Source organism: Bacillus sp. UNC438CL73TsuS30 (assembly GCF_000482325.1).
In the GTDB taxonomy this organism is placed as follows: domain Bacteria; phylum Bacillota; class Bacilli; order Bacillales; family Cytobacillaceae; genus Neobacillus.
The window spans coordinates 1-57,671 of the sequence record NZ_AXVA01000010.1 but is presented as its reverse complement, the minus strand read 5'-3'; the positions used below and the strand labels follow the sequence as shown (position 1 = coordinate 57,671).

Genomic DNA, 57,671 nt, shown 5'->3' with positions numbered 1-57,671 from the left:
TTCATCCTGTTCAACTACAACTGGCGCTCCTTTTCGCTGCGGCACTTCAACTGCCACGATTTCCTCGGCAAACTTCCCGCTTTCAATGGCAGCAATCGCCCGTGCATGACTACGGTAAGCCCATTCATCCTGCGCCTCGCGGCTGATTTCCATTTCCTTTGCAGTTCCATTTCCGTACGTTCCCATGTGCGCACCCGTAAAGCTGCAGCTTAAGCCGTCATGAATCATTAAATCCTTAACGGAAGAGTCACCCATTTTAAAGCCCCATCTTGCTTTTGGCAGGATATATGGTGCATTGCTCATCGATTCCATGCCGCCGGCCACAATCAGTTCTTCATCACCAGCACGAATGATTTGATCAGCTAATGTAACACTGCGCATTCCTGATGCACAGACTTTATTAATGGTTTCCGTTTTCACTTCCCATGGCAGTCCTGCGTGTCTTGCTGCCTGGCGTGATGGAATTTGTCCTTGTCCTCCCTGCAAAACACTTCCAAGGATTACCTCTTGGATTTCTTCAGGCTTTACATTTGCACGGTTTAACGCTTCTTTTACAGCGATTCCGCCAAGTTCTGATGCTGTGAAGCTGCTCAAAGTACCGCCCATTTTTCCAAAAGGTGTGCGAACTCCGCTTAAAATGACCGTTTTCCCCATTCCAAACACTCTCCCATTTCCTATATTTTTGACAAAAAATAATGATATGTTTTTCAGAAGCGACTGAACGCTCGCTCGAAAAATGCAGAAAAAATGACGCAGACAAAAAGTATCTACTGCAAAAATTGATTTGATTAATTTAGCTGTCATGCCTGAGGTCTTTGATGTGTGAATTCTGTGGAAAAATAATTGAAGTTGATTTTTATTAAGTTTATGAAAGCGTTTTTATATCTCTATTCTATTTTACATAAAAAACAGTAGAAGTTGAATTGTTTTACACAAAATTTTTAAAATTTCATGAATTCTTAATAAACAATCAACCTCTACTATTCAATAAATTTAAATCATTAAGCTGCCGGGCCACCGCACACTGCTTTTTCTAGTAGTTCCGCAACGTCGTAAGTGGATACTTTTTCTTCCACTTCTTTTGCCTTTGTTCCATCTGAAATCATTGTTAAGCAATATGGGCATGCAGAGCTGATCACCGTTGAATTCGTCTCAAGAGCCTGCTCGGTTCTTGCTACGTTAATGCGGTTTCCTGTTTCCTCTTCCATCCACATTAAACCGCCGCCGGCACCACAGCACATCGCCTTTTCTCTGTTTCTCTCCATTTCCATAAGCTTCACGCCTGGAATTGCTTTCAGAATTTCCCGCGGTGGATCATAGACGTCATTGTATCGGCCTAGATAGCATGAATCGTGGAACGTAATCGTTTCCTCGACAGAATGCTTTGGCACCAATTTGCCATCACGGACAAGCTCATAAAGGACCTCCGTATGGTGGTACACTTCTGCTGTTAACCCGAAATCCGGATACTCATTTTTGAAAATATTGTAGGCATGCGGGTCAATCGTAACGATTTTCTTAACCTCCGCCTTTTCAAACTCTTCAATGTTTTTCGTTGCAAGTTCCTGGAACAAGAATTCATTTCCGAGACGGCGTGCCGTATCACCGGAGTTCTTTTCCTTATTGCCGAGGATCGCAAATTTCACACCCGCTTCGTTCATTAATTTTGCAAACGATAGGGCAATCTTTTGGCTGCGGTTATCGTAAGACCCCATCGAACCTACCCAGAAGAGGTATTCGAATTCTTCACCAGCCTTATTCATTTCCTTTACCGTAGGAACATGAACATCTTCGCGGACCTCACGCCAATTTTCGCGCTCTTTCCGGTTAAGTCCCCATGGATTTCCCTGGCGTTCGATATTCGTCATCGCCCGCTGCGCATCTGCATCCATTTTTCCTTCTGTTAACACAAGATAGCGACGAAGGTCGATAATTTTATCCACGTGCTCGTTCATAACCGGACATTGATCTTCACAGTTACGGCAAGTCGTACATGCCCAGATTTCTTCTTCTGTGATAACATCGCCGATCAAGCTAGGACTATAAAGGCCTGCTGCTGCTGCCTCTTCTGCGCCCTGACCCGCTGCGGCAAGTGCCAGTTGATTTCCTTTTGTATTCGCAAATGCGAAGGTTGGCACCCACGGCTGTTTCGAGGTAACCGCCGCCCCGTAATTCGTAAGGTGATCACGCATTTTCACGATTAAATCCATTGGTGAAAGCATTTTGCCTGTTCCGGTTGCCGGACACATATTGGTACAACGTCCGCATTCTACACAGGCATAGAAATCAATCATTTGCAGCTGGGTAAAGTCTTCAATTTTTCCAACCCCAAATGATTCCTGTGATTCATCTTCAAAATCAATTTTATTTAACTTACCTGCCTTTTCTAAACGGTTAAAATAAACATTCGCAGGACCTGCAATTAAGTGAGCGTGCTTTCCTTGCGGCACATAAACTAAGAAGGATAATAAGAAAATTAAATGGACCCACCATGCAAAGTAGAAAACGACAATCGCCACAGTTTTCCCTACCCATGAAAACGCTAGGGAAATGATAGAGGCAACCGGTTCAGACCAAGACGGGTCCTCTCCATGCCAAATGATTCCCATCCCATTACCGAGCAAAACGGAAATCATTAAGCCCCCGATAAAAATCAAAACTAGACCTGATTTAAAGCCCCGCTTCAAGCGGACCAATTTTTCAATATAACGGCGATAAAATGCCCCAAGCACTGCTACTAAAATGACAAGGGTGACAATCTCTTGAAAAAAGGTAAACGCCGGATACAACGAACCAAGCGGCAGATGTGAACCCGGATGAATGCCTTTCCAAATAAAATCAATCGCGCCAAATTGGACCAAAAGGAACCCGTAAAAGAAGGCCACGTGGATAGCACCCATCTTTTTGTCCTTTAATAATTTACTCTGGCCAAACACATTGACCCAAATCTTTTGCAGCCTCTCTTTGACGTTGTTGTCAAACTCAACTTTTTTTCCGAGCTTAATGTACGCAATCCGCGTTTTGACTACATAAGCGAATAGGCTAATTCCGTAAGCGGTTACAACTAAGAAGGCAATGAGGTTTACCCATAAAAGACCTGTCACATCAAAACTCCCCTTTCTCACTTCCTGTTTAAGAAAATTTTAAACCGAATAAATTTTCAGAATCCTTTATCTCTATTATATAATGAATGAGCATTCAGTCAATGAAATTTTTCAAACTTTATTGCAGAAACTCAAATTCATAGAAGCGTTTTCAATTGGAAACCATAAAAATATGATGAGGAGGGAAATACCAGATGACATTTGCGGTTACTTTTATTGGAGTACTACTTCTTATCATCATATGGCTAGTCCTCGATTTTAGACTAGGAAGAAAGAAACATCTCTCACAGATGAAAAATTGTGAAACTCCCATGCTTCATGGCCAGCTGGACATCTTCCCGCATGGGCCAGAACTGTTTGCCGATTATTTCAAAGAAATAAAAGAAGCCAAACTGCATATTCATATTCTCTTTTATATTATCAAAAATGACAAGTTTAGCCATACTTTTTTAAAATTATTAAAAGAAAAGGCAAAGGAAGGTGTAGAAGTCAGGCTTCTGCTAGATCGCATTGGCGGCATCCATTTAAAAAGGCATTCGATAAATGAACTCCGTGAAGCTGGCGTCCACTTTTCGTATTGCAATCGAATAAAGCTCCCCTATCTTTTTTACTCGGCTCAGGTACGCAATCATCGGAAAATTACGATTATCGATGGAAAGATTGGCTATCTTGGCGGATACAACATTGGCAAGGAATACATCAACGAGGATCCAAAACTCAGCCCGTGGCGGGATTACCATTTAAAACTTCTCGGTGAAGGCGCGACCTTTTTACAAAGCGAATTTCTAATTGACTGGCGGGAAAATACCAGTGAAGACTTATTGAACCACTCTAACTATTTCCCTGAAGTTTCAAAAGGTTTGATCCGCCATCAATTAATGCCGACAGAGGCTGTTACTTTGGAGAAAAAGTATCTTGGACTGCTTCAAATGGCAAAAGAGTCAATTATTATTGGGACCCCTTATTTTATTCCGAGCAAGCCGCTTTTTCAGGCATTACGTGCAGTTTTGAAGAGAGGTGTTCAACTCGCGATTGTTGTCCCCTATACCTCAGACCATATTCTGGTACAGGAGGCATCCCATCGCTACTTAAAGACACTCTTGCGCGAGGGTGCAAAGGTTTTTCAATTTAAAAATGGTTTCTACCATGCAAAAACGATTGTCATCGACGATAAGCTTTGCGATATCGGCACCGCCAATTTTGATAAAAGAAGTTTATTTTTAAACAAAGAAATTAACTGCTATATTTATAATCCTGAATTCATTGAACGGCTGAAGTCAGTTTTGCAAAAAGATATCGGGGATTCAAAGCCATTGACGCTGAAGGAATTAACGAAACCCAACCTTTTCAGATCCGTGAAAGAAGGCATCGCTGGAATTTTTTCTTACTTTTTATAGCAGCAAACGACAGGAGTTTGAACAATGAAGATTCGTTTCGGATATGTCTCGCAGGCGACGACCCTATGGGATGCCTCTCCATCAAAAACGATTACCTATACACGTTACCGGGAGTTACAAAAAGAGGAGCAACTGGAAAAGCTACTTACAGTAACGAAGCAAAACCTTGATCATACCTTACGTATGCTTCACTACAATATTGCCCATGAAATTGAACTCTACCGTTTTTCTAGCTCCCTCGTCCCTCTTGCTACCCATCCGGAGGTACGTTGGGATTTTGTCACTCCGTTTCAAAAGGAGTGGCAGGAAATTGGAGAGCTTGTCCGTAAAAACCAACTAAGGGTAAGTTTTCATCCTAATCAATTTACATTGTTTACTTCAAAGGATCCAAAAATTACTGAAAATGCTGTAATCGATATGGAGTATCATTTTCGGATGCTCGAGGCTATGGGGCTTGAACGAAAGTCACTGATTAATATTCATATTGGCGGTGCTTATGGGAATAAAGCGGAGGCACTGACGCGTTTTCATCAAAATTTGACTGCCCTTCCGCTTTCGATTAAACAAGTGATGACCTTAGAGAATGATGATAAAACCTATCACACTGCGGAAACCTTAACCGCCTGTGAAAAGGAGCAGGTTCCATTTGTGTTTGATTACCATCATCATATGGCGAATTTATGCGAGGCTTCTTTAGAGGAGTTGCTGCCGCGAATGTTTCAAACATGGGAGCGAGTAGGAATTCCTCCGAAGGTCCACATTTCGTCCCCGAAATCAGAAAAAGAATTTCGTTCTCATGCCGATTATGTCGATTTGGAATTTATCCTGCCATTTGTAAAGTTACTTACCGGGTTCGGACGGGATGTAGATTTTATGATTGAAGCAAAAGCAAAGGACCAAGCCTGCTTAAAGCTGGTGGAGGACATGAGCAGGCTGCGTGGCTTTAAAAGGGTTCGCGGTGCGGCCATTTCAATTAACTAATATTTTTAAGGGACAGATCAATCGTTTTACAGGCAATACAAAAAGTTGCCAATGAGTATACCGCCTCAAGTAGTCCAAAGACAAAAATCGAACTGAAAAAAATAAAGAAATTAAAAAACAACACATATTGCCCAATCGAAAAAGGGGTCCGCTGGCTTAACATGATGGCTAAAATCTCCGTACCGTCGAGGGACCCGCCGAAGCGAATAATCATGCCCACCCCCATTCCCAAGCAAATCCCGCCAAAGAGGATGACGAGAATGGGGTTTTTGGTAAGCGCCGGAAACGGCTCGAGCATATACAATTCGAGGCTTAAAAAAAGAAGTGCCCCGAGGCTGATGATTAAAAACCTTTTTCCGAGATAAAATAAGGCCAGCAGTAAAAATGGCGTATTTAACAGGAAAATATAGAAACCCACTTTATAGTCGGTGATATGAGCGAGTAAAATACTAATTCCTACAATTCCGCCATCAATAATATAATTTTTCACTAATAGCAGCTGCAGGGCTGCCGCAACAAGCGAAACCCCAATTAAAACACCTCCACCCCGCCTATACAAAGAGAAATGGGCCGCTCTTTTTTCATTTATATAATATTTAGTACGCTCCCGATACATAATGGCCCCCATCCGTTCAATTGTCCTATTCATTATGTATGGTGGAAATCTTAATTTTATCCGCAAAAAAATAAGACATGTTCCGGGGCATGAATTCAACCGTGAATGGTTAAAGTAACAAATATCAAGGAGGGATTAAGATGGAGAACACAAGTGAATTTGTAAAAAAATTAGCTGAGGACAAAAAGAAACAAGACTATAATAAAACGCACCAAGGAAAGGGACATCCGGATAAAAAGCTTCCGAATAACCAGCATAACTGAATCAGGACAAGCAAAAAGCATCGGTATGGGCACCGATGCTTTTCTATTGTTCTTCAATTAAGTTGAGGACAGGGACATCTCTTTCCTCTTCCGGGTTAGTCCGAGAATAAATTCTCGCTGTTTTTGCTGCTTCATCCACATGCTGAATGATTACTGGGTTTCCCTCATAGGTAACATGTATCACATCCGCGGACTCGACGATTTCCTTCGCTCTTCCTATATTCATGAAGCACACTCCTAATTAAAAAGTCTATTTTAATATTTACTATTTTTTGGATGATATTCATGTTTATGGGGCTTTTTTAAAGGAGTTGTATTTTATTGGCCAGTAATGGTTTTTCTGGTTGATTTAGTGGATCTACTGGACAATCCCTCTATCGATTCAAAAATCCCCCTTTCAACTGAAAGGGGGATGCAACACTTACATTTTTTCTGGAGCAGATACCCCGATTAATGCAAGCGCATTGCGTAAGGTAATCTGTACAGATTTTACTAGCCCCAAACGAGCAGCGGTTCGCTCTGGATATTCCGGATCAAGAACCTTTTCCGCATTATAAAAACTATGGAATGTTGATGCCAGTTCAAAGATATAGTTTGTAACACGGTGCGGAACACGTTTCACAGCCGCTTCCCCTACCGCCAGCGGAAACTCGCCAAGCTTCTTCAATAATTCAATTTCCTTTTCAGAGTCAATTAAAGAGAAATTCGCTTCCATATCTACTTCTCCGCCCTGACGTAAAATGCTCGAAATCCTTGCATGGGCATATTGCGCATAATACACTGGGTTCTCATTCGACTCAGAAACCGCTAAATCCAGATCAAAATCCATATGCGTATCGGATGAGCGCATCGCAAAGAAATAACGGGTGGCATCGAGGCCGACCTCATCGACTAAATCACGCATCGTGACCGCTTTTCCGGTACGCTTAGACATCTTCATCTTTTCACCATTTTTATAGAGGTGAACAAGCTGGATAATTTCGACCTCGAGGGCATCGCGGGCATAGCCCAATGCCTGAATGGCCGCCTTCATCCGCGGAATATAGCCGTGATGGTCTGCACCCCAAATATTGATTAATTTTTCAAAGCCGCGGTCCAGTTTGTCTTTATGATAGGCGATATCTGGTGTTAAGTAGGTGTAAGATCCGTCCTGCTTAATGAGTACGCGGTCCTTATCATCGCCGAAATCGGTTGAACGGAGCCAAGTTGCACCCTCTTCATCGTAAATATAGCCGGTTTTACGCAGTGCGGCGAGCGCCTCGCCAATTTTCCCATTTTTATAAAGAGAGGTTTCCGAGAACCAGACATCAAAACGGACACGGAAATCCTCGAGGTCGCGCTTTAATTTTTCCATTTCATATGTCAAACCGTATTCTCGGAAAAATTCGAAACGTTCAGCCTCATCCACTTCGACATACTTATTGCCATACTCTTCGGCAAGCGTTTTACCAATATTGATAATGTCTTCACCATGGTATCCGTCTTCAGGCATCTCTTTTTCTAAACCTAATGCCTGGAAGTAACGTGCTTCCACCGACTTAGCAAGATTATTAATCTGGTTTCCGGCATCATTGATATAGTACTCACGGGACACATCATAGCCTGCTTTCGCCAAAATATTGGAGAGTGAATCACCGACAGCGGCTCCACGGGCATGTCCGAGGTGCAGGTCACCAGTTGGGTTTGCGGAAACAAACTCGACCTGAATTTTTTGGTTATTACCTACTGTTGTTTCTCCGTACTTTTCCCCCGCTTTTAGAACCGTTGGAATTAGATCGGTTAAATAGCTGTTGTTCATATAAAAATTAATAAAGCCCGGTCCTGCTAATTCAATTTTTTCAATCGAAGCCTTCGAACGGTCGAGATTTTCAATCAGTGCCTCCGCAATCATCCGCGGCGCCTTTTTTGCGACGCGTGCCAATTGCATCGCCATATTAGTAGAATAATCGCCATGTGCTTTTTCCTTTGGGGTCTCAAGAATGACATCGGGAATTTGCTCTTCCGTGGCAAGGCCTGCCTTCAAAACGGCCGCTTTAATTTCTTCTTTAATTTTATTTTGAACCTGCTCCACTATATTCATTTTTTATCCTCCTGGAAGGTAATCTGTAAATGGTATGTACCTGAGGGTGAGCCCTGCATGGTAAAATCGTAAAGTATGTTAATAAGGCCTTGGCCATTTTCAAAGGAATGTTCAAGGTTTTTCGTTAGGGTAGTCGTTTCAAACTGGCCAAACGGCATCTCATAGCTGCCGTTAAGCTTCCGATTCAATTCGAATGGAAGGCGCATCTTGACAGCACCGCCGCGTAAAATCAAACCTTCCCCAGCAGTCATCTTTACAATCGTCCGGACACTCCCCTCCTCCATTGCTTCCTCATACTTCAGATAAGAGGCATTCCCCTTTTCAAAATATTGACCAAACAACTGCAACTCAAAACTTTCCTGCTGATCAATCGTCGTTCTCACTTTAATCCTTACCGGTATCTCAGGCGTTAACAAAACAACCGCACTCCTCTAATCAAATTCACTTTTTCTATTATACCCATATTAAGTTGCAATTTAAAACGACAAAATTCGGGTGGTGCCTGTCACCACCCGAATTTTGTCGAATCAAAAAGCCTGCCCCTTCAAAAGGACAGGCACACTATTCTTATTTAACCCAGCCAAGGATCATTTCACGGATGAGTTTGCTGGCTGTGTTGGCGGTTTGTTCGGAGTTATCGTAGATTGGTGCTACTTCTACAAGGTCGCCGCCGACGACGTTAACTTCGGAGCGAGCGATTGCATGGATGGATGCCAACAGCTCTTTCGAGGTAATTCCACCACAATCAACGGTACCTGTTCCCGGTGCATGGGCAGGGTCCAGTACATCAATATCAATCGTCACATAAACAGGACGGCCTGCAAGCGTTGGGAGGATTTCCTTAAGCGGCTCAAGCACCTCAAATTTAGAAATATGCATGCCGACTTGCTTTGCCCATTCAAACTCTTCCTTCATACCAGAACGAATCCCGAAGGAATAGACATTTTTCGGTCCGATTAATTCCGCAATTTTGCGAATCGGAGTTGAATGCGATAACGGCTCGCCTTCATAATTCTCACGTAAATCCGTGTGAGCATCAAAATGAATGATCGCCAAATCCGGATACTTTTTAAAGACTGCTTTCATCACCGGCCATGAAACCAGATGTTCGCCGCCCATGCCAAGTGGGAATTTTCCGGCATCCAGCAGGGAGTCGATATACTCCTCAATTAAGTCCAAGCTCTTCTGCGGATTCCCGAATGGCAAAGGAATATCCCCTGCATCAAAATATTTTACATCCTCGAGTTCCCGATCAAGGTATGGACTATACTCTTCCAAACCAATCGAAACCTCACGAATACGAGTCGGACCAAAACGAGAACCTGGGCGGTAACTCACTGTCCAATCCATTGGCATCCCGTAAAGAACCGCCTTACTCTCCTCAAAATTCGGATGACTCTTAATAAAGACATTTCCTGAATAAGCTTCATCGAAACGCATCATAACACTCCTCTCGGGGTCTGACCCCCATCAACTTAACACCTTAATTAAGCGGGGGCCTGACCCCCACTAATTATTTAACTAAATCGCCCACAAATTTAGGCAGCACGAATGCAGCTTTGTGAAGTTCTTTAGTGTAGTATTTTGTTTCGATCTCGTGGAAGCGGTCCTCGCTTACTTCTAATGGGTCGTATTTTTTTGATCCGATTGTGAATGCCCATAAGCCGCTTGGGTAGGTAGGAATATTCGCTACATATAAACGGGTGATTGGGAAGATTTCACGTACATCGCGTTGAACATTGCGAATCAAGTCAGCCTTAAACCATGGATTATCAGACTGCGCCACGAAAATACCATCTTCTTTTAGCGCCTTTGAAATACCAGCGTAGAAGCCCTTTGTGAACAGGTTCACAGCAGGTCCAACTGGCTCTGTTGAGTCAACCATGATGACATCATATTCATTTTCACTTTTTGCAATATGCATAAAGCCGTCGTCAACACGTACATCCACACGAGGATCGTCTAACTTGCCGGCAATTTCCGGAAGGAATTTCTTTGAATACTCAATTACCTTGCCATCAATATCAACAAGCGTTGCTTTTTTCACGCTTGGGTGCTTCAATACTTCACGAATAACGCCGCCATCTCCGCCGCCGACAACCAAAATATTTTCAGGATTTGGGTGAGTAAATAAAGGTACATGCGCTACCATTTCATGATAAACAAATTCGTCACGAACAGAAGTCATCACCATGTCATCTAAAAGAAGCATGTTACCCCATTCCTCTGTTTCGATCATATCTAACTTTTGAAATTCTGTTTGCTCTGTATGTAAAGTCTTATTTACTTTCATCGTGATGCCAAAATTATCGGTTTGCTTTTCTGTAAACCAAATTGTCATGTTCATCTTCCTCTCATCTATTTTCAATTTTAACTAAGTAATCACCAAAGCTAATATTTATTCACTTATCTGATCACGAAGGTACTACTCCATTTTTATCCTACCCAAACACTTAAATTACAAACAAGAAAAAGTATAGAGGAATCTAGCAAAATTTCAAGAAAAATTTTCATTTCTTAATGGGAAATGTTTAAAACACATCCATTTTTTTCATACTGTTACTATAAAGTTTTTTAGAGAGAATGTCCCAAAAGATACGAGGGACTACTGAATGCAATAAAGGGGTGAATAAGATGGAAATCATGACGAATCACGGGTTTCGGAAAACAATTAAGTATTTACGTGCGATTATAATCATCAGTTTGATCGGCATGGTTTGTATGCTCATTCTCTTTCTCGGCATTCTTGGCTATGCAAAAATTTTAGGAGCGCCACCGCTTGCCGTGCCGCAATCGACCCTGTTTTTTTCCGATGACGGGACATTAATTGGCGAAAGCAATAGCGGGGAGAAGCGCTACTGGGTATCCTTAAACGATATTTCGCCGGATTTAGTGAACGCGACCGTATCAATTGAAGATAAAAATTTTTACCACCATCATGGCTTTGATATGAAGCGGATTGCCGGTGCAGTTGTGGCCGATATCCAGGCATTTGGAAAGGTCCAAGGGGCGAGTACCATCACCCAGCAATACGCCCGAAATCTATTTCTCGAGCACGATAAAACCTGGTCTCGGAAATTGCAGGAGGCTTTTTACACAATCCGCCTGGAAATGAATTATTCGAAAAAGCAAATACTTGAAGGCTACCTAAACACGATTTATTACGGCAATGGGGCCTACGGTGTTGAGGCAGCCAGTCAATTTTATTTTGGAAAAAAAGCAGCTGATTTAACCCTTGCCGAGGCCTCGATGCTAGCAGGAATTCCGAAGGGTCCAGGGTATTACTCTCCACTCGTTTCGATCAAAAATGCGAAGCACCGCCAATCGATCATCCTTATGACAATGGTGAAAAACGGCTATATCAAGGAAAGTCAGGCAAAAGCAGCTGCAGGGAAGTCACTGGGCTTTGTGGCCGCACACCCGCACCAGCAAGTTAGGGTTGCTCCCTACTTTCAGGATGCTGTCAAAAACGCGTTAAAAAGTCAATTGCATTTAGATGACCGGACAATTGCACTTGGCGGTTTAAAGGTCTATACAACACTCGATTTAAAGCAGCAAGAGGCAGCTGAAAAGCAAGTACAAAGCGTCATCGCCAGCGGCTCAGAAATCCAAACGGCCCTCGTTGCGATGGATCCAAAAACCGGCGGTGTCAAAGCGATGATAGGCGGCCGTGATTATGAAAAGAGCCAGTACAACCGTGCTATTCAAGCGAAAAGGCAGCCTGGTTCAACGATTAAGCCAATTCTTTATTACGCAGCCCTGAGCCATGGATTTACACCATCTTCAACAATGCGGAGCGAGTCTACTACCTTTCATTTTGATGATGGTTCCCAATATACACCGCATAATTTTAATAATAAGTATGCGGGTGGGGAAATCACTCTCGCCCAGGCACTGGCGTTATCCGATAATATTTATGCCGTCAAAACGCATTTATTTTTAGGAGAGGACACGTTAATCAAAACAGCAAAAAAGTTTGGGATCTCCACGAAAATGGCGAAGGTGCCGTCCCTTGCCCTGGGAACTTCCGGGGTTCGCGTGGTTGACATGGCAGGTGCCTACAGCCTTTTTGCCAATGGCGGAAAAAAGGTGGAACCAACCTTGATTACGCGCGTTGAAGATTATAATGGAAAGATCCTTTATGAAAAAGAGCAGGACAACAAACAGGTATTAGATCCTGCTAAAGCTTATGTTATGACGCAAATGCTGACAGGAATTTTTGATCCGAAGCTTGACGGCTATTCAAGAGTGACCGGCAGCACGGTCATCAAGGAATTGACCCGGCCTTATGCCGGTAAATCCGGTTCGACGGAAACGGACAGCTGGATGATTGGATTTTCACCCCAGCTCGTGACTGCCGTCTGGTCAGGCTATGATGAAAGTAAACCGATTGATTATGTAGCGGAAAAATCATATTCGAAAAATATTTGGGCGCAGTTTATGGAGGAAGCATTGAAGGATAAGACGGTTAAGGCCTTTAAACCGCCGAAGGAAGGTGTCGTTGGCGTCTATGTCAATCCAGAAAACGGCAAGCTCGCGACTAAAAACTGCCCGGTGCGGAGGTTCACTTACTTTGTGAAAGGCACTGAGCCGACGGAATATTGTACCGAACATATGGATCGTTCCGAATCAAATCCTTTGAAAAAGAACACCGAGCACAAGGACCCGTGGTACAAACGAATTTTCAAATGGTCGAATTAGTATTTTACGGCTCTAAAAGCCACTAAATCATCACCAATGTGAAAAGCTCCGGATGCCTCCGGAGCTTTTCGTGTCCTAGTTTTACGTGTATTCACGCTGTCTATTAGTTTACTTTTTTTCCAGTAAAACTACAAGTGATTTACCAAAATTTACTCATCCATTAAACCCTTTTTTAGTTCTTCCGATGAATTTTTCCACAAATCCGCATTGTGATTACGCAAAAATTCAGCCAGTACTTTTTTTGATTTTTCATCCATATGGTCGACAATAATATGGCGTTTCAGTGACTTATCCATGTAGTTAACATGCAAAGGAAGCGATTTGTAGCCGCGGCGGATTTCGCGGTCCACTGTCATTTCACATGCCGTTACTCCGGCATAATATGGCCCTTCTTCGTTTCGGTCGATCGTTACCCAGACAAGCCAGTAGGGCTTTCCGTTTGGCACCTCATCCTTATTTGGCAGAAACTTGATTCCCTTTTCAACTGCGCTGCGGGCATGCATGGCACCGACATCAATTTCCGCCTCACCGGCATCCACATCAATCATTACCGGGGAAACATTATCAAGGCTCAGCGCCCCCTTGCCATATCCCCGGTGCCCGTCTGTTGGGTCGTTTTTAATAATATTAAAACCAACTTTTTTCTTTTTTTCTTCCATATACCAAAAGTCCTCCTAAAAAAATAGTCCATAATAAAAATCATTTAACCCCTTCAACACAGATGGAATCACCCCATACATGAGTGGCTGAATCGTATAACGATCAAGCGGGGTAATGACTAAAATTAAAAAAATAAATGAACCGTATGATTCATATTGCGTCATTTTTGCCCGTACTCCATTTGGGGCCAAATCCTCTATAATGCGGTAGCCATCCAGTGGTGGAAACGGTAAAAGATTAAAAACAAACAAGACTACATTAAGCCTGACAAATAAGTCAAAAAACCCATAAAGTTGATCCGGGACATTCATCCCGCTGCGTGACAACGCATACCAGACAATAAAACCAACCGATGCCAAAATAAAATTGCTCAGCGGCCCGGCCACCGAAACAAGAATTCCTGCAAGCCTTGGGTTCTTAAAGAAAAAGCGGTTAACCGGCACAGGGCGAGCCCAGCCAAACCCGGCAATAAAAATCAAGATGGTTCCAATTGGGTCAAGATGCTTGAGCGGATTTAACGTCAGCCTCCCCTGATTTTTTGCGGTCATATCCCCGAACTTATAAGCCACATAGGCATGGGCAAACTCATGGAACGTAAAGGCAATCATCAGCGTAATCGCCACATACGGAATTTCCTTAAGTGAGTAAGCTAAACTCAAATTGGGTTCTCCTCTCCTTTTACGTTTTCGATTCTCTGTCTATATAGTTCCATTCACTGTATTCATTTTCCTTTTAGTATACATGAAACCGCTGGAAAAATGAAAAAAACAACCCAACTTGAATTTTTTGATTTTTTATGAAAAACTACTATCAAAAGGAGGAATATACATATGCCAATTATTACAGTAAAAATGCTTGAAGGCCGTTCCGATGAACAGAAACGTGCGCTAGTTGAAAAAGTTACCGAAGCAGTAAGCGAAACAGCGGGTGCGCCAAAGGAGAGCATTTCTATTATTATCGAGGAAATGTCCAAAAATCATTACGCAGTCGCCGGTGTCCGCGCAATTGATAAATAAGCCATGTAAAAAAGCTAAGACATCATTGTGTCTTAGCTTTTTCTTTAAGGTTTTCAATATATTGATACGCTTCCTCAATTTCCGCTTCTGTATAGCGTTGCTTGCTTTTTAACGTAAAAACTTTATTCGCAACCTCTTCCTTTGGAAGATTATCAAAATATAAAACCGTTGAGACAAGCTCCAAAAATCTAGCATTTTGATCGTTCATATCCTCGAGGCAATCTTGCAAATAAGGCATCTCTACTTCATTTAAGCTGAGAAACTCGCGGCCGTTTTCCGTTAACGTGTAGCGATACTGGAAGTACCCTCCCTTTTTCTCCTTTACCTCGTTCAAAAATCCCATATTACACAATTCTTCTACTCGTAAAGTCAGTTCCTCCGAATAAGGGCCGTAAAAATGAAATTGAAACTTTTCATGGAATGGGAAAGACACTTTTTTTGCAATATAAATCATCTTTTGCAGCTTTTTTCTTCCGATAATTTCACCGGATACCAGAACGGCCTGCATCAGCTTGGCGTGATCTTTTAACATCTTCACATCTCCTACTCCGAATCTCAATCGTTCTCTATTTCTAAAAGGGCACGTATTTGTTGTTTTATCTCTTTATTTTCAGTGTCATCAAAAAGAAAATCAGCGGGATAATAGAGCTTGTGGTCTGTTCTTCTTTTTCCAGAGATGGCATCAACAATCTCCGACTCTCTAGAAAGCTCGCGCAGTTCCCCGTTTTTCATCAATAGATGGATGGGAAGGCGCTCCCCTTCTTCGCCTGGGCGATAAAAGTCATAAGGCAAATCAGACGACGAGTCGACCACCAAATAGTACTCCGGATCCAAATCGGCCTGGATAAACAGCTTCGTCAGCTGCGCAAGCTTTTTGTATTCCTTCGCTGGATCAAATTCGGCATATTTAAACAGATTTCGGTTAACAAAGCGGCGGCAAAGGTCACTTAAAATCGCATCCTCTTCCTCCTGCCAAATCTGAAAATAATATAAAATCACAGCTTCATCCAATTTTAAATAGTCTTCTAATTTGGCTTGATTATTAAAAAACGAATAAAAATGAACAGGCTTATTTTTAAAGGTATAGTTTCTCTCAAATAAATCTTTTGCGCGGTGGAGGATTTTTGATAAAAGAACCTCAGCGCTCCGGGAAACAGGATGAAAGTAGACCTGCCAATACATTTGATAGCGGCTCATAATATAATCCTCTACCGCATGCATCCCGCTCTTTTTAATTACGACCTGGTCTTCCCTTGGCCGCATCACGCGCAAAATTCGTTCCATATCAAATTGACCGTAGCTCACCCCGGTAAAATAGGCATCCCTCTGCAGGTAATCCATCCGGTCGGCATCAATCTGGCTGGATATTAAACTAACAACCAGCTTTTTTTCAGAGGTCTTCGCAATTACTTCGGCTACTTTTTCAGGAAAATCTTTTCCTGCCTTTGATAGCACTTTATTTACCTCTGTATCTCCTAAAATAATCGCTCGGGTAAAATCTTCATGGTCGAAGTCGAACACTTTTTCAAAGGAATGGGAAAAAGGGCCATGCCCTAAGTCATGGAGGAGTGCGGCACAAAGCGTGAGCAAGCGGTCCTCGTCGTTCCATTCCGGACGTCCGGCAAACACATCATCAATGATGCGGCGGACAATCTCATAAACTCCGAGAGAATGATTGAAACGGCTGTGCTCTGCACCGTGAAAGGTTAAAAAGGTCGTTCCTAGCTGTTTAATTCGACGCAGGCGCTGAAATTCCTTTGTTCCGACTAAATCCCATATCACACGGTCACGGACATGGATGTAGCGATGAACCGGGTCTTTAAACACTTTTTCTTCACTCAGTTTTTCCGTCGAATAAGCCATTTGATTCCCTCTTCCTCTTTTCTTCTTTCTATTATAGCCGCAATTTATGGGATAATCACCCAAATTTCAGCAAAATCCCCCAGTATTTTTCGACAATCTTAACCAAAAAGAAAAATCACCCAGGTACGTTGTCAAAGGTGATTTTATTTTAGTTTTTTATTTATCTTTTCCATTAATTCCTCTTCCGATAAGGCCGCAAGCGGGCGGTTGTTTACGAACGCAAAGGTCTTTTTCCGGCCTGGTCCGCAATAAGATTGGCAGCCAATCTTAACCTCGGCATCCGGGTCAATCTCTTTCAAACGAGGGATTAATGTCTTTAAATTTACGGCCTGGCAATCATCGCAAACACGAAATTCATTGGACATTTTTTACAACCTCTTTCCATTTTAAACAAAAGCTTTATATTATTTTAACCAACTATTAGCAGTGAAAATCAGACTTTTATTAAAAAAATCGACATGTAACTCCATTGGTATTTTACAGTTTCTTGTTTTTGAATGCAAGGTGCATCTCCTTAGTAAACTCTAAAAAAATCTACTATCCTTGCAACAATTTGGTATAAAGCATGGAAAACTTGTCCATCCTAAGACTAGAACTTTTAAAAACTCGTCACAAGCGGGTTCATCGTACTAAATATTTAAGGGAGTTGAAAAAATGAAAGTTCGTCAAGATGCATGGACAGATGAAAATGATCTACTTTTGGCCGAAACGGTCCTTCGTCATGTAAGGGAAGGCAGTACCCAGTTGAACGCATTTGAAGAGGTTGGCGATAAACTAAATCGGACTTCTGCAGCCTGTGGTTTCAGATGGAATGCCGTTGTACGCCACCGTTATGAAAAAGCCTTGCAATTATCGAAAAAACAGCGTAAACAGCGCCAGCGGATTTTAGGTAAAGACCAAGGCGGCAAGAAAAAACTGCTTTATAATCCACCAGTGGTAGAAGAGCTTGTTACCATGGAGGTTCCAGTAGAGACGGTGGAGTCGTTTGAACTGCCAGAATTGCCAGAGTTAACCATGGAAATGGCTGAAGAAACGTATGCAAAACCGGCGGTACAAACAACCTACCGCACTGCACCGGTATCTGCGTCAGGAATTTCCATTGATCATGTCATTGATTTCTTGCAAAACTTTAATCATTCCAATCTTCAAAATGAAGCACTAAAAAGTGAGAATGAAAGATTAAAGCGTGAAATTGCTGAATTGAAACGCCAAAACGATGAAATGTCAAAGAAAATTGAAGGTTTAGAGCAAAATACCGAAACCATTCAAGAAGATTATGAAACCTTAATGAAAATTATGAACCGTGCCAGAAAACTTGTTCTATTTGAAGAAGAAGAACGCCCAGCTACAAAATTCAAAATGGACCGTAATGGTAATTTAGAAAAAGTAGCGGAATAGAACGAAAGGCGGAAGCGCCTTGGTCAGCCTAAGGCAAGCGCTGGAGGCCCAGACGGTGAAGTCGTTCTTTGACTTCATCGGCTGGGCCGAAGCGACCTAGGAAAAAAGCAGTTCATTTTTTCCCTCGAGGGGCAGGACGCTTGCGCTAGACATTAGAAAAAGCAAAGGGAGAAAGTGCAACATTCTCGTTATAAAAGAAGCCGTAAATCCAAATCATGGTTTACGGCTTTTTACATTTTTTCATTTCGATCGATGACCCGTTGATAATAACCGGGGAAGAGCTCAAGCTCATAGTCATTTAACTGACCGGCATACAGAAAGTCACTGTTCCGCTTTAACTCGTTTAACAGCCGCAGCATCACATCAGAAATCGTAAAATTTTGATCTAGGAGTTCTGATAGAGAGGCCATGACTTCTGGGGCAATTTTTGGATAAGCAAATTTCGTCTCCTCACTCCCCTTGGCAATCTCGTAAAATTGTTTAATCAGCTGGGCCCGTTTACTGCCGCTTCCGTTTACACATAGGTAGATTTGCACCGCAACACCCTTTTTTAATCTGCGCTGGGATATGCCGGCAAACTTCTTTCCACCGATGCTGAGGTCATAGCTGCCGGGGCAATAAGAACCAACGATTTCCCTCGCATCAATGTGATGATCGGGGAAATCTACAAACATCTGCTGAATCAGATGCCACATCGTATCATAGCCGCGGTTAATATCAATCCCTTTTTCTGTTTCTGGAAGAATGAGAGAAATATTCAGAACTCCTTCATCAAGAACGACTGCCAGCCCGCCGGAGTTTCGGACAATGGATTTGAAACCCTCCTGCTCGAGATACTGTCTGCCTTGTTCCAAAAAAGGCAGCCTTGTATCCTGGATTCCTAGGACAACCGTATTATGATGGACCCATGTTCGGGCGGTTGCCGGTGCATTACCGGTTCCAACTGAGGCACAAAGGGTGTCATCCGTGCCAAATGATTGCAGAGCATTGAAATGAATGCCTGCAGCTGACTGATCGATGACCCGCCACTGCGGCTGGTGTAGTAAATGGAGTGTATTTTCCATCAACGTCACTCCTTCTTAATCAAAAATCCTTTTTTAGTATATCAAATGGTGCGGTGGATTAGCCATCCGTGGATGATATCGACACTTTTTGGGGGATATCAACACTTTTAGGACAGATATCGACACTTTTAAAATGAGGATATCAACACTTTTTGAGCAAATATCAACACTTATTCCCAGATATCAACACTTTCGGGAACTATATCAACAATTCCACATTTAAGCGCTAAAAAAAGCCGGCCCCCTAATGGAGGCCAGCGCACACAATCTATTATAATCCTTGCCCCGCTGTAATCAGCGCAAGCTTATAGACATCTTCTTCATTACAGCCGCGGGACAAATCATTTACCGGCTGATTCAATCCTTGTAAAATCGGCCCAACGGCCTCAAAGCCGCCTAAGCGCTGCGCAATTTTATAACCGATATTTCCTGCTTCAAGACTTGGGAAAATAAACACATTCGCATCCCCCTGCAACACAGAGTCCGGAGCCTTACTTTTTGCCACAGACGGTACAAAGGCTGCATCAAACTGGAACTCACCATCCAAAACAAGTGATGGCTCACGGCGTTTTGCTTCCTCAACCGCAGCAACCACCCGTTCAGTCTCTTCCGACTTCGCCGAACCCTTCGTCGAAAAACTCAACATCGCGACACGGGGATCGATATCAAACATTGCCGCTGTTTTCGCACTTTCAATCGCAATCTCTGCTAAATCCTGGCTGTCAGGGGCAATATTGATCGCGCAATCTGCAAACACATATTTCTCATCACCGCGAACCATGATGAACACGCCGGACGTCTTTTGAACGCCTTCCTTTGTTTTAATAATTTGCAGCGCAGGGCGCACCGTATCGGCCGTAGAGTGGGCCGCACCGCTGACAAGTCCGTTCGCCTTGTTTAAATACACAAGCATCGTGCCAAAGTAATTTTCATCCAATAAGATCTTGCGTGCATCTTCTTCAGTAGCTTTTCCCTTACGGCGGTCCACAAACGCCGAAACAAGCTCATCCATTCCGGCATATGTCGCAGGGTCATAAATTTCCGCCGCATCCAATGAAACCCCAAGCTCTTTTGCCTTCGCTTGAACTTGTTCAATATTACCAACCAAAATCGGTGTCATTAATTTTTCCGTTGCAAGGCGTCCGCAAGCCCGGATAATCCGCTCATCCAGCCCTTCTGGAAACACAATTTTCAGATCGCGGCCGGCAACCTTTTGCTTTAAACCTTCAAATAAATCACTCACGATAAATCCTCCCTTTATCTTCTACTTCCTTTAGCATACAAAACCAAAATGAAAATTCAAGGACTAGCCTCATAGAGAACGTTTTCAAAATAAATGTTTTTGTTTTCAAAACAATCTAATTTTTAGCATTTGCACTTTTTTATAAAATTAACCACTTTTATTGTAAATGAAGTGTTTTATCCAAGCCCCTTGGTCAAACTATGATATAGTATAAATTGTTGAAAAAGATTAAGGAGTGATATGAATGAGTGAAGCAGCACAAACACTTGAGGGCTGGTATTGCCTACATGATTTCCGTACATTTGATTGGACAACCTGGAAAATGCTCTCCAGCGATGAACGCCAAGCAGCCATCCACGAGTTTTTAAGTCTAGTTGAAAAGTGGAACACCACCCAAGAACGCAATGAAGGCAGCCATGCCTTATATACAATCGTTGGTCAAAAGGCTGATTTTATGATGATGACCCTGCGCCCAAGTATGGAAGAGTTGAATGAAATTGAAAACGAATTCAACAAAACAAAATTAGCTGAATTCACGATTCCAGCTCATTCTTATGTATCCGTTGTTGAGCTCAGCAACTATTTGCCACAGGGCGAAGATCCATACCAGAACCCGCAAATGTTAGCTCGCCTTTATCCAAAATTGCCTAAAGCTAAGCATGTTTGCTTCTATCCAATGGATAAGCGCCGCGAAGGCAATGATAACTGGTACATGCTTCCGATGGAGGAGCGCAAAAGTCTAATGCGCAGCCACGGAATGATTGGCCGTACATATGCTGGAAAAGTGAAGCAAATCATTACCGGGTCCGTTGGTTTTGATGATTACGAATGGGGCGTTACCCTGTTCGCTGACGATGCCCTGCAATTTAAAAAACTTATATATGAAATGCGCTTTGATGAAGTCAGTGCCCGCTATGGCGAATTCGGTGCCTTCTTCGTCGGGAATATCCTTGAAGAAGAACGCGTATCCGGCTTCTTTCACGTCTAAGCAAAAAAGGTCCTCAAGTTTGGGGACTTTTTTATTTTCCATCAATCAATGCAAGTTATATTTTTTCTCCTCCCCACATACTTATAAAACAGCGAGTCTAAGAAAAACTCTATCCATCTCGTAAAGAGAGGTGACAATAAAAATTGCACTTGCCCCACTGGAACCAAATGGGGGTGGGTGGAGTATGCATAGAATGTTGAGCCTAGAGTTTATTCATATTTAGGAGGGGAAAAAGATGAGTCAATACTATCCACAAGGGTTTCAGCCCTATACAGGAGCAGCAGGACAACCGGGAGCACAGCCGCAGCAGCAAGCGTTCTTCCCGCAGCCTGGCGTAACCTCATTTCCGCCAGCTGGCACTGGAGGTGGATTAACACCCACACCTGGTGGACCAGGAACAAGCCTGCCTGGCCAATTGCCGATTGAGCAATCCTACATCGAAAACATTTTACGCTTAAACAAAGGTAAACTTGTTACCGTATTTGCTACCTTTGAAGGAAACAGTCAGTGGAACGCAAAAAGCTTTAAGGGCATCATTGAGGCCGCAGGACGGGACCATGTGATCCTTAGCGATCCACAATCAGGCACCCGTTTCCTTATCCCAATGGTAGCCGTTGACTACATTACCTTCAGTGAGGAAATTGAATATGAATATCCATTCGGAAGTGGGCCGAACCTAGGCACCTACCCGCCGAGATAAACTTAAACAACACCAATTGTTCCTCAATTGGTGTTTTATTTTTTTAAAAATAGGTCGCCAGCACAGTTTTCATACGAGCATATCGCTTGTATTGGCTATCTCCACAAAAAAAAGACATTGGAGTACTCCCCCAATGTCCGTTTCTTATAAATGTTTTACCGCCCCGATTATTACTAGAATCCACGCTGCCAAAAAACAAACGCCGCCAATCGGTGTAATCGCCCCTAAAATACCAATCTTCGTTACACTTAACACATACAAGCTGCCACTGAAGAAAATGATGCCGATCAGCATCAACCAGCCAGACCAAGTAAATAATGAACTGTCCGCCACCTTTGCAAGCAGAAGACCGACAACCAAAATTCCAATTGCATGGAACATTTGATAGGTAACGCCCGTTTTCCAAATTTCTAAATAATGCGCATCTAGCTTATCCTTCAGTCCGTGAGCCCCAAAAGCCCCCAGCGCTACGGCCAAAAAGGCATTAATTGCCCCTACGATAATGAAAGCCTTCATTTGATTTCCCTCTTTTCTTTAATTGAACGCCAAACACCTAAAAGTCAAACAGTGAATCTCCGTTCGCATCTTCACCCATATCCAGTTTCTTTGGCTGATTAATTGCGGCCGGCTGTTGAAACATAGGCTGCTGAAAAGTAGGCTGCACCACCATTGGCTGTTGAACAACAGGAGGATTAGATACAGCTGCCTGCACCGGCATTTCCGCTTTTTCTTCGAGGATGAGTTCGCATAATATTTTAATAGAGTAAACCCGTTCCCGCAAGCTTTCACCCTTGGTGCTTCGCTTGGCAGACTGCAACTCGTCTTCCATTTTCGCTAATAACTTTTGAACAGAAATATCCAAAAATCCTTACACCTCTCATTTCCTAACATCTTACGACAAAATCCCTAATGTTCCACGTGAAACATGTCAGATTCTGGCATCCTATAAAAAAGAGACTGTATTGTTCAGTCTCCCTTTCTTATCCCAAAATCCGCTGATAGATGGATTTAGCGTGTATCAAATCCTTTGTTCCATGAATGAGGGCACGGCCGTCTTTAAAGACCACCATGCGCTCTTCCCCCATTTCAACCGATAACAAATAAGGATTCCCTTTTACTGTATATCCCAATGAACGAAGCTGATCCGCCAATTTTTCTAGCGAAAGCTCCCTATGACTTGCTGGACGGATTTGTACCGTATCCCTGCCGCAAAGCACGGTCGTTTTCGTGGTATTTTCCTGATCCAAATAAGGAAAGGTCGGACTCTCACCACAGGACAAGCAACCGGCAAATTTCGCCTTGGACATTTTCATGCTGGTGTATTGATTCCGCCACAAATCAAAGCTGACAAACGAGGATCTAACAGCTTCCCAATCCTCGACAAGGATCTTTAATGCCTCCGCCATTTGATGGGCAATCACCATCTGCACAGCTGGTGAAATAATTCCGCCTGTATCACACGTCATCCCCTGGAGTGGAATCGTACGCAGCAGGCAATTTAAACAAGGCGTTTTTCCAGGAAGAATCGAAAAACTCATCCCGAAACTGCCAACGCAGGCCCCATAAATCCATGGAACCTTGTACTTTTGCGAAATATCATTGATAATCATGCGGATTTCAAAATTATCCGTAGCATCGATGATAAGGTCGACCTCACGGGCTGTTTCTTCGAGCCATTCGGCGGTTGCCTCGCCAATTACAGAGACAATTTCAACATCCGAGTTAACCGCTCTTAAGCGCCTTTCGGCCGCCGCCGCCTTCGGAAGCTTTTCCGCAACATCCTCCTCAGTATAGAGCTGCTGCCGCTGAAGATTACTGGACTCAACATAATCACGGTCGATGATGGTCAGTTTCCCGACACCAGCCCGCACCAAGATTTCGGCATTCCCGGAGCCAAGCGCTCCGGCGCCAATCATTAGCACATGCTTACGGCGAATCTTCTCCTGACCATCTTGTCCGATTCCTGGAAAGAGAATCTGCCGCGAATAACGATCACTCATTTGTAAACACCTTCCTAGAAATCAACCGCCACTAACGGGTGGGATAAAGGCAATAACGTCACCTTCGCTGATGACCTCATCATTTGAGGCAAATTCTTCATTTATTGCCGTCATCACGGTTTCCATTTTCGGCAAATTGTAGATTGCGGTCAGTTCAATTTTCAAATCGGAGACCGTTTTACCAGCCGCGTTTAATGCTAATGATTCTTCCCCCACTACATCACGTAAATGAGCAAAAAACAGCACCTTATTCATGTAAGTCTTCCTCCTCCGGTTTTCCGGACGGGTATTCAACGGTTTCAAGTTGATTTCCCATCCACTTTTCTCCATCTTCCCAATGTTCCTTTTTCCAAATAGGAACGATCTCTTTAATTCGTTCAATGGCATAGCGGTTCGCCTCATAGGCGTCAGCACGGTGCGGCGTTGAAACGGCAATGACGACCGCAACATCGGTAATATCCAGCTTGCCAACGCGGTGCGTGATGGCTACCTTTGAGCCTTCCCAGCGCTGTTCAATCTCTTGTCCAATCTGTTCTAATTTTTTCACGGCCATCGCCTCATAGGCCTCATATATAAGAAACAAGGTTTTCTTGCCTTTTGTTAATTCACGGACTGTACCGATAAAAGTGGTAATCGCCCCGGCCTCACGCTGGATCACCTTATCGATCACCGCCTGAATTTGAATCGGCTCCTTCGAAATTTCATAGTTCAATTTATCACCTCTTTTGCACGGCATTTTATCGTTATTATATTGCTTTAGACCAGCCTCGGCAAATAATCTTAATTGTCAGTTATCTCCATCTGCCCATTTCTTTGCTTTTTCGTATTCCTCCGGGTAGTTCATATTGAAAAAAGTACGCTCAAGTCTCGGTTTGCTGTATCCCGGAAGGTCCTCTTCGGTTAAATATAGAACCTGTAGGTCGTCAAAAAGCTGTGTCATCCGGAGGTTTCTTTTTTCAAGACTTGCCTCTACCACTGGTAAAATACATCTGCGATAGGCAGCGAATAATGGTTGTTTCTTTCCGTCAATGACAGGGATGGCTGCATCAAAGCTGCCAAGTTTTGCTGCAATTTTTTCAGCAAGTTCGCCAGAAACAAACGGCATATCGCACGCCACGGCCACGTTCACTTCCTGTGTCGATTCTTGCAGCCCGGCATGAAGACCGGCTAACGGTCCCAGCCCGGGAAATCGGTCGGAGACCATTTTCACTCCTAAAAACCGATATTCATCAGGATGATTGGTCACAAGAATGATTTCTGAAAAAAACCCCTTCAGTTCTTCCACCAACCGCTCGATGTTGGTTTTTTCATTTATTTTTAAAAGGGCTTTATTGGTACCCATCCGGCTTGATTTACCGCCGGATAAAATAATTGATGCCGCCTTCATAGTGCACCCCATAAGTATTTGTTTTACCCATTTTAATACACATGTTACCTATTTAACAGTAGGAAAAGATTTCTTAGACAATTCCAACACGTTTAACAACAATCGCAGCACTTCCTACAACCATTGACACCCTTACTCAGCCCACACCACTTTTTTAAGCGTTCCCTTCGCTTTTTTTAACTGATTTTAGTATGATAGTTACATTATTAATTACAATAGAAAAGTAGAAATCATACATTTAATATCGGGAAAGGAGCCACAGGTTATGGAAACAATTGATGTAGCCAAAGTCCAGGAAGCAATCAACCACTATGCCCATAAAGATGTCTATCTTCACCTAGAAACCACAAATGGTGCCTATGCCTCACACTTTGATCAATCCTTTTTTTCAGCTGGTGCCTATATCCGCAATGCCCTTGTTCAATATGAACTAGGAAAAATCACTGGAAGCGGCCCATATCGGATTGGCTTAAAAATCAACCTTGGCTGGGTCTATGCAGAAGGGCTCACCCATTTTGAAATCGATGAACAAAACCGCCTGTTGCTTGCCGGCCACGACAGCAAAGGAAAACTTGCCGTTGCCCTCGAGCTCAGCACGACTCCATTTGAATAAAGAAAGGAGAACACCGTAATGGAAAAAGAGCGTCAAGTCTTAGTCGTTTTTCCGCATCCGGATGACGAAGCATTTGGGGTATCCGGCACCATTGCCACCCATGTCGAAAATGGAACCCCTGTCACTTATGCTTGTTTAACATTAGGGGAAATGGGACGTAACATGGGGAATCCCCTTTTCACAAACAGAGAAAACCTGCCAAAAATCAGAAAAGAAGAGCTGAAAAACGCAGCAAACGCCCTTGGCATCCAGGATTTACGGATGCTTGGCTTCCGTGATAAAACCGTTGAATTCGAGGATGAAGAAAAGCTGACAAATGTTATTTCGTTGTTAATTGATGAGTTGAACCCATCGCTCATTATCACGTTCTATCCGGGCTATTCCGTTCATCCCGACCATGAGGCCACCGGTGCGGCCGTCGTACGGGCTGTCGAAAAGATCCCTGCCGCGGAACGGCCAAAATTACACTGCGTAGCTTTTTCCAATAATTGCTTAGAAGAGCTTGGCGAAGCCGATATTATTAATAATATTTCCGCAGTTGCCGATAAAAAACTTGCCGCCATGCGCGCGCACCGCTCACAAACCGAGCAAATGCTAGGCGATATGACCGAAAAACTCAAAAATCAAGACCCGCAAGTTATGGCATGGATTAACAATGAACGATTTTGGACTTATAAATTCACAAAATAGAAACTGCCCCAGCAATTTGGGGCAGCTTTTTTAATGGACTCAAATTTTATCTGCGAAAAATGAACATTTATCCGCGTTCTAGACTAATTTATCTGCGAAAACGCTGTTTTTATCTGCGAGAAACACCTTTTTATCTGCGAAGCAGCCGACACACTCTATAAATCCGAATGCAGCAAAGTACAGAACCGGCACCAGTCAAGGATCACGATTTTCCTAGATTTCATATCAATCATTTCTTGTTTCTTTAATTTTGAAAATACACGACTGACACTTTCCCTTGATGTCCCGACAACCGTGGCAAACTCCTGAACGGTTAACGGAATTTCAATATCCCAGCGATTCTGACCAGTATTAAACTTTTTCCCCAAGCGCTCTAAGGTCTTAACTGTTTTTGCGTAAACATCGAGCAAGGCCACATCACGCAATTGAACGGTCATCTCCCGCAACGAATCACTCATATAACGAATCATCTGGATTGAAAGCTCCGGATAGTCGTACAAATCCCTTTCTAACTCATTTTTATCCAAAAAGAGAATCTTCCCATCCTCAAGCATCGATGCCGTTGCCGGATAGCATTGTGTTCTTTGCGTAAATAAGCACGCCTCCGCAAACATATCCCCTTTTTGCTTGATGCAGACAATGATTTCGTTTCCATTTTCATCCTGCTTCGTTAGCTTCACAGTACCGGAATAAACAAAATAAACTCCCCGTGCAACATCATCTTCCGACATGATCCTTTCCCCTTTTTTAAACGAAAAGGTTTGAACCCGTTTCTCGACCAGCTTCAGTGAGCTTGTCGATAATTCTTTAAAAATATCAATTTTCCGTAAAAAATCCTCCGTTTTTGTGGTCCTTAAGACAACTAAGTGTGGATCATTTACACATTCATTTCCATCCATTTTTTCCACCACCTTTTCATGTTTGAAAACTTAGAAACCATTCTTCCCCCCATTTTATAAAATTTCCTTTTTAAAAGAAGTGACAAGTTTCACTAATGGTTTCACAAAACGTTCATTTTTCAGAAACCCCGTCAATACAACGCCTGACGGGCCGTTTCACAGAACGTTCACACACCCTAATATAGATGTGAGAAACATCACATTTTTGGAAGCCCTCTCAGAATAGGATATAACTGTTGATTAGAAATAAAAGGAGGGAAAAAAGTGAATAAGGCAATCATTAGCTTCGTTATTAGTCTTGTCATAGGATTTGGCCTTGGTTACTTAGTGTTTGATGTGATGATGGGGGATTCCGGATCACAGCCTCAAGTAGCGGCGCAATCAGATACAAACACAAAATCAACCACTAAGGATCAGGGTTCACAATCAAAAGAGACAGCGGCAACGACAACATCAGTGGACCAGGACAACATTCTATCAAAAAGAGGCTGCTTAGGCTGTCACTCTGTTGAAGCATTAAACCTCAAAGGCGGCCAAGTAGGTCCGGACCTATCCCATGCCTTCGTCGAAGTTAAAGATAAACACGGCATGCCGATTGAACAATTCTTAACCAAACCAGACTCAGCCGTGATGTCAGGCGTTATTGGCAAAAATCCTTTAACAGACGCAGAACGAAAACAAGTTCTTGATATTCTAAAAAAAGCTTCAGAAGCTAAATAAAAAAGGTGGTGCAACCAAATGAAAAAATGGATTCCAATTGCTTCCGGCCTTGTTGCCGGCTTTGTGGCAGCTACCATTTCCTTCGCCGACCTTTCATCAAGTCCAAAAACAACGGAAGCGGCTAATAGCAGCACAAAGAGCAATGCAGAAAAGGTGTATGTCCCATTTGGGCAAAAAGATGATTATTACCTGATTGATTCCGGCGGTCACTCTGGACAACTGTTTGTATATGGTGTTCCATCGATGCGGGAAATTCGAACGATTCCGGTTTTCTCGCCTGATCCGGCAACAGGTTATGGATTTGACAGTAGAACAAAGAAAATGCTCGGAGGATATACATGGGGTGACCTCCACCACCCAGCCCTTTCGGAAACAAATGGCGACTACGATGGTAAATTCCTATTTGCAACCGATGTAGGAAACAGTCGTGCAGCTGCAGTTGATTTAAAAACGTGGACAACAAGGGACATTATTAAAGTTCCAAATACAGCGGGTCCGCACTGTGCCGCCTTCGTAACGGAAAATACCGAGTACATGTTTTTACCAACTCGTTTTGCTGTTCCGCTGGGGCAAAAATATGAATCTCTTGATGATTATCATTCAAAATATCGTGGCGTAATGTCAGCTGTCACCTTTGACCAAAACAAAGAAAAGCTAAATATTGCTTATCAGGTTGCCCTTCCGCCATGGTCTTATGACCTTTCCGATGCCGGTAAGAAGATCTCTAAAGATTGGGCCGTGTTGACTACTTACAATACAGAAGAATCAACAACCACAATGGAAATAAACGCGTCCCAAGCAGACCGCGACTATATTGTTCTTTTTAACTGGAAAGAGCTTGCGAAAATGGTCAAGGAAGGCAAATACACAGATGTGAATGGGCAAAAGATGATTTTCCCGGAAAAACAAAAAGGCGGAATCTATTTAATTCCTGTTGCTAAGTCGCCGCACGGTGTGGATGTAACTCCGGACGGAAAATATTTCATTGCGTCTGGAAAACTAGCACCTGCGATGACGGTCTTCTCATTTGAAAAGGCATTTAAGGCAGTTGAAAACAAGGATTTCTCTGGTGAAAGAAACGGCATTCCTATTCTAAACTATAAATCAGTTATGGAACGTGAAGTGAACCCAGAAAATGCACTTGGACCGCTTCATACTCAGTTTGATAATAAGGGTATGGCCTATACAACCATGTTTATCTCTTCTGAAATCGTAAAATGGAATCCTAAGACGGGTGAAACATTAGACCGCGTACCAGTCCAGTATTCACCAGGACACTCTGTTGCGGCTGAAGGTGACACCGTTGCACCTGATGGAAAATGGCTTGTCGCATTAAACAAATTGGCAAAGGATAACTTCCTATCTGTGGGACCTTCTCACCCTGAAACGATGCAGTTAATTGATATCAGCGGCAAGATGAATGTAGTCGATACCGTTCCGGTTAACCCTGAACCGCACTATGCACAGATGATTAAGGCTGACAAAATTAAGTCTATTAATGTATATACAAAGGATACAAAGAATTCAGATGCGGTTTATAAAAAGTCGGATACAAGAATTGTTCGTGATGGCAATGAGGTCCATGTCTACGGTGTTGCACTCCGCTCAAGATTTATCTTTGACGCGAAAGCAAAACGTCCTGACACGATTGAGGTAAATGAAGGAGATCATGTATTTATTCACTTAACCAATATTGATATGGATGAAGACATTACCCACGGCTTTGCCATCAATGACTATAACTTAAACATGGAAGTTCAGCCTGGTGAAACAAATACGTTAGAGTTTACCGCTGATAAAGCCGGTACTTTCCCGCTTTATTGCACAAACTTCTGCTCTGCGCTTCATCAGGAAATGAATGGCTATTTCCTTGTTAAGCCTAAAAAATAAAAAGTTGGTGATGGGTATCAATTTTCCGATTGATACCCTCATCCATTTCCTAATAATAACCCTATAAAAGGAGTGGTTAACTTGAATGATAGTACAGGTAATAAACTATCCATCATGTCTTCATTATTGATTGCCTTAGCCGCCGTATTATTTGTTTGCTCCATCTTTTTTCCATGGTGGAAGATGGTGTTTTGGGCTCCACAATATCCAGAAGGATTAAACATTATCGTTTATCCGAACAAGCTTGACGGACAACTTGATATTGTGAATGGGTTGAACCACTATATTGGAATGAGAAACTTCAGTGAAAAAAACTTCCCTGAGCTTTCCTATCTCTCCTATCTTGTATGGGGGCTAGCGGCCATCACCCTTTTAACCGCGATCCTAAGAAAAAAAATTGTTCTTTATATATTGATTGGTGTCATTGTGATTGGCGGCATTCTTGGCGTCCTCGACCTTCATAATGCACTGCATGATTTCGGGACCAACTTAAGCCCGCATGCACCGATTAAAATTGCTCCATTCGTACCACCGATTATTGGGAAAAACCAGGTAGCAAACTTTATTACCCACAGCCTGCTTGGACCGGGTACTTATTTCTTATTAGCAGCCTTTGTGTTATTACTCATTCCGCTATGGAAGGATCGAAAAAGAAAATGAAAAAATTGACGCTCTTTCTTTTCGTTTTTTCTCTTTTTTTTCTAATTAAACCTGAGAAAAATATGGCAGCCGAAAGCTTGCAAGCCTTGATCGACTCCTCGAAAGAGGGAGCGGTGCTAAAGCTTGAGAATCAAACCTATGAAGGCAATATCGTCATCGATAAGCCCCTTACATTGATTGGCAGAAAGCACACCGTGATCAAGGGAGACGGAAGCGGAAATGTTATTTCCATCAAGGCACCGCGTGTTTCGCTAAGCCATCTAACCGTGACAGATAGCAGCATGAACCGCAATTCTGCGGAGGAATACGCAGCCATTAAGATTTACAGTAATCATAATCTTGTCGAGCACATTACCATCCGCCGTTCCTTTCACGGTATTTATTTAAGCAAGGCCCACTATAATACCATTCGAGATAATCATATTAAAGGAATGGGCAAGGGCGAAATTGCCGCCCAGGGCAATGGGCTCCATGTTTTTTACGCACATGATAACCTGCTGATTGGAAACACCATCGAAGGCACGCGTGACGGGATGTTCTTTGATTATGCGCACAAAAATCGAAGCATTGCCAATAAAATCAGCCATACCCGCTACGGATTGCATTACATGTATTCTGACAAAAATGTTTTTAAAAATAATATTTTCACGATGAATCAGGGCGGCGCTGCTGTTATGAATTCAAACCAACTCACATTGGATGGAAACCAATTTATCGTAAACTATGGAAATCAATCGTTTGGCTTGATGCTGCTTCAAGCAAATGATAATAAAATTGAAAATAATACCTTTTACATGAACCAACGGGGTTTATATATAGATCAAGCAACACGAAATGTATTTCGGCACAACCGCATTATCCAAAATCAAATCGGGATTGAGCTTTGGGCCAGTTCCAATGATCAGACCTTTACCTTAAACCGAATTACGGATAACACTATTCCCGCTGTTACCCTTGGCGGTACGGGGGAAAACAATTCCTGGAGCATGGATGGCAAGGGAAACGACTGGGGTTCAGCTTTTCCAGTTACCGATTTAAATCGGGACGGAATTGGCGACTTTCCGGTAACCTATCATTCTTCCCTCCACCAACTGATTGAGGACCAGGAATTAACGAATTTATTTTTAAAAAGCCCGGCGATTAAAATCTATGAAAAATTAAATGCCGCGCTGTCAAGGGAAGCATTGATGTTTCGTGATTCACACCCATTGGTTGGGAGTGCAAAAGGCAGCCACACAAAGGTTTGGTTGAGCGCCTTTTCTTTACTTGTTTTATGGCTGCTTATAAAGGGGAGAAAACGACTATGCATTACATTTGGAAGGAATGGAAGGAAAATATAAGAGGAAAAGGGCTCTGGCTCGCGCTTAGTATTATTGTACTGATTTCAATCAGCATTTTGTATCGTTCCACTGCCCTTTCCTACGATAATGGCTTTTATGTTTTAATCATCAACCTGTTTGATACGATTATTTACTTTATTCCGATTCTCTGCTTGTTTATCGGCGCCTTTTCAATCTTTCAGGAAAAAGAACAAAAAACACTCATCATGCTGCTGACAAAAAAGGAACAATACGCAAGCTTTTTGATGAAAAAAAGCCTCGGAATTTACGGGGTCGTTCTTGCTCCCTTGCTAGCCTGGTTTTTCATCTACTTACTTTTATTGAAATTTAATTTTCAGCTAGATTTTAAGGGGTATTTTATTTTTATATTAGCCATTATTTGCATGGCACTCGTCTTTCTGCAAATGGGGGCAGCGATTGGCAGCTTTAGCCGCTCAAGAATGCAAATTATCGGCTATACGATCTTTATCTGGTTTTACTTTTTCTTCTTGCATGATTTTATTCTTTTATCGTTTCTTCCAGACGTCACCCATGAAAATGTAAAACTCTTTTCGGCTGTCTACTTTTTAAATCCTTTACAAGCGATAAGGATGTTTATCGAAACGGGAACAGGGGTATATTCCTTTGGGCATATGTCAAGACTACTGCAGGCCTTCATGTGGACGAAGCCAGGATTTTTCCTGTTTGGAAATCTCGTATTCTGGCTTGCTGTATCATCATTAGCGGCGGTTATTTTCCATCGCAAGGAGGGTTATGAATGATTTCTGTTACGAATTTAAAACAATCCTTCGGGAAAAAAATTGTCCTGGATTCCGTTGCTCTTGAAATCCATGAGCGGGAAGTCTGTGCCCTTGTCGGACGAAACGGTGCAGGAAAATCAACGTTAATCAACAGTTTGCTAAGTCTGCTCCCGGTTAAACAGGGCTCGATTAAAATAAATGGAATGGAAGTATCCAAGAAAAATAACGAATGGAAAAAAGCGATTGCTTATCTTCCGGAAAAATTCATGCTTTATCCGATGTTGACCGGATTGGAAAACATGAGATTTTTTGCCGAAGCCGTTTCTGGAAAAGCTGATACGATACGAATCGAGGAGGTTCTGCGGTCGGTAAGTCTGTGGGATGACCGCGATATCCAGGTGAAACAATATTCAAAAGGGATGCTCCAACGTTTGGGACTAGCAGTCACGCTATATCAGGATTCCAGCCTGCTCATCCTTGATGAGCCAACAAGCGGGATTGACCCGATGGGAAGAAAGGAAATTTTAGAGGTGCTGAAATCGCTTCATGATAAAACCATCCTGCTCTCCTCGCACCACCTGGATGAAATCAAACAGATTTGCACCCATGTTGCTTATTTAAATAATGGAAAAATAGAAAAATACACGGTTAAGGACTTTTACAAACACAAAACTTAGGAGGAATGGGATCATGATAAAGCGGATCATGCTCGCTTTGGCTTTACTGGCTGCACTGCTGACGGGCTGCAGTTCCGGCCCTAATTATAAGATTGATATGACAAAACCGCTTTATTTCCAAAAGGACAAAGCGATGCCATTTGAAATTAAAGTTTTGGAAAACAAAAAGACAGTTAAAGGACTAAAAGTAACAGTTGAATTTTCGATGGCCAATATGGACCATGGCAGCCATAAAGCAAAACTGACAGAGGGTAAAGCAGGTACTTATGCCGGAAATATTCAGCTGGCAATGCCCGGGAAATATGAAGCCGCGTTTACGTTAGAAAAAGGCGGCGAGAAAACCGAGAAGATCATCAACCTCAATGTGAAGAAGCCGCAGGGTATTGCCTCCATTAATGGTAAATGGATTACAAATGACGATTTAGCTTTTTACCGATTTATAAACCAGCTTCAACTCGAGATTAATCGTGAGTCAGCAAAGAAACAATATAGAGGCAAGCAATTAGAGGAGGAGCTTACCTACCTAAAATCCCAGGAAAAAATGCTTGATGATAAGAACCAGCTTTTAACCCAAATCATTCGCCTGCGTTCAATGGCGATGCTGGCTGAAGAAAAGGGCCATAAAGTTGACCCTGCCAACGTAGAGCAGGAAATCCAAAAGGTTCGAAATCAATACAGCCAATACACATCTGTTAAAAGGTTAATCAAAGGGTATGGCGAGGAGAAATTTTGGACCAAGGAGCGCAAGCAATATCAATCAATCGTCCTCATCCAGCAAGTGCAGAAGGACTTAATTGCTCAGGCGAAAAAGGATAACCCCAAAGCCGGTGACCAAGAAGTTTACTACGAGGCCCAGCAAAAATACGAAGACCTCCTCGTTTCCCAGGTTAACTCACTAAAAATTGTCATCTTATAGGATTCCAAGGCATCATGTCCGCATGATGCCTTTTACCTTGTTACCTCTTTCACATGGTGCCTGGCACCTTTGTGAAATTATGAACACACCTTTTCGTTTTTCACATTTGTCGATTTTCCTCCAAATTTGTGAGTGATTACTCACTTTACATTTTTATAGAAAGAGCATATTCTATAAATGAGTGATTACTCACTTCTAAAAGGAGGAGTACAAATGACAGCCTCAATTGTTGTGAATGACGTCAGCAAAAGCTTTGGAAAAAAACAAGTCTTAAACGATGTAAGCTTAACCATTGAACCCGGCCAAATATACGGCTTAATTGGCCCTTCCGGATCGGGAAAAACCACTTTAGTAAAGATGATTGTTGGCATGGACAGCCCTACACAAGGAAATATCCGTGTATTGGGCACTCCGGTTCCGAGTCTCACACTCTTGCAGAGAATCGGTTATATGGCTCAAGCGGATGCCCTCTATAACGACCTGACTGGTGAAGAAAACCTAGCCTTTTTTGCTGCTCTTTTTAAAGTAAAAAAGCGAGAACAAAAAAAGCGGATTTCCTATGCAGCCGATCTAGTCAATCTTACCGCAGATTTAAAAAAGAAGGTCAATAAGTATTCAGGGGGAATGAAACGCCGCCTTTCACTTGCCGTGGCCTTGATTCAAGACCCAGATGTCCTGATTTTGGATGAACCAACCGTTGGAATTGACCCGGAATTGCGCTTGTCCATTTGGTCTGAACTTTACCGTTTAAAGGACGCCGGAAAGACCATTTTAGTCACAACCCATGTCATGGATGAAGCCGAAAAATGCGACCATCTGGCCATGGTCCGTGACGGAGAAATCCTTACCAGCGGCTCGCCGAAGGAATTGAAGGAACAATACGGGATTACCAGTTTAGAAGAAGTATTTTTAAAGGCAGGGGGTAAAAAATCATGAGAGTAACAGCCCTCGTAAAACGGATTTTCCGGCAGATGCTTCGTGACAAGCGGGCACTGGCATTAATGATGGTGGCCCCTTTATTAATCATGACCCTCCTCCATTATTTATTTAATGGAAACACGGTAAAGCCCCTGGTCGGTATAACAGGCGCAGACGCTTCCTTTGTAAAACAATTAAAAAGTAAGGATCTTATTGTCAAACAATATGATCACGTGAATAACCCAAAGGATACAGTCATCGACGATGATTTAGATGCCCTGCTGCAGCTGAAGGATGAAGAGTTCAATCTCACTCTTAAAAATGATGACCCTTCTGCGGCAAAACCGCTGCAAATAAAAATTCAGCAATCCATCGCTGCTGAAAATGCAAAAAAACAGGCCGAAAAACTGAAAACATTTATCAAGACTGTCCAAAGTAAGCTTCCGGGTGTGCCAATCAAACTAGATTCGGCGAAGGCCCCGGCTATCCATACTGATTATGTATATGGCAGTATGGATGCGACCTTTTTTGATAAACTCGGAGCGATCTTTGTCGGCTTCTTTGTCTTCTTTTTCGTCTTTCTGATTTCCGGGATTGCCCTGTTAAAGGAAAGAACCACCGGGACATTGGACCGGCTAATGGCCACCCCGATTCATAGAAGAGATATCGTATTTGGCTATTTACTCGGATACGGAATCTTTGCCGTCATTCAAACGGTCATTGTTGTCTTTTTTGCCGTTAAAGTTTTAGATATCATGTTGGTTGGCTCCATTTGGAATGTAATTCTCATTAATTTAACATTGGCGCTGGTCGCCTTGTCGCTTGGGATTTTATTATCCGCCTTTGCCAATTCTGAATTCCAGATGATGCAATTTATCCCGATTGTCATTGTTCCGCAAATCTTTTTTGCCGGTATTTTTCCGGTTGAGGGGATGGCAGACTGGCTGCAGGTCATTGCCAAGTGCATGCCCATGTACTATGGCGGCGATGCTTTGCAGGGCGTAATGTATCGAGGGGAAGGACTTAGGAACATTAGCGGCGACCTCTTCGTCTTACTCGGATTCGCCCTTGTCTTTATTGTCTTGAATGTATTTGCCTTGAAAAAATATCGAAAAATATAACAGTCTATAAATCCGAAGGGAGTCTACTATGTCAGAGGAAGAAGAGTTAATCCAGCAGCTGTTTGCAGAAGAAGATGAACTAACCGATAAGCAAAAGAAGATTCTCATCGCTGCAATTGAATCTTTTTCGGAAAAAGGCTATGCCGGTACTTCGACAAATGAAATTGCTAAAAAGGCGGGTGTTGCCGAGGGCACCATCTTCCGCCATTATAAAACAAAAAAGGACCTGCTCATGTCCATCGTCGCCCCGATGATGGCAAAATTGATTGGCCCCTTCATCATCAATGATTTAAATAAGGTTTTAGACCGTGAGTTTGACCAAGTAGAGGATTTTATCAGAGCCATGATGGAGAACCGCCGTGAATTTTTAAAAAAGCATATCTCGATTTTAAAAATCATGCTTCAGGAAATTCCCTTTCAGCCGGAATTAAGGGAGCAATTTTTCGAGCATGTTGCGAAAAAAACGTTTGACCGGTTCGTTAATGTCATTCAACACTACCAAGCCAAGGGGCAAATGATTGAAATGCCATCGGAAAGTGCTGCTAGGCTTGCCATTACCACCATTTTCGGCTCATTGATGGCTCAATATTTACTTTTCCCCCATGCTGAGTGGGATGATGAAGTCGAGACGGAACGAATTATCCAATTTATTATGCACGGCCTAGGAACAACAAAGGCACGCTGACTTATATGCAGCGTGCCTTTCTTTTTATTCTTCAGGTGCATTCAAGATTTTAATTGTTTTAAAACCGAGATTGATTTTGTAATTTAAATTCCAGCTCCCGCCTAGAACTTCAATCTCACTTTCCTGGAGGGAGAAGCGAAGAACTACGTCATGGTCTTCATCGATGATCACGTAAGCATTTTTATTCGAAAAAATTTGATACGATGGGTGCGAAATAATGGTCCAGCCATGTGATAATTTATTGCTTTTTGTACTCATCCTTACCCTGCCTTTTTGGTAAATTATATAACAAAGCTTGCGCCTTGTTAACACAGTCCAATTGCTTATTTTAAATTGCTAATCCGTATGCGATAAAGTTTGTCGTCGTTTTGTACGGGATTGCCTCTGCTGTTGGTATTATTGCTGACATCCCTTTATATATACTTATTCCCTTCACGGACACTTAATGGAGCCAGCTTGTGGCTTTCGATAAACTTTCTTACCGATTCCGGACTGGTTTTCGAAAATTCCCGTAAGGCCCAGCCAATTGCCTTTTGGATAAAAAACTCCTTGCTGTCGGCATTTTTTCTTATGTAATCAAAGAGAATTTCTTCCCTTGTTTCTTGTTTGTATTTCAATTGAAAAAGAATCGAGGCCCGCCGCAGCCACATATTCTCATGTACAGCCCACCCCTCAATCGTTTCACCAATTACCTCTGGAAACTTTTGAGCAATCGTTCCAACCGGCTTTGGTGCCAATGCATCAACCGAATCCCACCAAGATTTAGTAGTAATCAGCCTTTCCAAAAAAGCTATATCCTCTTTTTGCAGTTTCTTTTGTAATTTTTCGAGATACCCTAATGCCGTATATTGATACTCTCTTTCTGTTTTGCCCCAAAGCTCAAGGACAAACCCAGGATGAAACGGTTCTTTTAAAATTCCTGTTTCATGGAAAAATTGCTTTTCAATCTCTCTCCTTTGTGGTGTTTTAATCCCAAGAAAGGGAAAATGATTCTTCATGTATTTTTCCATCGGACCGGCATTTGCTCCATTGCGGCTTTTTTCAAATAAATTGGTTAATAACGCGACAGCATCCTTCAAATTTCTCATCCCCCGGCATTGCTCTTTCTTTCATTCTAAAATAGTTAGTCTAGTTATTGCCACTATTAGGAAGAAACAATCTTGCGCATAAACAATTGATCACATGCCAAACTATAGATTAGTGAATAGGAAAGGAGCTTAACTATGACAAAGAAATATAACAAAGGCAGCGGCAATCAAAATTCTCCACAGGCTGGGCATGCAGAAGCTGAATTTGCCAGTGAATTTGTCAGCGGAGACAACAGTAAGGGCAACAAAAAGAATGTAAAAAGCCAGCAAAGTAAAACAAATCCTCATCAATAAAAAGCCAGGCGGTCATCGCCTGGCTTACTGTTTTGAGGAAATATAATAGTGGCTTTTTCTGATATACAACCCTTGCTGCTCATTTTCCTATGCATTAACCTCCGCCAAGTCCCCCAGCTCATTGATCTTCTCGCGAATTTCACTTTGGATTTTTTCTACTACTGTAAAATCCATAGCGGAAACATAGATTTCCTCAAGCTCATCATGCAAATCCTTTGCCTTTGCAAGATAGGAGGTTGCTTCGGTCATTTTCGTTTTATATTTTCCAGAAATTTCAGTGATAAAATCTGCGTAAATTTCATCTGTTCCAGGTTCAATCAAAAGTTCGTACATATCAATAATTTCATCGCCATCGCGGCTTGGAAAATATTCATGCGGGGCGGTGCTGTCAAAGATGGCAATCCCAAGCTCCCTTAGAATGACCATATCCAGACTATTCGGATCAAAACCACAGTGATAAACTTCGGCATCGACCCCTCTATCTTCTGCCGCTGCCGCAAGTTTCTTCAGCATCGTTGATTTTCCGGAACCGGGCCGGCCTTTGATAAAATAACGTTTCGTAATCTCTTCGGTTAAATTCGGTACAAAATCAACAGCACCCATTGGTGTGGCCGCTCCTAAAAAGCGATGGCGAATATCGGACTTTTTATTCAATTTCATTTTTCCAAAGAAATTTTCAATGAGTTTATTCGTTAATTGATCCGCCTTTTTAAAATCCATACTTCCGATGTAAATTTTCTCCCAATCATCATGAATGTCTAATGCTTGCTTAAACGTAGCGTAGGCTGTTTGGAAGGATTCACTGATTTGATTTGTCAGGCGTTGAATTTTATTTTTATGAAAGCGAAGTTTTTGGGAATTCCACGCTTCTCCAAGATTAATATACTCTTCTACTGCCCCCGGTGCTTGCGGTTCGATCACATGAGGAGCCGTTCCATCGACAATTCCCACTTTTAATGCTGGAATGATCACACCGTCAATCGAGTTGTTATCAGAGGAGCAATGGAGGAATTCAATATTGTAGCCTTTTTCAAGCCATTCATTACCTATTTTTTTCATTAAAGAGGATTTTCCTGTTCCAGGCCCTCCTTTTAAAATAAATAAACGCTCAAGCCCCTGGAGGTTGGAATCATAAAGACTGTGAAATCCCCTGGCTGTATTGCCACCGGCGAAATAATTTTTAACTTTTCCTACCACTTAACAACACTCCCTTTATCAGCCGATAGGAAATTACCCACCTATCTGGCATTAAGTGCAACTTCGCCCCATGAACCGCTACGGATTCGCAGTCGGCGAGGTTTCTTTCTGACATTTTCACCTTATCATATGCGTGTGTCTTTTATAGGTGAATGCCTATTGGAAGGGAGGAGATTAAAATTTGATTAAAACCTATGCTTGGTTTATTTTACGAGATCAGCAAATTCGGCTTTGGCTGTTTCATGTAAATGCTCGGGCTTTAATCCAATTTGTACGCCAATTTTCCCAGCGCTGACGACCATTACTTCAAGCTGTTTTGCGGCTTCTGCAATAAAGGTTTTATATTCCTTTTTCATTCCAATCGGTGAGCAGCCGCCGCGGATGTAACCTGTCCATTTTTGGATATCCTTCACCGGAATCATTTCAATCTTTTTTTCACCGGAAACCTTTGCAGCCTTTTTTAAATCCAATTCTGCCTCAACGGGAATGACAAAGACATAGATGTTTTTCGATGCCCCTTGGGCCACGAGGGTTTTGTATACTTCTTTTGGGTCCCTGCCGATTTTATGGGCGACGGATACTCCATCGATTTTTCCGTCCTTGTTATCGTATGTATGCATTTCATATGGAATTTTCTTTGCGTCGAGAATCCGCATTGCGTTGGTTTTTACCTGTGCCATTTTCCATCATCCTTATTGTATAATTAATTCCATTATAACAAGGGATGACGTTTTGCTTAAATCCAAGGCTGTGTTATCTTGCCGATAAAATTGCAAAGCCTTTGAGTAATAAAATAAACCAGGCAATGGGGCCTGGTCTAGAGTTTTAAGGCAGCGGGACTAAATGGTTTTGTACTGCATATATAACCACTTGCGAGCGGCTTTTAACATTCAGCTTTTTAAAAATATTGCTCACATGAATCTTGACTGTTTTATCGCTGATAAACAGCTTTTGGGCAATTTCCTTATTATTCATGCCCTCCACAAGACACATCAGCACATCCTTCTCCCGTTCCGTCAGCAAAGAATCTTTACTAGAAGCCTTAATTGGCTCCTCTTCCTTAAAAGCATTAAAATTTAAAAACTTTTTCGTCATTGCAGGATGAATGACCGATTGGCCATTCGCCACTGAACGGATCGCATCAATTACATGCTGGGAGGGAGCATCCTTTAAAAGATAGCCATCAGCCCCTTCACGAATCGCCGACATAAAATACTCATCGTGAGTATACATTGTCAAAATTAACACCTTAACAGATGGAAATGACTTTTTGATGACACTTGTTGCTTCAATCCCATTTTTCTCAGGGATATTAATATCCATTAAAATAACATCCGGTGAAAATTCCGCTACCTTGGAAATGGCCTCATTGCCGTTTATTGCTTCCCCGACAACCTCCATATCCGTTTCCATCTCTAAAATATTCTTTAATCCATCTCGTAATACTGCATGATCATCGACTAGCATAAGCTTTATCACTCATCATCCCTCCTTCAATTCCCATTCTTGGAACCGTTAACGTAATTTCCGTTCCCGCCCCTTCTTTGCTGTCCACCTGCAATGTGGCCTGAATTTTTTCCGCCGCCTCATTCATATGCAGGATTCCAAAATGAGGATGATTCCGTGCCTTGATCATTGCTTGGAAAAGGGAAAAACCCTTCCCGTTATCCTTTACTTTTAAGAGAATATTCTCTTTCTGGTAACTTACTAATATATCAATTTCACTAGCCTCTGCGTGCTTAACCGCATTTTGTGTGCTTTCCTGAAAAATATCAAAAATAATCTTCTCTACCATGGGGCTCAGCTGGTACTCCGGACCGCGCTTCTCTAAATAAATCGCGAGGCTGGTTTCTTTTTGAATGGCCTCAATCTTTGTCGACATTGCCGAATGCAGCCCGACTCTTTCCGTTGGGTAGGGCCTTAGCGCATAAATGGACTCCCTTACCTCCTTCAAGCTTCCCCTTAATTTTGCGGTACTCTCTACCATTAAGCGCAGAGAGTCCTCCGGCATTTTCGTAAATTTACGATGGGCGGTTTCTAAATTCATAATCGCCCCTGCAAGCGACTGGGCTACGCCATCATGAATATCCCTGGCAATTCGGTTTCTTTCTTCTAAAATCAACCGTTTCTCCTGCTCGGCAAACAACCATTTTGTTTTAATTAATACTGCTAATTGATTGGCAAGGGTGGCTGCTGACTCCATGTCCTCTTCACTGAAGCTTTTCGTGCGGCTGCGTCCAAAGACAAACATCCCGACCAATTCTTCTTCAAAAATTAATGGAGCATATACTAATGACCGAACCTCTTTATCGAAAAAGTCCTTTGCAGGTCCGCCATCATCCTTAACATGATGGTATAACGCTAATTGTTTCATTTGATTTAGGGATTTAATCGTGTCTTCATCTAACTCCAAATCATCATTCGCTAAACCTGCAGCAAACCTTAATCTCCAAATACCATTTTGTCTTTTCCATAGAATCCAGGCATCTACCTCAATAAACTCCTGGAGATTTTCAGCCAAGAAACGAAGCCAATCCGGTGAGGCAATCTTTTTACTTAATTCAGATGAAATACTAAAAAGTGCCTTTAGCCTGGCTTTCTCCTTTTTTAATTTGGCGATGATGGAGCTTAATAACCCAATGCTCACCAATGGAGCATAAAAGAAAAAGACAGAAAAGACATCAATTTCGCCGCGATTCTGATGTCCTAGCACATTAAATAAAATCAGATATATGTAGCTAATCAAAAAACTTTTTAACTCCTGGATGGTTTTTTGCTTCCATGCCCCTAGATAATAGGCTTGCGGTCTAACTAAAAGAATAAAATCAACAATTAAATTATTAATCACGTAGAAGAAAGCCATTAACAGCGAAAAATGAATGATGCCCTGCTCGACAACTGAAATATTCTCAGAGGGAAAAAGTCTTGTGATCAAACTGCTGACCAAATAGCCTAAATAGAGGCTGCCGACAAGCTGGGCCGGATTAAAAAAAACAATTCGGAGCGGCCTTCTTTTGATAAGATTTACAAAAAAGACAACAAATGCATAACAGACAAGCGTACAGGCAATTCCATGCATGACCATTATCGCATAAACAATTGGGAAAGAAATGGTGGTATTGCCCTTCCATACCGGTAAAGGATAAAATTCAACAATAAATAAAAAAAGCACAAGGAGTCCCAAAATCAGCATCTCCCTTGGTACCGTTAACTGAAGAATTCCAAACTGGAATACTATCCACCAGCCGATGATTGATACGGCCATCAGGGAAATACGAGCAAAGTGTTCCTTTTTTTGGATCATTACAGAATGACTCATTTTTGCACTCCTTGGAGTTAATATAATTAAAAATATTCTGTCAATTATTGTAATAGATTTCCTAAGAAAAGGCAATGTCTTTCGGATAACGAAAAACCCAGACCGGCCAAATGTGAACACTAACCGATACTGGGACAAACCAATTTGAGTTTGTTTACAACTAGTATGGCCGATTCTTCCCTATATTTCTATTCAGCAAAAGAAATATTCCCCCTACTACTTTTGTAGCACACAATGCTCCAAAAACTGTCACCTGATTGTCACTCTCTAAAACAATGGATGTAGTAAACTGAAGTAAATTAGAAAACTTCCTAGATTCCTGCAGACAATTTGGATTGAGGGTGGTTGGTTTGAAATACGATTTGGTTCTTTTACATGCACCTAGTGTCTATGATTTTCGCAAAAATGCTTTACTTGCTGGACCGATTAGTGATGTTGTTCCGTCATCACCGGTTTTCGAAATGTATCCAATCGGGTTAACAAGTATCGCCGATTATTTAGAACGATATGGATTTAAAGTTCGAATCATTAATATTGCCAATCGGATGCTGATGAATCCGAGCTTTAATGTTGAAAAAAAATTGCGCAGCCTGAACACAAGAGCGTTTGGGATTGACCTGCATTGGCTGCCTCATGCCCATGGAAGCATTGAACTCGCCAAAGTGGTGAAACAACTCCATCCAGATACCCCTATCATTTTCGGCGGATTATCTGCCACCTACTACCACAAAGAATTAATTGAATATCCATTTATTGATTTCGTAATGCGCGGCGATTCGACTGAAAAGCTGATGCTCCTCCTCATGAATAAACTCGAGGCAGGGAACATCCATTACGCAGACATCCCAAACCTTACTTGGAAAAGAGACAACCAAAAGGGCATTAATCCGATTACGTATGTACCAAAGGATTTAGATGAGTTTGATGTCCCAGGATACCGCTATACGATTCGTTCCGTTTTTAAATACCGTAACTTTATGGACCCGCTTCCCTATAATGGCTGGCTGCAATACCCCAATACGGCCTTGCTTACAGCGCGGGGCTGCACGCAAAATTGCCTGATATGCGGAGGATCGCGGGATGCCTATCATGAAAACTGTAAGCGTAGCCACCTTGCGCTTAGGTCTCCCGCTAAGCTCATCGAAGACATTCAATTTATTCAACGTTTCAGCCGGGCTCCCATTTTTATTCTGCACGATATCCGTCAGGGGGGAGATGACTATGTTAATGAATTCCTACGTCTTCTGAAAAACATCCATCTAAAAAATGAAATTGTTTTTGAACTATTTCAATATGCGGATGAACATTTTTTCCAAAAGCTACAGAAAAGTGTCCCGAAATACAGTATTGAAATTACCCTTGAAACCTATGATGAAAATCTAAGACGGAACAATGGGAAGTTTAGCTGTACAAATCAGAAGGTGATCGACACATTAAATTTTGCCTTAAAGCATGGCTGTAAGAAAATTGATTTGTTTTTCATGGTAGGGATACCGGGGCAGACGTATGAAAGCGCCTTAAAAAACATCTCGTTTTGCAAGCAAATTCATCTTGCCTGCGGGCGAGACCCAAGGCTGTTTTATTTTGTAGCACCGCTCGCTCCTTTTTTAGACCCGGCAAGCCCTGCTTTTGAGCATCCAGAAAGGTACGGTTACAAAAAGCTTTGTCATACGTTTGAGGACCACCGCAAGGCGATCACTCAGCCATCATGGAAGCATATGCTGAGCTATGAAACCAATGAGATGACGAGGGATGACATCGTTGCCGCAACGTACGCTGCGGCCCACCAACTCAATGAGTTTAAATTGAAATATGCCCTTATTGACGGAGCAGCCTATTGCGATATTAAGCGGAAAATTGTGCAATCTTTAAACTATATTGGAAAAATTGATCAAATCCTTAAACTGCCTGATGAGCTGCAAGCAGCAGAGTTTGCAAAACTAAAAAAAGAAATAGAGGAATTAAATCATTATAGTATTTGCGGGAAGAATGAATTGAAATGGGAAGTTCAAAAGAATTATGCCAATATTTTTTCACTTGTCTCTGTCGGGATCGAGCAGCTGTGTGAGGATTATGCGATTAAAATCAGACATCAATTGAGCCCGAAACTAAGGGAGCAAGTGAATCTGGATTTAGAATAAAGAAAACTCGCCGATTGGCGAGCCCCTAAGGGCGGTTCATGAGCACTTATGCGCAGGAAGAAAAGGTACTGGGGGTTGCCCAATACCTTTTCTAATGCCCCCCAAGGTAGGCTGATTTAATTTGGTCACTTGCCGTGAGTTCTTCTGCAGAACCTGATGCAACAATTTTCCCTGTTTCAATGACATAGGCACGGTCAGCGATTGATAAGGCCATATTGGCGTTTTGTTCAATCAAGAGAATCGTTGTGCCTGTTTTATTTATTTCCTCGATAATATTAAAAATTGTTTTGACTAGAAGAGGTGCAAGCCCCATTGATGGTTCATCCAATAACAACAGCTTTGGACGAGCCATTAATGCACGCCCCATTGCGAGCATTTGCTGCTCGCCGCCGGATAATGTTCCAGATAATTGCTTGCGGCGTTCATGAAGGCGCGGGAACAACTGATACACCTTATCGAAGTCCTCGCGAATTCCTTGCTTATCATTTCGAAGATAGGCACCTAATTCAAGATTTTCCTCCACCGACATATTTGCAAACACACGGCGTCCTTCCGGAACATGGGATAATCCCATTTTTACGATGGACTGGGCCACTTTACCGGCAATTGGCTTTCCTTCAAATAGGATTTCACCATTCTTCGGTTTTAGTAAACCCGAAATCGTTTTTAATAGTGTACTCTTTCCGGCACCGTTCGCCCCAATCAAAGTAACAATTTCCCCCTGGTTGATTTCAAGAGAAACACCTTTTAACGCATGAATATTACCATAGTATACATTGATATCATTAATAGTTAACATTATGAAATGACCTCCTCGCCGAGGTATGCTTTGATGACTTTTGGATTATTTCTGATTTCCTCAGGAGTTCCTTCTGCAATAAGTTGGCCGGAATCTAGTACATAGATTCGTTCACATACGCCCATGACCAGTCCCATATCGTGTTCAATCAACAAAATCGTTAAGGAGAAACGCTCACGGATTAACGCGATTAGATTCATCAATTCCTCTGTTTCCTGGGGATTCATCCCGGCTGCCGGCTCATCTAAAAGCAGCAACTTAGGGTTGGCCGCAAGGGCACGCGCAATCTCCAGGCGGCGCTGCTGACCATAAGGAAGATTTTTCGCCTTTTCATGCATAAATCCTTCCAGGTTAAAAATCTTTAAGAATTCAATCGCCTTTTCCTCCATTTCCTTCTCACCGGAAAAATGAGGCGGAAGACGGAAAATTGAGCTTAACATCGAATGCTTAGCAAGCGAATGATAGGCTACCTTAACATTATCAAGCACAGATAATTCACTAAATAAACGAATATTTTGGAAGGTACGGCTGATTCCCTTTTTGGTTATTTTATAGGGAGCCAAACCATTTAATTTTTCCCCGTCTAAAGAAATACTTCCTTCTGTTGGTACATAAACCCCTGTTAAGAGGTTAAAAAAAGTTGTTTTTCCAGCGCCGTTTGGTCCAATTAATCCGACAAGCTCGCCTTGGTTTAATTCAAGGTTAACATCGGAAACAGCCTTTAAGCCGCCAAATCGGATTCCAGCATTGTCTACTTTAAGTAACGGTGCATTTGCATTCATCCTTTTACTCCTCCTTTAACGGATTTACCACCTTTAAAGAATGAGGTTATTTCTTTTGTTCCTAACAATCCTTGTGGACGGTAAAGCATCATGATCACTAAAACTAAGCTGTATACAATCATCCGAACTTCAGGGAATCCCTGCAAGAACGTAGAGATAATCGTAAGTAAAATCGCGGCAATAACTGCACCGGACATACTTCCTAATCCGCCAAGTACAACGAAAATCAAGATATCAAAGGATTTCAAAAAGCCAAAGTTCGTTGGCTGGATAATATAGAAGTTATGAGCATACAATGCACCGGCAACCCCTGCGAAAAAAGCACCAATGGCAAATGCTGCAACCTTATAGTATGTCGTATTGATTCCCATCGCATCGGCAGCTATTTCATTTTCACGAATCGAAATACAAGCACGTCCGTGTGTTGAATTCGTAAAGTTTACAATTACTACAATGGTTAAAATTACACAGCCTATAAGCCATGGCCATGTAGTGAGATGGGATACGGTCATCCCGCTCGCACCACCGACATAGTCGATATTTAATAAAACAATCCGGACAATTTCCCCAAAGCCAAGTGTCGCAATCGCTAAATAGTCTCCCTTAAGTCTTAGGGTTGGAATACCTATGATTAGACCGGTAATCGCTGCGCCTATTCCTCCCGCTAAAATCGCTACCGGGAAGGGGAGACCTAGTTTCATTGTCACAATCGCTGATGCATATGCACCAACTGCAAGGAACCCGGCATGTCCAATCGAAAACTGGCCGGTAATTCCGATAATTAAATGTAAACTTGCTGCTAATATAATATTAATTCCAATGAAAAACAAAGTGTTTACATAAAACTGATTCAGTGTTCCACCATTAATTAAAACTTGGATTACAACTGAAAAAACAACGGCTAAAACGATTGAACTCCAGAAGCCTTTTGTATGTTTAATTGTATTCAACGCTTAGCCACCCCCTATACCTTTTCCCTGACATTTTTACCAAATAGCCCTGCTGGACGAAAAATTAAGATTAAAATAAGCACAACAAAGGCAACGCCATCGCGCCATAAGGAGAAACCTAACGCACTGACAAGTGATTCGATTACACCCAAGACAAGACCGCCGGCCATTGCACCCGGGATGATTCCAATTCCGCCTAATACAGCCGCTACGAAGGCTTTCAAACCCGGGATAATTCCCATCAACGGTTCAATTTTTGTATAGTACATCCCAAAGATTACACCTGCTGCACCTGCAAGGGCAGATCCAATTGCAAAAGTTGCCGAAATTGTGTTGTTTACATTTATACCCATTAACCGCGCTGCATCCATATCGTGTGAAACAGCACGCATTGCTTTCCCAATTTTAGTTTTCTTAACGATAAATTGTAGTAAGATCATTAAGAAAATAGATGTAGCTAAGATCAGTAAGGACTGGCCGCTAATTTTCACGCCAAATACTTCTAAACTTTTAAAAGGAACAAGATTGTCAGGATAGGCAGCTGGCTGCGCACCTCTAATATAAATCATTCCATACTCAATAAATAATGATACACCGATTGCCGTAATAAGAGCAGCAATTCTTGTTGCATTTCTTAAAGGTTTATAAGCAATTCTTTCAATTAGAACTCCAAAGATTGCACAAACTACCATTGATATAATTAAAGCAAGGAAAAAATTCAAATGAAGAAATGTGATTGAATAAAAGCCGATAAAGGCCCCCACCATGAAGACATCTCCATGGGCAAAGTTGATTAATTTTACAATACCGTAAACCATTGTATACCCTAAGGCAATTAAAGCATAGATACTGCCCAAGGAAATACCGTTGACTAACTGCTGTATTATTTCCATGTATTACACTCCTTTTAAAAGGACTTTCCACTTCAAAAACGCATTTAAGCTGAATCTATCAAATTCAAGTCTATTAAATTGGAATAGGGAGACATGAATCTCCCTATTCATTTTCGTTTCATCTTATTGAGGATTTACCTTTGATTTAAATGTTTGTTTACCATCTTTGTACTCAAGAATGACAGCTGATTTGATTGGATCATGGTTCTTGTCAAGCTTCATTGATCCTGTTACAAGTGATAAATCGCTTGTTTCAGCAAGAGCCTTTTGGATTTTTTGCGGGTCACCAGAACCTGCACGCTTAATTGCATCTGCGATAAAGTAAGCTGAGTCATAGCCTAAAGCGTTGAAAGCATCTGGAGTTTTTCCATTATACTTTGCTTCGAATGCTTTTACGAACTCTTGTACTTTTGCATCTGAATCGCCAGAAGAGTAGTGGTTGGTAATGTAAGTGTTATTTAATGCCTTAGCACCAGCAATTTCTACTAGTTTAGGAGAATCCCAGCCGTCAGCACCCATCATTGGTACATTTAGACCAATTTCACGCGCTTGCTTCACGATTAAGCCTACTTCTTCATAATATCCAGGGATAAATACAAAGTCAGGGTTTTTCGCTTTGATACGAGTTAAGGTAGCATGGAAATCAGTATCTTTTGCAACATACGCTTCTTCAGATACAACATTGCCGCCATTTTTCTTAAAGAAATCTTTGAAAGAAGCCGCTAAACCTTTTGCATAGTCACTTGAGCTATCAATAAGGACTGCTGCATTCTTCACTTTTAATTCATTGGAAGCGAAGTTAGCCGCTACTGTACCTTGGAATGGGTCAATGAAACAAGTACGGAATACATAATCATTTAATTTTCCATCTTTAACAGTTACCGTTGGGTTTGTTCCTGTTGGAGTCAAAATTGGCACTTTATTATCATTAGCAATTTGTACTTGTGCAAGGGTGTCTGTACTTGTTGCTGCACCAATAACCGCTGATACTTTATCTTGTGTAATTAATTTGATGGCGCCGTTCGTTGCTTCAGCAGCATCTGATTTGTTATCAACACTTACTAGCTGTAATTTTTTGCCGTCAATTCCTTTTTTGTTGATTTCGCTGATGGCAAGATCAACACCTTCTTTAATCGATTGGCCGTAAGAAGCAACGCCGCCGGATAATTCAAGGTTGGCCCCGATTTTAATCGTTTTGCTGTCACTGCTTGAAGCATTGCCGCTTGTTGATGAACTGCTGCTGCAGCCCGCCATTACACTAGCTGCAACTAAAAAAGATGCAACTACACCTGCTACTTTCCTCTTTTTCATGGTATACCCCCTGCTAGATAATTTTTCCAATAATTTTCTTATTGTTTCTAAAACAATTAATATTCTGAAAACATTGTACAAAATTATTTTCCTTTCGTCTAGTACTATTGTCCGTTATTTTAAAATAATTTTTAAAATAATAAATATTTCAGACTAACCTTTGTCCATTGCGATTTTCGCGCTGTGAAGCGTTAAAATTTATACGAAATACAAAAATAAGTCATTTCAAAAATATTTTTCAAAAAAAGGGTGAAAAAAAAGAGAACTCATGAAATGGAATTCTCTTTTTGTGAAAAAATTATTCTAATACTTTACTTTTCGTTTCTTTTCCTAGAAATACGACCGCAGCCGCCCCTACTAGTATGGTAATACAAAAAATAGTGAAAATCAGGGAAACGGACGCCTTTCCTGCCACCAGATAGCCGACCAACAGCGGTCCAAGCACCCCTCCGATTCGACCAAAGGATGCTGCCATCCCCGTACCGGTACCACGGATAATGGTTGGATACTGTTCTGGTGTATAAGCGTAAAGTCCGCCCCATGCACCTAAATTAAAGAAGGATAACAGAATCCCTGAGATCATCAGTAATGCTGTTGTATCCGCATTTCCAAAGAAATAGGCGCTGATCGCCGTTCCGGTTAAATAGACAGCCAAGACAAATTTCCGGCCAAATTTTTCAATAAACCATGCGGCGGTAAAATAACCTGGCAGCTGGGCAAGAGTCATAATCAGCACATATTCGAAGCTTTTAATTAAACTAAAGCCTTTCATGACCATTACACTTGGAAGCCACAGGAACATTCCATAATAGGAAAAAACGACACAGAACCAGACAACCCAGAGCATTGTAGTTTGGGGGCCATATTCCTTGGAAAATAACTTTGCCATGCTTTGAAATACGGAAACTTTCTCTTGTCTTTTCACTTCGGTGAAACGTGGAGAATCCGGTAAGCCCATGCGTAAATAGAGAGTATAAATAGCAGGAATTGCACTAATCAGTAATGCTACCTGCCATCCAAATTTCGGAATGACAAAATAGGAAATAACCGCAGCCACCAACCAGCCGACTGCCCAGAAGCTTTCAAGCAGTACAACAATTCTCCCGCGCTTTTCAACGGGAACACTTTCCGAAACAAGAGTGGAGGCCACCGGAAGCTCGCCGCCAAGACCCATTCCAATGAAAAACCTCAAGACCAAAAACATGGTGATTGTTGTCGTAAAGGCGGATGCACCACTGCCAATTGAAAATAATAATAGCGTGATGATAAAAACACTTTTCCTGCCCACCCGATCCGCCATTAATCCAAAAATAAGGGCGCCGACTGCCATACCGATGGAATTGATACTGCCAATCCAGCCCATTTGCTCCGCAGATAAATTCCATTCTACTTTTAGGGCAGCGATAATGAAGGAAAGCATCCCCACATCCATGGCATCAAACATCCAACCTGTACCGGCAATGGTCAGCAATTTTCGGCTGGAGACATCCTTGTTTTTCATTGCAGCGCCTCTGTTAAAAACATCCTGCTCGTTAATCATTTGGACCCTCCTGATCTAAATATATTTTTACTATTTCCAATACCTCATTCTTTTAATAAGTCCAACTGTATTCTAACAGGTGTCTTTACAGTAGTCACTACATTTTTTAAGAAAATGATTGATGCTTCATTGGAAACGTACGCTGTGGGCGCTTTTAAAATAAAGGCTGTGTTAAACTTGGATGTTGATTTCCGCTCCAGGATGCTCGCTTTCCGCGGGGCGGGCGGTGAGCCTCCTCGGCGCTTTAGCGCCTGTGGGGTCTCACCTGTCCCGCTGCTCCCGCAGGAGTCTCGCACCTTCCGCTCCAATCAACTTTGTTTAAAAATCAACATTGTTCTTTAAAAAAGCCAAAATAAAAAGGAGCACTGTTAGTCCAGTGCCCCCTCAATATTTTTAAATTGATTGAAAAACATATGATAGTATCTTCCGTTTTGCTTCATTAATTCATCGTGGCTGCCTTTTTCAATAATTTGTCCTTGATCAATCACCATAATGGTATCAGCGTCACGAATCGTATTTAAGCGGTGGGCGATGATGAAGCTTGTGCGGTTCTCCATTAACGTTAACAGTGCTTCCTGAATATGAAGCTCAGTACGAGTATCGATACTCGAGGTTGCCTCATCCAATATTAACAGGGAAGGTTTCGCTAATATCACCCTGGCAATTGCAAGAAGCTGGCGTTGGCCTTGACTTAAATTACCGCCATTTTCCGCAAGCACCGTATCATATTGCTTAGGCAGACGTCTGATAAAGCCATCAGCATTGGCCATCCGTGCGGCTGCCGCCACCTCATCATCCGTCGCATCCGGTTTTCCATATTTGATATTTTCCTTAATCGTCCCTGAGAATAAATAGGTATCCTGAAGCACAAAACCAAAGCATCGCCGCAGGCTATCCCTCGTATATTCGCGGATATCCCGGCCATTCAGTAAAATCCGGCCACTCGTCACATCGTAAAACCGCGTTAACAGGTTCACCACCGTCGTTTTTCCTGCACCCGTCGGCCCGACAAGTGCCGTACTGCTGCCCTCAGGTGATACAAAATGAACATTTTTTAAAATCGGGACATCCTGCCGATAGCCAAAGCTGACATTTTCAAAAACAACATGGCCCTTCGGATGAACTAATTCCACTGCATCAGGCATATCCTCTGGCTCTTCCTGTTCATCGAGAACTTCAAAAACCCGCTCTGCACCTGCAACACCAGACTGCAGGATATTAAAAATATTGGCGAGATCATTCAGCGGACGGACAAATTGCCGGGAATACGTGATAAAGCTGGCAATTGCACCAATGGTAATCAAGCTTTTAACGGCAAGAATTCCCCCAACAACCGCTACAAGAGTAAAACCTAAATTGTTGATTACGTTCATAATCGGCATCAAAAATCCCGAGAAAATTTGCGCCTTAAGGCCGACCTCACGGAGCTTCGTATTCACTGCATCAAACTCCTCGATGACCTTATCCTCATGATTAAAGGCCTTTACAACATGTAGACCAGATATGGTCTCCTCAATATGGCCATTTAATTTTCCTAACTGGATCTGCTGTTCCTTAAATAACACACTTGTCTTTTTGGCAATCGTTTTGGTGAGCAAAAAAACTAACGGAACCGTTATTAAACTCACCAAGGTCAAAATCGGGCTCAAAACCAGCATCATGATTAAGGACCCAATAATGACAATTGCCCCGGACATAAGCTGAGTCGTTGATTGAGAAATTGTGTTGCTGACATTATCAACATCATTGGACAATCTGCTCATTAATTCTCCGTGTGTTCTTGTGTCAAAAAACGCAACGGGCAGCTTTTGCAGCTTTCTAAAAAGAGCATCCCTAAGGCTTTTGACTATCCGCTGTGATACCCCCGCCATCAACCAGCCCTGTAAAAAGGTTAAAACTGCATCGGCGACATATGCAGAGGTTAGAATAATGACGGTATTTTCTAACAATCCAAAATCAACCCTGCTATGAAGGCTCATCGCATCAATTGCTCTTCCGATTAGGTAAGGGGCAATTAATGTAAGGACAGAATCAATCACAATAAGTAAAAAAATGAAGGAAAGCATTTTCCTTTCCCTGCCTACATAGTGCCATAACCGCTTCAGTGTTCCCTTAAAATTCTTTGGCTTTACAACGGGTCCTCTACGATGGGCACCGCCAAAGCCGCCGGGTCGTCCTCCTGGTCCGGGAAGCGGCGGGGTGGGACGTGATTGTTCTGTTTCCTTCGCCATCTACTCCACCTCCTTGCCAATCTGCGATTGGAAGATTTCCTGATAGACTTTGCATTCATGAATCAGTTCTTCATGTGTTCCGATTCCAACTACCTTACCTTGATCCATCACAACAATTTTATCGGCATCGATAATAGAAGTAATCCGCTGGGCAATTAGCAGACAGGTGAGACCTTTTGCGTATTTTTTCAAGGACTCCTTTATTTTTGCCTCTGTCGCCACATCAACAGCGCTCGTACTATCATCCAAAATAAGAATTTCCGGTTTCTTAATTAATGCCCTGGCAATAGATATACGCTGTTTTTGTCCACCGGAGAAATTCACGCCGCCCTGGCCAATGGTGGTTTGGTAACCTTCTGGAGACGCCGATATAAAATCATGGGAACCGGCAATCACAGCTGCCGCTTCAATTTCCTCGTCAGTGGCATCCTCTTTACCCCATTTAATATTTTCAGCAACACTGCCGGTAAAGAGAATCGTCTTTTGCGGCACAATTGCGATTTTTTCTCTCAATCTTTTTGGATCAACCTCGTTAACATTTTCTCCATCTACCTTGATGGTCCCGGAGCTGACATCATAAAAGCGTGGGATCAGGCCGACAAGCGTACTTTTTCCCGATCCGGTCGAACCTATAATCCCAACGGTCTCCCCAGGCAGGAAGGTAAGATTAATATCTTTTAAAATAGGTTCATTTGTTCCTTCATATGAAAATGAGACGTTTTCAAAGTCAATTCTGCCTTTTTCTATTGGATTTTCGTTCACTTCGTCCTTCCAGGTCTGGAAGTCTTCCTGCTGAAATACCTCGCCAATCCTTCCAGCTGAGGCCTTGGCACGGACGAACATATTAAATACCATGGAGATCATCATCAATGAAAATAAAATTTGTGTCATATAGTTGGTAAATGCAATAATATGACCGACTTGTATATGGCCTGATTCGACTCCTAATCCTCCCAGCCAGAGAACCGCGACAATCCCCAGATTTACCGTCAGCATGATAGATGGGCCGAAAATAGACATTAGTCTTGTCGCTGAAATCGATTGGTCCTGAAATTGATGATTGGCCTTTGTGAATTTAGCAATTTCTACATCCATTCGATTGAAGGCTTTTACCACGCGGACTCCTGATAGATATTCCCGCATTACACTGTTCACCCGGTCTAATGCCTTTTGCACCTTGGTGAATAGCGGGAATCCGAGCCTCATATTCATCACAATCAACACTCCAACGATTGGTACCACAACAGCAAGGACCACCGTGAGGCGAAGATTTAACCGTGAGGCCATAATTAATCCGCCAATGGCAAGGAGGGGTGCTTTTACGAACATCCGCATTAGCCCGTTTACAAATATTTGGACTTGGTTCACGTCATTAGTCAGTCTGGTGATTAACGACGCGCGGTCAAAACGGTCAATGTTTTTAAAGGATAGTTGCTGGATTTTTTTAAATAAATCCGACCGGAGTTCAGCGCCAAAATTTTGTGAAACTGTACTGGCCACGATGCTTCTCGTGGAGGCAGACACCGCACCAAAAGCCGTAACCAGCAGCATAATGCCGCCCATTTTTAATACGTAATGGATATCGCGTTTGGCAACACCGACGTCAATGATTTTGGACATAATGGTCGGCTGCAGCAGGTCACATATGGCTTCGAAGGTTAGAAATAATACGGCGGTTAAAAAGAGTTTCCAATACTTCCTTATATATTTGCCTAAAAATTTCACGACATTGTTCACCTCTAATTGCTGGAAATGTAGGAAGTATCAAATTTAGATATGTTTATTATAATGAGGCCACGGGTTGTTAAACAAATTTTAGGACTTACTATTATTCAAATAAAAAAACAACACTCCGCGTATACGGAATGTTGCTTCGTTTTTTAGTATGTACTTATTCTGCAGGGCGGAATTCATGAACCCAGACGCGCATTTGTGGAAGCCATGGCATTCCTGGATGCATCGAAAGAATCGATTGCTTATAATCTTCTAAGGAATTGAAGCCCTCGCGGCGTGCATCGTCATCAGTTAATTCACCTAGAGATTGCGAGTAGACCTTTTCGACGACAAATTGACGTCCCTCTAGTGTCATGATTTCCCCTGGATCTGCATAACGTCCGTTACGGCGCGTTGCTGTTTTTTCTCCTGAGAGTACTTTTTGTACGTCTTCCGCTACCGTTATCATGCGGTCAATTGTACATGTCTTTGGTGGTAATGCATTGTTTTCTGTCATATCATTTCCTCCTTGCATAGATTATTTTTCCATTTTAGCATTATTGAAACCATAAGAAAAGTTCATGCCTAAAATCTCAATAAAAAGGCGGAACCAATGTAAAATGTACCCTATAGAATAGACACTTTGAAAAAAGGTCTCTCTATAGGGTACTTTTTTGTATAATTAATAAAAATAATCTATATTGGGGAAGTTTTATGTCTAAGAAAGTTTTTACAGAGAAAGAGATTGCAATATTATCTAGGAATCCATATGTAAAATCGGTTAGTTCAAAGGGTATTACCTATTCTGATGAATTTAAGCAACTTTTTATTTCGGAACATCATAAAGGAAAGTTTCCAAGAGAGATTTTTGAGGAAGCGGGATTTGATGTTAATATTTTAGGGGTAAAAAGAATTAAATCGTCTTCTGAGCGTTGGAGAAAAGCCTATGAAAAAGAAGGTGTCTTAGGTCTTAAAGACAGTCGTGGTGAAAACTTAGGCAGACCTCGAATTAATGAACTGTCGCTTGAAGAACAAAACGCTAGGTTAGAGGCACAAATTAACCTTTTGAAGGCTGAGAATGAACTTTTAAAAAAGATTCGTATGGCAGAAAGGGGGCTGATAAAGTAAAAGTCCCAGCTAGCCAGAAATTCATTCTGATTGACTCAGTTATTGAAAAATTCCATCTAAAACATATGGTGAAATACCTTTGTAAGATATCTGGTGTTTCACGTAGTGGTTATTATAACTATTTCTCACAGAAGTCTAGAGACCAAAGAAAACGCAAAGGTGAAAAGGATGCAGCGGCAAAGGAATTGATTTTAAAAGCATTTCACTTTAAAGGTCGTTTGAAAGGGGCACGTCAAATCAAAATGACATTGGCGGGTCAATTTCAGTGTGTCTACAATTTGAAACGAATCCGAAGAATTATGAAAAAACACGGTATCATCTGCCCTATTAGAAAAGCAAATCCATACAAAAGAATGATGAAAGCAACACAAGAACATCGTGTAGTGCCAAACCTGTTAAACCGTCAATTTAAGCAGGAGATTCCTGGCAAAATACTACTTACCGATATCACTTATCTAAATTATCAGAATGGACAAAGAGCTTACTTATCAGTTATTAAGGACGGATCAACGGGGCAAATCCTGGCTAAACATATATCAGACCGTATCACTATGGAACTAGCCACTAACACTTTACACAAGCTAAAAAAAAATCGAAACTTTAAGAAAGCAAAAGATGCCTTGATCCATTCAGACCAAGGGACTCACTATACCCACCCTGATTTCCAAAAGCTCGTCAAGAAACTAGGGATACGTCAGTCCATGTCCAGACGAGGGAACTGTTGGGACAACGCACCAATAGAATCATTCTTTGGTCACCTTAAAGACGAGGCCAAAATAAAGTCATGTAAAACTTTAGATGAACTAAAACGAGAAATAAACAAGTATATTACTTACTATAATCATAACAGGTATCAATGGAACCTAAAAAAGATGACCCCTGTTCAATACAGAGATCATCTTCTTCAAGTTGCCTGACCTTTTTTTAAAATGTCCTTTACAAAGGGTACACATTA

The 57,671-nt window shown here is 42.1% G+C and carries 61 protein-coding genes (1 of these 61 running past the window's edge); 24 read left to right on the top strand and 37 right to left on the bottom strand.

The window, feature by feature from the left end:
- Window positions 1-654, bottom strand: the 5' portion of a protein-coding gene (locus tag M028_RS0103355; protein ID WP_026572649.1) for an acetyl-CoA C-acetyltransferase. Its footprint begins 534 nt before the window's first position; only the first 654 of its 1,188 coding nucleotides appear in the window; its start codon is at window positions 652-654; its stop codon lies off the left edge, out of view.
- 347 nt (window positions 655-1,001) lie between these two features.
- Window positions 1,002-3,104, bottom strand: coding sequence for a (Fe-S)-binding protein (locus tag M028_RS0103350; protein ID WP_026572648.1), 2,103 nt, complete (start codon window positions 3,102-3,104; stop codon window positions 1,002-1,004).
- A 194-nt stretch (window positions 3,105-3,298) separates the two neighbouring features.
- Here M028_RS0103350 and cls point away from each other — a divergent pair, with 194 nt between their 5' ends.
- Both cls and uvsE read left to right on the top strand, forming a co-directional pair.
- Window positions 3,299-4,501 (top strand): cardiolipin synthase, encoded by a 1,203-nt coding sequence (cls, locus tag M028_RS0103345; protein WP_026572647.1) that lies wholly within the window; start codon window positions 3,299-3,301, stop codon window positions 4,499-4,501.
- A 24-nt stretch (window positions 4,502-4,525) separates the two neighbouring features.
- Window positions 4,526-5,482 carry a UV DNA damage repair endonuclease UvsE gene (gene uvsE, locus M028_RS0103340; protein ID WP_026572646.1) on the top strand — a complete coding sequence of 319 codons (957 nt, stop codon included), beginning with the start codon at window positions 4,526-4,528 and terminating at the stop codon, window positions 5,480-5,482.
- Here uvsE and M028_RS0103335 read toward each other — a convergent pair.
- The gene (locus M028_RS0103335) at window positions 5,475-6,098 is read right to left on the bottom strand and encodes a YitT family protein (protein WP_026572645.1); all 624 of its coding nucleotides are present in this window, start codon (window positions 6,096-6,098) and stop codon (window positions 5,475-5,477) included. The genes uvsE and M028_RS0103335 overlap by 8 nt on opposite strands.
- Window positions 6,099-6,238: 140 nt before the next feature.
- Here M028_RS0103335 and M028_RS31865 point away from each other — a divergent pair, with 140 nt between their 5' ends.
- Window positions 6,239-6,361, top strand: coding sequence for a DUF4023 family protein (locus tag M028_RS31865; protein WP_081810635.1), 123 nt, complete (start codon window positions 6,239-6,241; stop codon window positions 6,359-6,361).
- A 43-nt stretch (window positions 6,362-6,404) separates the two neighbouring features.
- Here M028_RS31865 and M028_RS0103325 read toward each other — a convergent pair whose 3' ends face one another.
- From M028_RS0103325 to speE, 5 genes are all read right to left on the bottom strand, one after another.
- Window positions 6,405-6,587, bottom strand: coding sequence for an H-type small acid-soluble spore protein (locus tag M028_RS0103325; protein ID WP_026572644.1), 183 nt, complete (start codon window positions 6,585-6,587; stop codon window positions 6,405-6,407).
- Between the two features lie 195 nt (window positions 6,588-6,782).
- Window positions 6,783-8,441, bottom strand: a complete 1,659-nt coding sequence (gene argS, locus M028_RS0103320; RefSeq protein ID WP_026572643.1) for an arginine--tRNA ligase — start codon at window positions 8,439-8,441, stop codon at window positions 6,783-6,785.
- On the bottom strand, window positions 8,438-8,857 hold the full coding sequence (locus M028_RS0103315; protein ID WP_231510765.1) for a DUF1934 domain-containing protein: 420 nt from the start codon (window positions 8,855-8,857) through the stop codon (window positions 8,438-8,440). The genes argS and M028_RS0103315 overlap by 4 nt, the downstream gene beginning before the upstream one ends.
- Window positions 8,858-9,008: 151 nt before the next feature.
- Window positions 9,009-9,881 (bottom strand): agmatinase, encoded by an 873-nt coding sequence (gene speB / locus M028_RS0103310; RefSeq protein ID WP_026572641.1) that lies wholly within the window; start codon window positions 9,879-9,881, stop codon window positions 9,009-9,011.
- Window positions 9,882-9,954: 73 nt separating this feature from the next.
- The gene (gene speE, locus M028_RS0103305; protein ID WP_026572640.1) at window positions 9,955-10,782 is read right to left on the bottom strand and encodes a spermidine synthase; all 828 of its coding nucleotides are present in this window, start codon (window positions 10,780-10,782) and stop codon (window positions 9,955-9,957) included.
- Between the two features lie 293 nt (window positions 10,783-11,075).
- On the opposite strand from speE, the gene M028_RS0103300 reads away from it, so the two are divergent.
- On the top strand, window positions 11,076-13,142 hold the full coding sequence (locus tag M028_RS0103300; protein WP_026572639.1) for a transglycosylase domain-containing protein: 2,067 nt from the start codon (window positions 11,076-11,078) through the stop codon (window positions 13,140-13,142).
- A 149-nt stretch (window positions 13,143-13,291) separates the two neighbouring features.
- Here M028_RS0103300 and M028_RS0103295 read toward each other — a convergent pair whose 3' ends face one another.
- Together M028_RS0103295 and M028_RS0103290 are read right to left on the bottom strand one after the other, a co-directional pair.
- Window positions 13,292-13,801 (bottom strand): YwhD family protein, encoded by a 510-nt coding sequence (locus M028_RS0103295; RefSeq protein WP_026572638.1) that lies wholly within the window; start codon window positions 13,799-13,801, stop codon window positions 13,292-13,294.
- 15 nt (window positions 13,802-13,816) lie between these two features.
- Window positions 13,817-14,410, bottom strand: coding sequence for a site-2 protease family protein (locus M028_RS0103290; RefSeq protein ID WP_051590927.1), 594 nt, complete (start codon window positions 14,408-14,410; stop codon window positions 13,817-13,819).
- 216 nt (window positions 14,411-14,626) lie between these two features.
- Here M028_RS0103290 and M028_RS0103285 point away from each other — a divergent pair, with 216 nt between their 5' ends.
- Window positions 14,627-14,818 carry a 2-hydroxymuconate tautomerase gene (locus M028_RS0103285; protein WP_442852772.1) on the top strand — a complete coding sequence of 64 codons (192 nt, stop codon included), beginning with the start codon at window positions 14,627-14,629 and terminating at the stop codon, window positions 14,816-14,818.
- Between the two features lie 22 nt (window positions 14,819-14,840).
- On the opposite strand, the gene M028_RS0103280 is transcribed toward M028_RS0103285, so the two are convergent.
- From M028_RS0103280 to M028_RS0103270, 3 genes are all read right to left on the bottom strand, one after another.
- Complete coding sequence (locus M028_RS0103280) at window positions 14,841-15,350, bottom strand: YwgA family protein (protein WP_026572635.1); 510 nt, start codon at window positions 15,348-15,350, stop codon at window positions 14,841-14,843.
- A 23-nt stretch (window positions 15,351-15,373) separates the two neighbouring features.
- Entirely contained in the window at window positions 15,374-16,681 is a 1,308-nt protein-coding gene (locus M028_RS0103275) for an HD domain-containing protein (RefSeq protein ID WP_026572634.1), read from the bottom strand.
- Window positions 16,682-16,824: 143 nt separating this feature from the next.
- Window positions 16,825-17,046: a DUF1450 domain-containing protein gene (locus tag M028_RS0103270; RefSeq protein WP_026572633.1), complete on the bottom strand. Its 222-nt coding sequence runs from the start codon at window positions 17,044-17,046 to the stop codon at window positions 16,825-16,827.
- Window positions 17,047-17,335: 289 nt separating this feature from the next.
- Between M028_RS0103270 and M028_RS0103265 the strand changes: the two genes are divergently transcribed.
- Window positions 17,336-18,079 carry an RsfA family transcriptional regulator gene (locus tag M028_RS0103265; RefSeq protein ID WP_026572632.1) on the top strand — a complete coding sequence of 248 codons (744 nt, stop codon included), beginning with the start codon at window positions 17,336-17,338 and terminating at the stop codon, window positions 18,077-18,079.
- A 230-nt stretch (window positions 18,080-18,309) separates the two neighbouring features.
- Here the strand turns inward: M028_RS0103265 and M028_RS0103260 are convergent, their stop codons facing one another.
- Complete coding sequence (locus M028_RS0103260) at window positions 18,310-19,143, bottom strand: lipoate--protein ligase family protein (RefSeq protein ID WP_026572631.1); 834 nt, start codon at window positions 19,141-19,143, stop codon at window positions 18,310-18,312.
- Between the two features lie 271 nt (window positions 19,144-19,414).
- Window positions 19,415-20,386, bottom strand: coding sequence for a phosphate acetyltransferase (gene pta, locus M028_RS0103255; RefSeq protein WP_026572630.1), 972 nt, complete (start codon window positions 20,384-20,386; stop codon window positions 19,415-19,417).
- Between the two features lie 244 nt (window positions 20,387-20,630).
- Between pta and hemQ the strand changes: the two genes are divergently transcribed.
- Both hemQ and gerQ read left to right on the top strand, forming a co-directional pair.
- On the top strand, window positions 20,631-21,374 hold the full coding sequence (gene hemQ / locus M028_RS0103250; protein ID WP_026572629.1) for a hydrogen peroxide-dependent heme synthase: 744 nt from the start codon (window positions 20,631-20,633) through the stop codon (window positions 21,372-21,374).
- A 235-nt stretch (window positions 21,375-21,609) separates the two neighbouring features.
- Window positions 21,610-22,074 carry a spore coat protein GerQ gene (gerQ, locus tag M028_RS0103245; RefSeq protein WP_026572628.1) on the top strand — a complete coding sequence of 155 codons (465 nt, stop codon included), beginning with the start codon at window positions 21,610-21,612 and terminating at the stop codon, window positions 22,072-22,074.
- Between the two features lie 144 nt (window positions 22,075-22,218).
- Here gerQ and M028_RS0103240 read toward each other — a convergent pair whose 3' ends face one another.
- The 6 genes from M028_RS0103240 to mobA all read right to left on the bottom strand — a co-directional run bounded on the left by M028_RS0103240 (window position 22,219) and on the right by mobA (window position 25,461).
- Window positions 22,219-22,590, bottom strand: coding sequence for a DUF423 domain-containing protein (locus M028_RS0103240; RefSeq protein ID WP_026572627.1), 372 nt, complete (start codon window positions 22,588-22,590; stop codon window positions 22,219-22,221).
- A gap of 37 nt (window positions 22,591-22,627) precedes the next feature.
- A complete protein-coding gene (locus M028_RS0103235; protein ID WP_026572626.1) occupies window positions 22,628-22,936 on the bottom strand; it encodes a YwdI family protein in 309 nt (102 codons plus the stop codon).
- Window positions 22,937-23,054: 118 nt separating this feature from the next.
- Window positions 23,055-24,074 carry a MoeB/ThiF family adenylyltransferase gene (locus M028_RS0103230; RefSeq protein ID WP_026572625.1) on the bottom strand — a complete coding sequence of 340 codons (1,020 nt, stop codon included), beginning with the start codon at window positions 24,072-24,074 and terminating at the stop codon, window positions 23,055-23,057.
- 21 nt (window positions 24,075-24,095) lie between these two features.
- The gene (gene moaD, locus M028_RS0103225; RefSeq protein WP_026572624.1) at window positions 24,096-24,329 is read right to left on the bottom strand and encodes a molybdopterin converting factor subunit 1; all 234 of its coding nucleotides are present in this window, start codon (window positions 24,327-24,329) and stop codon (window positions 24,096-24,098) included.
- Complete coding sequence (locus M028_RS0103220) at window positions 24,322-24,786, bottom strand: molybdenum cofactor biosynthesis protein MoaE (RefSeq protein ID WP_026572623.1); 465 nt, start codon at window positions 24,784-24,786, stop codon at window positions 24,322-24,324. The genes moaD and M028_RS0103220 overlap by 8 nt, the downstream gene beginning before the upstream one ends.
- A 75-nt stretch (window positions 24,787-24,861) precedes the next feature.
- Complete coding sequence (mobA, locus tag M028_RS0103215; protein ID WP_026572622.1) at window positions 24,862-25,461, bottom strand: molybdenum cofactor guanylyltransferase; 600 nt, start codon at window positions 25,459-25,461, stop codon at window positions 24,862-24,864.
- Between the two features lie 265 nt (window positions 25,462-25,726).
- On the opposite strand from mobA, the gene M028_RS0103210 reads away from it, so the two are divergent.
- Together M028_RS0103210 and bshB2 are read left to right on the top strand one after the other, a co-directional pair.
- Entirely contained in the window at window positions 25,727-26,074 is a 348-nt protein-coding gene (locus M028_RS0103210; protein ID WP_026572621.1) for a YojF family protein, read from the top strand.
- An 18-nt stretch (window positions 26,075-26,092) separates the two neighbouring features.
- Window positions 26,093-26,764, top strand: a complete 672-nt coding sequence (gene bshB2 / locus M028_RS0103205; protein WP_026572620.1) for a bacillithiol biosynthesis deacetylase BshB2 — start codon at window positions 26,093-26,095, stop codon at window positions 26,762-26,764.
- A 155-nt stretch (window positions 26,765-26,919) separates the two neighbouring features.
- Here the strand turns inward: bshB2 and M028_RS0103200 are convergent, their stop codons facing one another.
- Window positions 26,920-27,663, bottom strand: coding sequence for a Crp/Fnr family transcriptional regulator (locus M028_RS0103200; RefSeq protein ID WP_051590909.1), 744 nt, complete (start codon window positions 27,661-27,663; stop codon window positions 26,920-26,922).
- 264 nt (window positions 27,664-27,927) lie between these two features.
- Here M028_RS0103200 and M028_RS0103195 point away from each other — a divergent pair, with 264 nt between their 5' ends.
- From M028_RS0103195 to M028_RS0103150, 10 genes are all read left to right on the top strand, one after another.
- A complete protein-coding gene (locus tag M028_RS0103195; RefSeq protein ID WP_026572618.1) occupies window positions 27,928-28,383 on the top strand; it encodes a hypothetical protein in 456 nt (151 codons plus the stop codon).
- An 18-nt stretch (window positions 28,384-28,401) separates the two neighbouring features.
- Window positions 28,402-30,273, top strand: a complete 1,872-nt coding sequence (gene nosZ / locus M028_RS0103190; RefSeq protein ID WP_026572617.1) for a Sec-dependent nitrous-oxide reductase — start codon at window positions 28,402-28,404, stop codon at window positions 30,271-30,273.
- Between the two features lie 81 nt (window positions 30,274-30,354).
- Window positions 30,355-30,933 (top strand): hypothetical protein, encoded by a 579-nt coding sequence (locus M028_RS0103185; RefSeq protein WP_331280300.1) that lies wholly within the window; start codon window positions 30,355-30,357, stop codon window positions 30,931-30,933.
- Entirely contained in the window at window positions 30,930-32,273 is a 1,344-nt protein-coding gene (nosD, locus tag M028_RS29320; protein WP_051590908.1) for a nitrous oxide reductase family maturation protein NosD, read from the top strand. Before M028_RS0103185 ends, nosD begins: the two co-directional genes overlap by 4 nt.
- Window positions 32,237-33,034: an ABC transporter permease gene (locus tag M028_RS0103175; RefSeq protein WP_026572615.1), complete on the top strand. Its 798-nt coding sequence runs from the start codon at window positions 32,237-32,239 to the stop codon at window positions 33,032-33,034. The genes nosD and M028_RS0103175 overlap by 37 nt, the downstream gene beginning before the upstream one ends.
- On the top strand, window positions 33,031-33,690 hold the full coding sequence (locus M028_RS0103170) for an ABC transporter ATP-binding protein (protein ID WP_026572614.1): 660 nt from the start codon (window positions 33,031-33,033) through the stop codon (window positions 33,688-33,690). The genes M028_RS0103175 and M028_RS0103170 overlap by 4 nt, the downstream gene beginning before the upstream one ends.
- 13 nt (window positions 33,691-33,703) lie before the next feature.
- Entirely contained in the window at window positions 33,704-34,606 is a 903-nt protein-coding gene (locus M028_RS0103165) for a FixH family protein (RefSeq protein ID WP_026572613.1), read from the top strand.
- A gap of 213 nt (window positions 34,607-34,819) precedes the next feature.
- The gene (locus M028_RS0103160; protein ID WP_026572612.1) at window positions 34,820-35,542 is read left to right on the top strand and encodes an ABC transporter ATP-binding protein; all 723 of its coding nucleotides are present in this window, start codon (window positions 34,820-34,822) and stop codon (window positions 35,540-35,542) included.
- Complete coding sequence (locus M028_RS0103155) at window positions 35,539-36,645, top strand: ABC transporter permease (protein WP_026572611.1); 1,107 nt, start codon at window positions 35,539-35,541, stop codon at window positions 36,643-36,645. Before M028_RS0103160 ends, M028_RS0103155 begins: the two co-directional genes overlap by 4 nt.
- Window positions 36,646-36,673: 28 nt before the next feature.
- Window positions 36,674-37,330 (top strand): TetR/AcrR family transcriptional regulator, encoded by a 657-nt coding sequence (locus M028_RS0103150; RefSeq protein WP_026572610.1) that lies wholly within the window; start codon window positions 36,674-36,676, stop codon window positions 37,328-37,330.
- A gap of 24 nt (window positions 37,331-37,354) precedes the next feature.
- On the opposite strand, the gene M028_RS0103145 is transcribed toward M028_RS0103150, so the two are convergent.
- Together M028_RS0103145 and M028_RS0103140 are read right to left on the bottom strand one after the other, a co-directional pair.
- Window positions 37,355-37,588 carry a hypothetical protein gene (locus tag M028_RS0103145; protein ID WP_026572609.1) on the bottom strand — a complete coding sequence of 78 codons (234 nt, stop codon included), beginning with the start codon at window positions 37,586-37,588 and terminating at the stop codon, window positions 37,355-37,357.
- Window positions 37,589-37,743: 155 nt separating this feature from the next.
- Window positions 37,744-38,418 carry a DNA alkylation repair protein gene (locus M028_RS0103140; RefSeq protein WP_035423695.1) on the bottom strand — a complete coding sequence of 225 codons (675 nt, stop codon included), beginning with the start codon at window positions 38,416-38,418 and terminating at the stop codon, window positions 37,744-37,746.
- A 135-nt stretch (window positions 38,419-38,553) separates the two neighbouring features.
- Here M028_RS0103140 and M028_RS33265 point away from each other — a divergent pair, with 135 nt between their 5' ends.
- Window positions 38,554-38,712, top strand: coding sequence for a hypothetical protein (locus M028_RS33265; protein WP_197031369.1), 159 nt, complete (start codon window positions 38,554-38,556; stop codon window positions 38,710-38,712).
- 87 nt (window positions 38,713-38,799) lie between these two features.
- Here the strand turns inward: M028_RS33265 and M028_RS0103130 are convergent, their stop codons facing one another.
- The 4 genes from M028_RS0103130 to M028_RS0103115 form a co-directional block, all read right to left on the bottom strand.
- Window positions 38,800-39,909, bottom strand: coding sequence for a PRK06851 family protein (locus tag M028_RS0103130; protein ID WP_026572607.1), 1,110 nt, complete (start codon window positions 39,907-39,909; stop codon window positions 38,800-38,802).
- A 203-nt stretch (window positions 39,910-40,112) separates the two neighbouring features.
- Window positions 40,113-40,589 carry a Cys-tRNA(Pro) deacylase gene (gene ybaK, locus M028_RS0103125; RefSeq protein ID WP_026572606.1) on the bottom strand — a complete coding sequence of 159 codons (477 nt, stop codon included), beginning with the start codon at window positions 40,587-40,589 and terminating at the stop codon, window positions 40,113-40,115.
- A gap of 145 nt (window positions 40,590-40,734) precedes the next feature.
- Complete coding sequence (locus M028_RS0103120; RefSeq protein WP_026572605.1) at window positions 40,735-41,388, bottom strand: response regulator; 654 nt, start codon at window positions 41,386-41,388, stop codon at window positions 40,735-40,737.
- On the bottom strand, window positions 41,363-43,228 hold the full coding sequence (locus M028_RS0103115) for a GAF domain-containing sensor histidine kinase (RefSeq protein WP_026572604.1): 1,866 nt from the start codon (window positions 43,226-43,228) through the stop codon (window positions 41,363-41,365). Before M028_RS0103115 ends, M028_RS0103120 begins: the two co-directional genes overlap by 26 nt.
- Before the next feature lie 341 nt (window positions 43,229-43,569).
- On the opposite strand from M028_RS0103115, the gene M028_RS0103110 reads away from it, so the two are divergent.
- A complete protein-coding gene (locus tag M028_RS0103110; protein WP_231510764.1) occupies window positions 43,570-45,369 on the top strand; it encodes a TIGR04190 family B12-binding domain/radical SAM domain protein in 1,800 nt (599 codons plus the stop codon).
- A gap of 91 nt (window positions 45,370-45,460) precedes the next feature.
- Here M028_RS0103110 and M028_RS0103105 read toward each other — a convergent pair whose 3' ends face one another.
- From M028_RS0103105 to M028_RS0103080, 6 genes are all read right to left on the bottom strand, one after another.
- Window positions 45,461-46,168, bottom strand: a complete 708-nt coding sequence (locus tag M028_RS0103105) for an ABC transporter ATP-binding protein (protein WP_026572602.1) — start codon at window positions 46,166-46,168, stop codon at window positions 45,461-45,463.
- Window positions 46,168-46,950 carry an ABC transporter ATP-binding protein gene (locus tag M028_RS0103100; RefSeq protein WP_026572601.1) on the bottom strand — a complete coding sequence of 261 codons (783 nt, stop codon included), beginning with the start codon at window positions 46,948-46,950 and terminating at the stop codon, window positions 46,168-46,170. Before M028_RS0103100 ends, M028_RS0103105 begins: the two co-directional genes overlap by 1 nt.
- Entirely contained in the window at window positions 46,947-47,900 is a 954-nt protein-coding gene (locus tag M028_RS0103095) for a branched-chain amino acid ABC transporter permease (protein ID WP_026572600.1), read from the bottom strand. Before M028_RS0103095 ends, M028_RS0103100 begins: the two co-directional genes overlap by 4 nt.
- Window positions 47,901-47,914: 14 nt before the next feature.
- Window positions 47,915-48,793 (bottom strand): branched-chain amino acid ABC transporter permease, encoded by an 879-nt coding sequence (locus M028_RS0103090; protein WP_026572599.1) that lies wholly within the window; start codon window positions 48,791-48,793, stop codon window positions 47,915-47,917.
- Between the two features lie 123 nt (window positions 48,794-48,916).
- Complete coding sequence (locus M028_RS0103085) at window positions 48,917-50,104, bottom strand: ABC transporter substrate-binding protein (protein WP_026572598.1); 1,188 nt, start codon at window positions 50,102-50,104, stop codon at window positions 48,917-48,919.
- Window positions 50,105-50,402: 298 nt separating this feature from the next.
- Complete coding sequence (locus M028_RS0103080; RefSeq protein WP_026572597.1) at window positions 50,403-51,605, bottom strand: MFS transporter; 1,203 nt, start codon at window positions 51,603-51,605, stop codon at window positions 50,403-50,405.
- 168 nt (window positions 51,606-51,773) lie between these two features.
- Between M028_RS0103080 and M028_RS32580 the strand changes: the two genes are divergently transcribed.
- Window positions 51,774-51,986: a hypothetical protein gene (locus M028_RS32580; protein ID WP_155925433.1), complete on the top strand. Its 213-nt coding sequence runs from the start codon at window positions 51,774-51,776 to the stop codon at window positions 51,984-51,986.
- Window positions 51,987-52,012: 26 nt separating this feature from the next.
- Here M028_RS32580 and M028_RS0103070 read toward each other — a convergent pair whose 3' ends face one another.
- The 3 genes from M028_RS0103070 to M028_RS0103060 form a co-directional block, all read right to left on the bottom strand.
- On the bottom strand, window positions 52,013-53,875 hold the full coding sequence (locus M028_RS0103070) for an ABC transporter ATP-binding protein (protein ID WP_026572595.1): 1,863 nt from the start codon (window positions 53,873-53,875) through the stop codon (window positions 52,013-52,015).
- The gene (locus M028_RS0103065) at window positions 53,876-55,600 is read right to left on the bottom strand and encodes an ABC transporter ATP-binding protein (RefSeq protein ID WP_026572594.1); all 1,725 of its coding nucleotides are present in this window, start codon (window positions 55,598-55,600) and stop codon (window positions 53,876-53,878) included. It lies immediately after the preceding gene.
- Window positions 55,601-55,766: 166 nt separating this feature from the next.
- Window positions 55,767-56,105, bottom strand: coding sequence for an ASCH domain-containing protein (locus tag M028_RS0103060; RefSeq protein ID WP_026572593.1), 339 nt, complete (start codon window positions 56,103-56,105; stop codon window positions 55,767-55,769).
- 197 nt (window positions 56,106-56,302) lie between these two features.
- Between M028_RS0103060 and M028_RS31855 the strand changes: the two genes are divergently transcribed.
- Window positions 56,303-57,633 (top strand): IS3 family transposase gene (locus M028_RS31855; protein ID WP_231510763.1). Its coding sequence is split into 2 segments (ribosomal slippage): window positions 56,303-56,675 and window positions 56,675-57,633, totalling 1,332 coding nucleotides; the frame shifts between segments, so codons are not numbered across the junction.
- Window positions 57,634-57,671: the final 38 nt, after the last annotated feature.

What these genes read in the sequence shown, in the direction of transcription:
- cls (WP_026572647.1), top strand. Translation starts at nt 3,299, where the DNA reads ATGACATTTGCGGTTACTTTTATTGGAGTACTACTTCTTATCATCATA.
- uvsE (WP_026572646.1), top strand. Translation starts at nt 4,526, where the DNA reads ATGAAGATTCGTTTCGGATATGTCTCGCAGGCGACGACCCTATGGGAT.
- M028_RS0103335 (WP_026572645.1), bottom strand. Translation starts at nt 6,098, where the DNA reads ATGTATCGGGAGCGTACTAAATATTATATAAATGAAAAAAGAGCGGCC.
- M028_RS31865 (WP_081810635.1), top strand. Translation starts at nt 6,239, where the DNA reads ATGGAGAACACAAGTGAATTTGTAAAAAAATTAGCTGAGGACAAAAAG.
- M028_RS0103325 (WP_026572644.1), bottom strand. Translation starts at nt 6,587, where the DNA reads ATGAATATAGGAAGAGCGAAGGAAATCGTCGAGTCCGCGGATGTGATA.
- argS (WP_026572643.1), bottom strand. Translation starts at nt 8,441, where the DNA reads ATGAATATAGTGGAGCAGGTTCAAAATAAAATTAAAGAAGAAATTAAA.
- speB (WP_026572641.1), bottom strand. Translation starts at nt 9,881, where the DNA reads ATGCGTTTCGATGAAGCTTATTCAGGAAATGTCTTTATTAAGAGTCAT.
- speE (WP_026572640.1), bottom strand. Translation starts at nt 10,782, where the DNA reads ATGACAATTTGGTTTACAGAAAAGCAAACCGATAATTTTGGCATCACG.
- M028_RS0103300 (WP_026572639.1), top strand. Translation starts at nt 11,076, where the DNA reads ATGGAAATCATGACGAATCACGGGTTTCGGAAAACAATTAAGTATTTA.
- M028_RS0103295 (WP_026572638.1), bottom strand. Translation starts at nt 13,801, where the DNA reads ATGGAAGAAAAAAAGAAAAAAGTTGGTTTTAATATTATTAAAAACGAC.
- M028_RS0103290 (WP_051590927.1), bottom strand. Translation starts at nt 14,410, where the DNA reads ATGATTGCCTTTACGTTCCATGAGTTTGCCCATGCCTATGTGGCTTAT.
- M028_RS0103280 (WP_026572635.1), bottom strand. Translation starts at nt 15,350, where the DNA reads ATGTTAAAAGATCACGCCAAGCTGATGCAGGCCGTTCTGGTATCCGGT.
- M028_RS0103275 (WP_026572634.1), bottom strand. Translation starts at nt 16,681, where the DNA reads ATGGCTTATTCGACGGAAAAACTGAGTGAAGAAAAAGTGTTTAAAGAC.
- M028_RS0103270 (WP_026572633.1), bottom strand. Translation starts at nt 17,046, where the DNA reads ATGTCCAATGAATTTCGTGTTTGCGATGATTGCCAGGCCGTAAATTTA.
- M028_RS0103265 (WP_026572632.1), top strand. Translation starts at nt 17,336, where the DNA reads ATGAAAGTTCGTCAAGATGCATGGACAGATGAAAATGATCTACTTTTG.
- M028_RS0103260 (WP_026572631.1), bottom strand. Translation starts at nt 19,143, where the DNA reads ATGGAAAATACACTCCATTTACTACACCAGCCGCAGTGGCGGGTCATC.
- hemQ (WP_026572629.1), top strand. Translation starts at nt 20,631, where the DNA reads ATGAGTGAAGCAGCACAAACACTTGAGGGCTGGTATTGCCTACATGAT.
- gerQ (WP_026572628.1), top strand. Translation starts at nt 21,610, where the DNA reads ATGAGTCAATACTATCCACAAGGGTTTCAGCCCTATACAGGAGCAGCA.
- M028_RS0103240 (WP_026572627.1), bottom strand. Translation starts at nt 22,590, where the DNA reads ATGAAGGCTTTCATTATCGTAGGGGCAATTAATGCCTTTTTGGCCGTA.
- M028_RS0103230 (WP_026572625.1), bottom strand. Translation starts at nt 24,074, where the DNA reads ATGAGTGATCGTTATTCGCGGCAGATTCTCTTTCCAGGAATCGGACAA.
- moaD (WP_026572624.1), bottom strand. Translation starts at nt 24,329, where the DNA reads ATGAATAAGGTGCTGTTTTTTGCTCATTTACGTGATGTAGTGGGGGAA.
- mobA (WP_026572622.1), bottom strand. Translation starts at nt 25,461, where the DNA reads ATGAAGGCGGCATCAATTATTTTATCCGGCGGTAAATCAAGCCGGATG.
- M028_RS0103210 (WP_026572621.1), top strand. Translation starts at nt 25,727, where the DNA reads ATGGAAACAATTGATGTAGCCAAAGTCCAGGAAGCAATCAACCACTAT.
- bshB2 (WP_026572620.1), top strand. Translation starts at nt 26,093, where the DNA reads ATGGAAAAAGAGCGTCAAGTCTTAGTCGTTTTTCCGCATCCGGATGAC.
- M028_RS0103200 (WP_051590909.1), bottom strand. Translation starts at nt 27,663, where the DNA reads ATGGATGGAAATGAATGTGTAAATGATCCACACTTAGTTGTCTTAAGG.
- nosZ (WP_026572617.1), top strand. Translation starts at nt 28,402, where the DNA reads ATGAAAAAATGGATTCCAATTGCTTCCGGCCTTGTTGCCGGCTTTGTG.
- nosD (WP_051590908.1), top strand. Translation starts at nt 30,930, where the DNA reads ATGAAAAAATTGACGCTCTTTCTTTTCGTTTTTTCTCTTTTTTTTCTA.
- M028_RS0103175 (WP_026572615.1), top strand. Translation starts at nt 32,237, where the DNA reads ATGCATTACATTTGGAAGGAATGGAAGGAAAATATAAGAGGAAAAGGG.
- M028_RS0103170 (WP_026572614.1), top strand. Translation starts at nt 33,031, where the DNA reads ATGATTTCTGTTACGAATTTAAAACAATCCTTCGGGAAAAAAATTGTC.
- M028_RS0103165 (WP_026572613.1), top strand. Translation starts at nt 33,704, where the DNA reads ATGATAAAGCGGATCATGCTCGCTTTGGCTTTACTGGCTGCACTGCTG.
- M028_RS0103160 (WP_026572612.1), top strand. Translation starts at nt 34,820, where the DNA reads ATGACAGCCTCAATTGTTGTGAATGACGTCAGCAAAAGCTTTGGAAAA.
- M028_RS0103155 (WP_026572611.1), top strand. Translation starts at nt 35,539, where the DNA reads ATGAGAGTAACAGCCCTCGTAAAACGGATTTTCCGGCAGATGCTTCGT.
- M028_RS0103150 (WP_026572610.1), top strand. Translation starts at nt 36,674, where the DNA reads ATGTCAGAGGAAGAAGAGTTAATCCAGCAGCTGTTTGCAGAAGAAGAT.
- M028_RS0103145 (WP_026572609.1), bottom strand. Translation starts at nt 37,588, where the DNA reads ATGAGTACAAAAAGCAATAAATTATCACATGGCTGGACCATTATTTCG.
- M028_RS0103140 (WP_035423695.1), bottom strand. Translation starts at nt 38,418, where the DNA reads ATGAGAAATTTGAAGGATGCTGTCGCGTTATTAACCAATTTATTTGAA.
- M028_RS33265 (WP_197031369.1), top strand. Translation starts at nt 38,554, where the DNA reads ATGACAAAGAAATATAACAAAGGCAGCGGCAATCAAAATTCTCCACAG.
- ybaK (WP_026572606.1), bottom strand. Translation starts at nt 40,589, where the DNA reads ATGGCACAGGTAAAAACCAACGCAATGCGGATTCTCGACGCAAAGAAA.
- M028_RS0103115 (WP_026572604.1), bottom strand. Translation starts at nt 43,228, where the DNA reads ATGAGTCATTCTGTAATGATCCAAAAAAAGGAACACTTTGCTCGTATT.
- M028_RS0103105 (WP_026572602.1), bottom strand. Translation starts at nt 46,168, where the DNA reads ATGTTAACTATTAATGATATCAATGTATACTATGGTAATATTCATGCG.
- M028_RS0103100 (WP_026572601.1), bottom strand. Translation starts at nt 46,950, where the DNA reads ATGAATGCAAATGCACCGTTACTTAAAGTAGACAATGCTGGAATCCGA.
- M028_RS0103090 (WP_026572599.1), bottom strand. Translation starts at nt 48,793, where the DNA reads ATGGAAATAATACAGCAGTTAGTCAACGGTATTTCCTTGGGCAGTATC.
- M028_RS0103085 (WP_026572598.1), bottom strand. Translation starts at nt 50,104, where the DNA reads ATGAAAAAGAGGAAAGTAGCAGGTGTAGTTGCATCTTTTTTAGTTGCA.
- M028_RS0103080 (WP_026572597.1), bottom strand. Translation starts at nt 51,605, where the DNA reads ATGAAAAACAAGGATGTCTCCAGCCGAAAATTGCTGACCATTGCCGGT.
- M028_RS0103070 (WP_026572595.1), bottom strand. Translation starts at nt 53,875, where the DNA reads ATGGCGAAGGAAACAGAACAATCACGTCCCACCCCGCCGCTTCCCGGA.
- M028_RS0103060 (WP_026572593.1), bottom strand. Translation starts at nt 56,105, where the DNA reads ATGACAGAAAACAATGCATTACCACCAAAGACATGTACAATTGACCGC.